Annotated in this window: 52 protein-coding genes, 1 tRNA gene, 1 pseudogene and 2 riboswitches (1 of these 56 running past the window's edge); of the genes and pseudogenes, 23 read left to right on the top strand and 31 right to left on the bottom strand. The window is 64.0% G+C overall.

Going from position 1 to position 56758, the window contains the following annotated elements; all coding sequences use genetic code 11:
- Positions 1–19 precede the first annotated feature (19 nt).
- Positions 20–218: riboswitch (cobalamin riboswitch) on the bottom strand.
- Between the two features lie 131 nt (positions 219–349).
- Positions 350–1525 (top strand): aromatic ring-hydroxylating dioxygenase subunit alpha, encoded by a 1176-nt coding sequence (locus FJV83_RS11935; protein ID WP_142885250.1) that lies wholly within the window; start codon positions 350–352, stop codon positions 1523–1525.
- 3 nt (positions 1526–1528) lie between these two features.
- Here FJV83_RS11935 and FJV83_RS11930 read toward each other — a convergent pair whose 3' ends face one another.
- Positions 1529–2728 (bottom strand): MFS transporter, encoded by a 1200-nt coding sequence (locus FJV83_RS11930; protein ID WP_142885248.1) that lies wholly within the window; start codon positions 2726–2728, stop codon positions 1529–1531.
- 208 nt (positions 2729–2936) lie between these two features.
- On the opposite strand from FJV83_RS11930, the gene FJV83_RS11925 reads away from it, so the two are divergent.
- On the top strand, positions 2937–3935 hold the full coding sequence (locus FJV83_RS11925) for a DUF1624 domain-containing protein (protein WP_142885247.1): 999 nt from the start codon (positions 2937–2939) through the stop codon (positions 3933–3935).
- Positions 3932–4408, top strand: coding sequence for an isoprenylcysteine carboxylmethyltransferase family protein (locus tag FJV83_RS11920; protein ID WP_095772999.1), 477 nt, complete (start codon positions 3932–3934; stop codon positions 4406–4408). Before FJV83_RS11925 ends, FJV83_RS11920 begins: the two co-directional genes overlap by 4 nt.
- Before the next feature lie 6 nt (positions 4409–4414).
- Here the strand turns inward: FJV83_RS11920 and FJV83_RS11915 are convergent, their stop codons facing one another.
- A complete protein-coding gene (locus FJV83_RS11915) occupies positions 4415–4801 on the bottom strand; it encodes a MerR family DNA-binding transcriptional regulator (protein ID WP_006203215.1) in 387 nt (128 codons plus the stop codon).
- A gap of 133 nt (positions 4802–4934) precedes the next feature.
- A complete protein-coding gene (mgtE, locus tag FJV83_RS11910) occupies positions 4935–6347 on the bottom strand; it encodes a magnesium transporter (RefSeq protein ID WP_142885245.1) in 1413 nt (470 codons plus the stop codon).
- A 426-nt stretch (positions 6348–6773) separates the two neighbouring features.
- Here mgtE and FJV83_RS11905 point away from each other — a divergent pair, with 426 nt between their 5' ends.
- From FJV83_RS11905 to sucD, 5 genes are all read left to right on the top strand, one after another.
- The gene (locus FJV83_RS11905; protein WP_095773001.1) at positions 6774–7394 is read left to right on the top strand and encodes a response regulator transcription factor; all 621 of its coding nucleotides are present in this window, start codon (positions 6774–6776) and stop codon (positions 7392–7394) included.
- Positions 7395–7517: 123 nt separating this feature from the next.
- Positions 7518–8708, top strand: a complete 1191-nt coding sequence (locus tag FJV83_RS11900; RefSeq protein ID WP_095773002.1) for an aminotransferase class V-fold PLP-dependent enzyme — start codon at positions 7518–7520, stop codon at positions 8706–8708.
- A gap of 11 nt (positions 8709–8719) precedes the next feature.
- Positions 8720–9697 (top strand): CoA ester lyase, encoded by a 978-nt coding sequence (locus FJV83_RS11895; RefSeq protein ID WP_095787392.1) that lies wholly within the window; start codon positions 8720–8722, stop codon positions 9695–9697.
- Positions 9698–9716: 19 nt separating this feature from the next.
- A complete protein-coding gene (locus tag FJV83_RS11890) occupies positions 9717–10901 on the top strand; it encodes a malate--CoA ligase subunit beta (RefSeq protein ID WP_095773004.1) in 1185 nt (394 codons plus the stop codon).
- Positions 10902–10915: 14 nt separating this feature from the next.
- On the top strand, positions 10916–11815 hold the full coding sequence (sucD, locus tag FJV83_RS11885; RefSeq protein WP_095773005.1) for a succinate--CoA ligase subunit alpha: 900 nt from the start codon (positions 10916–10918) through the stop codon (positions 11813–11815).
- 210 nt (positions 11816–12025) lie between these two features.
- On the opposite strand, the gene FJV83_RS11880 is transcribed toward sucD, so the two are convergent.
- From FJV83_RS11880 to FJV83_RS11870, 3 genes are all read right to left on the bottom strand, one after another.
- On the bottom strand, positions 12026–12520 hold the full coding sequence (locus FJV83_RS11880) for a DUF302 domain-containing protein (RefSeq protein ID WP_142885243.1): 495 nt from the start codon (positions 12518–12520) through the stop codon (positions 12026–12028).
- 67 nt (positions 12521–12587) lie between these two features.
- Positions 12588–13448 (bottom strand): alpha/beta hydrolase, encoded by an 861-nt coding sequence (locus FJV83_RS11875; RefSeq protein ID WP_095787568.1) that lies wholly within the window; start codon positions 13446–13448, stop codon positions 12588–12590.
- 148 nt (positions 13449–13596) lie between these two features.
- Positions 13597–14367, bottom strand: a complete 771-nt coding sequence (locus FJV83_RS11870) for an alpha/beta hydrolase (protein WP_142885241.1) — start codon at positions 14365–14367, stop codon at positions 13597–13599.
- A gap of 213 nt (positions 14368–14580) precedes the next feature.
- Between FJV83_RS11870 and FJV83_RS11865 the strand changes: the two genes are divergently transcribed.
- The 4 genes from FJV83_RS11865 (at position 14581) to FJV83_RS11850 (ending at position 18659) form a co-directional block, all read left to right on the top strand.
- Complete coding sequence (locus FJV83_RS11865; RefSeq protein ID WP_179295850.1) at positions 14581–15543, top strand: AraC family transcriptional regulator; 963 nt, start codon at positions 14581–14583, stop codon at positions 15541–15543.
- Between the two features lie 154 nt (positions 15544–15697).
- Complete coding sequence (locus FJV83_RS11860) at positions 15698–16552, top strand: MipA/OmpV family protein (protein WP_142885239.1); 855 nt, start codon at positions 15698–15700, stop codon at positions 16550–16552.
- A gap of 17 nt (positions 16553–16569) precedes the next feature.
- A complete protein-coding gene (locus FJV83_RS11855) occupies positions 16570–17337 on the top strand; it encodes a response regulator transcription factor (protein WP_179296438.1) in 768 nt (255 codons plus the stop codon).
- Positions 17334–18659 (top strand): HAMP domain-containing sensor histidine kinase, encoded by a 1326-nt coding sequence (locus FJV83_RS11850; protein WP_142885237.1) that lies wholly within the window; start codon positions 17334–17336, stop codon positions 18657–18659. The genes FJV83_RS11855 and FJV83_RS11850 overlap by 4 nt, the downstream gene beginning before the upstream one ends.
- An 87-nt stretch (positions 18660–18746) precedes the next feature.
- Here the strand turns inward: FJV83_RS11850 and FJV83_RS11845 are convergent.
- Positions 18747–18831 (bottom strand) — tRNA-Leu (locus tag FJV83_RS11845).
- Between the two features lie 235 nt (positions 18832–19066).
- Here FJV83_RS11845 and lipB point away from each other — a divergent pair.
- The gene (gene lipB / locus FJV83_RS11840) at positions 19067–19810 is read left to right on the top strand and encodes a lipoyl(octanoyl) transferase LipB (protein ID WP_142885236.1); all 744 of its coding nucleotides are present in this window, start codon (positions 19067–19069) and stop codon (positions 19808–19810) included.
- 20 nt (positions 19811–19830) lie between these two features.
- Here the strand turns inward: lipB and FJV83_RS11835 are convergent, their stop codons facing one another.
- From FJV83_RS11835 to mce, 6 genes are all read right to left on the bottom strand, one after another.
- Entirely contained in the window at positions 19831–21081 is a 1251-nt protein-coding gene (locus FJV83_RS11835; protein ID WP_142885234.1) for a site-2 protease family protein, read from the bottom strand.
- A gap of 476 nt (positions 21082–21557) precedes the next feature.
- A complete protein-coding gene (locus FJV83_RS11830; RefSeq protein WP_185973327.1) occupies positions 21558–22286 on the bottom strand; it encodes an ABC transporter ATP-binding protein in 729 nt (242 codons plus the stop codon).
- Positions 22238–23524, bottom strand: a complete 1287-nt coding sequence (locus tag FJV83_RS11825; protein ID WP_095773011.1) for a lipoprotein-releasing ABC transporter permease subunit — start codon at positions 23522–23524, stop codon at positions 22238–22240. Before FJV83_RS11825 ends, FJV83_RS11830 begins: the two co-directional genes overlap by 49 nt.
- On the bottom strand, positions 23521–24849 hold the full coding sequence (proS, locus tag FJV83_RS11820) for a proline--tRNA ligase (protein ID WP_142885231.1): 1329 nt from the start codon (positions 24847–24849) through the stop codon (positions 23521–23523). The genes FJV83_RS11825 and proS overlap by 4 nt, the downstream gene beginning before the upstream one ends.
- A 654-nt stretch (positions 24850–25503) precedes the next feature.
- A complete protein-coding gene (locus tag FJV83_RS11815; protein WP_010910093.1) occupies positions 25504–25788 on the bottom strand; it encodes a DUF1467 family protein in 285 nt (94 codons plus the stop codon).
- Entirely contained in the window at positions 25785–26189 is a 405-nt protein-coding gene (gene mce / locus FJV83_RS11810) for a methylmalonyl-CoA epimerase (RefSeq protein ID WP_095773013.1), read from the bottom strand. The genes FJV83_RS11815 and mce overlap by 4 nt, the downstream gene beginning before the upstream one ends.
- Before the next feature lie 158 nt (positions 26190–26347).
- Between mce and FJV83_RS11805 the strand changes: the two genes are divergently transcribed.
- Positions 26348–27211 (top strand): MBL fold metallo-hydrolase, encoded by an 864-nt coding sequence (locus FJV83_RS11805; RefSeq protein ID WP_142885229.1) that lies wholly within the window; start codon positions 26348–26350, stop codon positions 27209–27211.
- A 21-nt stretch (positions 27212–27232) separates the two neighbouring features.
- Here the strand turns inward: FJV83_RS11805 and FJV83_RS11800 are convergent, their stop codons facing one another.
- The 17 genes from FJV83_RS11800 to FJV83_RS11720 form a co-directional block, all read right to left on the bottom strand.
- Positions 27233–28903, bottom strand: a complete 1671-nt coding sequence (locus FJV83_RS11800; protein WP_142885227.1) for a ribonuclease J — start codon at positions 28901–28903, stop codon at positions 27233–27235.
- Positions 28904–28996: 93 nt separating this feature from the next.
- Positions 28997–29818, bottom strand: a complete 822-nt coding sequence (locus FJV83_RS11795) for a biotin--[acetyl-CoA-carboxylase] ligase (protein WP_142885341.1) — start codon at positions 29816–29818, stop codon at positions 28997–28999.
- 4 nt (positions 29819–29822) lie between these two features.
- Positions 29823–31259, bottom strand: a complete 1437-nt coding sequence (gene nuoN / locus FJV83_RS11790; protein ID WP_095773017.1) for an NADH-quinone oxidoreductase subunit NuoN — start codon at positions 31257–31259, stop codon at positions 29823–29825.
- 19 nt (positions 31260–31278) lie between these two features.
- Positions 31279–32784 (bottom strand): NADH-quinone oxidoreductase subunit M, encoded by a 1506-nt coding sequence (locus FJV83_RS11785; RefSeq protein ID WP_095773018.1) that lies wholly within the window; start codon positions 32782–32784, stop codon positions 31279–31281.
- Positions 32784–34757: an NADH-quinone oxidoreductase subunit L gene (gene nuoL / locus FJV83_RS11780; RefSeq protein ID WP_142885225.1), complete on the bottom strand. Its 1974-nt coding sequence runs from the start codon at positions 34755–34757 to the stop codon at positions 32784–32786. Before nuoL ends, FJV83_RS11785 begins: the two co-directional genes overlap by 1 nt.
- Before the next feature lie 10 nt (positions 34758–34767).
- Positions 34768–35076, bottom strand: a complete 309-nt coding sequence (gene nuoK / locus FJV83_RS11775; protein ID WP_010910101.1) for an NADH-quinone oxidoreductase subunit NuoK — start codon at positions 35074–35076, stop codon at positions 34768–34770.
- 1 nt (position 35077) lies between these two features.
- Positions 35078–35698, bottom strand: a complete 621-nt coding sequence (locus FJV83_RS11770) for an NADH-quinone oxidoreductase subunit J (protein ID WP_142885224.1) — start codon at positions 35696–35698, stop codon at positions 35078–35080.
- A 126-nt stretch (positions 35699–35824) separates the two neighbouring features.
- Positions 35825–36316, bottom strand: coding sequence for an NADH-quinone oxidoreductase subunit NuoI (gene nuoI, locus FJV83_RS11765; RefSeq protein WP_135901350.1), 492 nt, complete (start codon positions 36314–36316; stop codon positions 35825–35827).
- On the bottom strand, positions 36316–37359 hold the full coding sequence (nuoH, locus tag FJV83_RS11760; protein WP_142885222.1) for an NADH-quinone oxidoreductase subunit NuoH: 1044 nt from the start codon (positions 37357–37359) through the stop codon (positions 36316–36318). The genes nuoI and nuoH overlap by 1 nt, the downstream gene beginning before the upstream one ends.
- 2 nt (positions 37360–37361) lie before the next feature.
- Positions 37362–39443: an NADH-quinone oxidoreductase subunit NuoG gene (gene nuoG / locus FJV83_RS11755; RefSeq protein WP_142885220.1), complete on the bottom strand. Its 2082-nt coding sequence runs from the start codon at positions 39441–39443 to the stop codon at positions 37362–37364.
- A 73-nt stretch (positions 39444–39516) separates the two neighbouring features.
- A complete protein-coding gene (locus FJV83_RS11750) occupies positions 39517–40212 on the bottom strand; it encodes an NADH-ubiquinone dehydrogenase (protein WP_095787374.1) in 696 nt (231 codons plus the stop codon).
- 61 nt (positions 40213–40273) lie between these two features.
- The gene (nuoF, locus tag FJV83_RS11745; protein WP_095773023.1) at positions 40274–41578 is read right to left on the bottom strand and encodes an NADH-quinone oxidoreductase subunit NuoF; all 1305 of its coding nucleotides are present in this window, start codon (positions 41576–41578) and stop codon (positions 40274–40276) included.
- Between the two features lie 10 nt (positions 41579–41588).
- The gene (locus FJV83_RS11740) at positions 41589–42869 is read right to left on the bottom strand and encodes an NADH-quinone oxidoreductase subunit E (RefSeq protein WP_142885218.1); all 1281 of its coding nucleotides are present in this window, start codon (positions 42867–42869) and stop codon (positions 41589–41591) included.
- A complete protein-coding gene (locus FJV83_RS11735) occupies positions 42870–44060 on the bottom strand; it encodes an NADH-quinone oxidoreductase subunit D (protein ID WP_095790877.1) in 1191 nt (396 codons plus the stop codon).
- A gap of 9 nt (positions 44061–44069) precedes the next feature.
- Positions 44070–44675 (bottom strand): NADH-quinone oxidoreductase subunit C, encoded by a 606-nt coding sequence (locus tag FJV83_RS11730; RefSeq protein WP_095773026.1) that lies wholly within the window; start codon positions 44673–44675, stop codon positions 44070–44072.
- Positions 44676–44679: 4 nt separating this feature from the next.
- Entirely contained in the window at positions 44680–45261 is a 582-nt protein-coding gene (locus tag FJV83_RS11725) for an NADH-quinone oxidoreductase subunit B (RefSeq protein WP_015317338.1), read from the bottom strand.
- Positions 45252–45617, bottom strand: coding sequence for an NADH-quinone oxidoreductase subunit A (locus FJV83_RS11720; protein ID WP_010910112.1), 366 nt, complete (start codon positions 45615–45617; stop codon positions 45252–45254). Before FJV83_RS11720 ends, FJV83_RS11725 begins: the two co-directional genes overlap by 10 nt.
- Before the next feature lie 333 nt (positions 45618–45950).
- On the opposite strand from FJV83_RS11720, the gene FJV83_RS11715 reads away from it, so the two are divergent.
- The 8 genes and pseudogenes from FJV83_RS11715 (at position 45951) to FJV83_RS11680 (ending at position 55857) form a co-directional block, all read left to right on the top strand.
- Entirely contained in the window at positions 45951–47150 is a 1200-nt protein-coding gene (locus FJV83_RS11715) for a winged helix-turn-helix domain-containing protein (RefSeq protein ID WP_142885216.1), read from the top strand.
- Between the two features lie 29 nt (positions 47151–47179).
- A riboswitch (cobalamin riboswitch) is annotated at positions 47180–47386 on the top strand.
- Positions 47387–47425: 39 nt separating this feature from the next.
- Complete coding sequence (locus FJV83_RS11710) at positions 47426–47854, top strand: DUF1636 family protein (RefSeq protein WP_095791065.1); 429 nt, start codon at positions 47426–47428, stop codon at positions 47852–47854.
- A gap of 2 nt (positions 47855–47856) precedes the next feature.
- Entirely contained in the window at positions 47857–48894 is a 1038-nt protein-coding gene (gene cobW, locus FJV83_RS11705; RefSeq protein ID WP_142885214.1) for a cobalamin biosynthesis protein CobW, read from the top strand.
- 18 nt (positions 48895–48912) lie between these two features.
- The gene (gene cobN, locus FJV83_RS11700) at positions 48913–52329 is read left to right on the top strand and encodes a cobaltochelatase subunit CobN (RefSeq protein ID WP_142885212.1); all 3417 of its coding nucleotides are present in this window, start codon (positions 48913–48915) and stop codon (positions 52327–52329) included.
- Positions 52326–53702: pseudogene (cobG, locus tag FJV83_RS11695) on the top strand (precorrin-3B synthase); the annotation flags it as partial. The gene cobN and the pseudogene cobG, both read left to right, overlap by 4 nt.
- Before the next feature lie 6 nt (positions 53703–53708).
- Positions 53709–54341 (top strand): precorrin-8X methylmutase, encoded by a 633-nt coding sequence (locus tag FJV83_RS11690; RefSeq protein WP_095790871.1) that lies wholly within the window; start codon positions 53709–53711, stop codon positions 54339–54341.
- Positions 54338–55096 (top strand): precorrin-2 C(20)-methyltransferase, encoded by a 759-nt coding sequence (locus FJV83_RS11685; protein ID WP_142875756.1) that lies wholly within the window; start codon positions 54338–54340, stop codon positions 55094–55096. Before FJV83_RS11690 ends, FJV83_RS11685 begins: the two co-directional genes overlap by 4 nt.
- The gene (locus FJV83_RS11680; RefSeq protein ID WP_095787367.1) at positions 55093–55857 is read left to right on the top strand and encodes a precorrin-3B C(17)-methyltransferase; all 765 of its coding nucleotides are present in this window, start codon (positions 55093–55095) and stop codon (positions 55855–55857) included. Before FJV83_RS11685 ends, FJV83_RS11680 begins: the two co-directional genes overlap by 4 nt.
- Here FJV83_RS11680 and FJV83_RS11675 read toward each other — a convergent pair.
- A complete protein-coding gene (locus FJV83_RS11675; RefSeq protein ID WP_142885211.1) occupies positions 55821–56582 on the bottom strand; it encodes a cobalt-precorrin-6A reductase in 762 nt (253 codons plus the stop codon). The two genes, FJV83_RS11680 and FJV83_RS11675, sit on opposite strands and share 37 nt — an antisense overlap.
- Position 56583: 1 nt before the next feature.
- On the opposite strand from FJV83_RS11675, the gene cbiE reads away from it, so the two are divergent.
- Positions 56584–56758 carry the 5' end (the start) of a precorrin-6y C5,15-methyltransferase (decarboxylating) subunit CbiE gene (gene cbiE / locus FJV83_RS11670; RefSeq protein WP_142885209.1) on the top strand. It continues 1061 nt past the right edge of the window, so 175 of the gene's 1236 nt are visible here — the first part of the coding sequence; it begins with the start codon at positions 56584–56586; its stop codon lies beyond the right edge, outside the window.

Raw genomic sequence — 56758 nt, 5'->3', positions numbered from 1 at the left:
ACCCTCCACCCGAGGGCCTGTCAGTTTTGCCGTCGTCGGCAGGTCTCCTGGCTCACGGATCAGCGCCCTTCCCCACCTTCCCGAAGACGAATCTTCAGTGGCATATGGAGAGGACTACCGCACACAGTTGCGGGGGCAGCCACGGCATTGGGCAAGAATTTCGCCCGCACCGCATTCCCTCTTGGCTCCAAAACGGAACCGACGACTGCATGACTATAGGGAAAATCGCGACACGCGGCAAACCAAATTCCGCCGGCAAACAGCGCGATTGCGCCATGCCGTCTCCAGGCACGACAATTGACAATTCTCCTGACCGGGTGTCGGCTGGCCGCTTCACAGGAAGCCAGCCATGCAGCCCATTGCCGGTGAGCGCGCCCCTTACAATGGCCTGACCCAGGCCGAGCCGACCCTGCCCTCGTCGGCCTATTGGGACGGTGAGAGCTACCAGCGCGACCTCGACGCCATCTGGTACAAAAACTGGCTGCTCGTCTGCCGCGAGGCCGATCTGGCCCAGCCGCTGGCCTTCCGCAGGTTTCGCATCGGCACGCAGGACATCATCGTGCTGCGCGACGACACCGGCGCCCTGCGCGCCTTCCACAACACCTGCCGGCATCGCGGTTCGCAGCTTTGCCAGGAGAGCGAGGGCCGGCTGAAGGCGCGGCTGATCACCTGCCCCTATCATGCCTGGTCCTATTCGCTGCGCGGCGACCTCGTGCGCGTGCCGTCGAAATCGTTGCCGGACGGCTTCGACAAGGCCGACCATCCGCTCTACCGCGTCGCGCTCTCGGTGTGGCGCGGCTTCGTGTTCATCAATCTGCAGGAGGGTGCGGCGGACTCCGCGCAGGCATCCTTCGATCCTGCCTCCGGCAATCTCGGCAACTGGCCGCTGGAAACGCTGGTATCGGGCCATGTGCTGCGCAAGGTGATGCACTGCAACTGGAAGATCTTTTGGGAGAACTTCAACGAGTGCCTGCACTGCCCGGGCATCCACAAGGACCTGTCGCGCCTGGTGCCAATCTATGGCCGAGGTCTGATGAGCCGGCACGACGATCCCGAATGGACGCGCCACGCCGACAATGACGCGCCGGAGTTTTCCGGAGGCCTGCGTGCCGGCGCCGAGACCTGGTCGCGCGACGGCAAGACGCACGGGCCGGTCTTCTCCGGGTTGACGCCGGCCGAACGCGTCGCCGGCCAGACCTACGCCACCAGCCTGCCCTCAATGTTCATCGTCGGCCATGTCGACTATGTCAGGACGGTACGCCTGGTGCCGCTCGGTCCCGAACAGACGGAGCTTATCGCCGAATGGCTGTTCGCGCCCGAGGCGCTGGCCGCGACCGACATCGACAACATCGTCGCCTTCGGCACACAGGTGCTGGAAGAGGACGCCGCCATCTGCGAGGTCAACCAGAGGGGCCTGCGCTCGATGCGCCACCATGCCGGCGTGCTCATGCCCGAGGAGTATGACCTGCACCGTTTCCACAACTGGGTGCGCGAGCGTCATGCGGCGCTTGCACCAAAGCCGTGATCCTCACAGTGACTTCGGCAGGTATCGCCACGTGACAAAACCGCAAACCGCCGCGAGCAGACCAAGCGTGACGAACACCGAGCCCAGCCCGAAGAAGGCGAGCACCACCGAATAGACCAGCGGCGGCGTCAGTTCGGAAAAATCGAGATAGGTGCGGTAGACCGCCGCCATCTGCGCCCGTTCATAGGAGCGCACCGAACGCATGAAGGCGGTCGAGCCCAGCGCGTCGAGCGCTATGGTGAAGAAGGCGCCGCACAGCAGGAACGCGCCGGTGAGCAGCGGGACGCTCTCTCCGACCGTGCCTGCCGCCAAAAGCATCGCCGACATGGCGAAATAAGCGAATGTCATGGTGCGCCGGCCGCCAAAGCGTTTTCCGGCCTTGCCCCAGAAGATCGCCATGAAGAGCAATGCGTTGCCCGCCGAAACCAGCAGGCCGCCGGCCAGCTTGCCCTCGCCGGTGATCACCATGAACAGCGGCCCATAGACGAAGAACGTCGTCCAGAAGCAGGAGCGGCCGAAGGCGATCAGCCAGGCAAGCCTCAATCTGGGCTGCGCGACGAAGCGGCCGATATTGGCGAGCGGATTGGCCGGCCGTGTCTTGCCGGGCCGGATCGACGGATTGTCGCCCAGCCGATAGGTCCAGAACAGCGCCAAGAGCGCTAGCGCGAACACCGCCACCGCACCATGCGCGGCATAGATACCGAAGCGCGTGTAGAGGAAGATGCCGAGTGTCGGCCCACCGGTCCAGGCAAACATCGACCACGCCATGCGCAGCGATTCGGCCTGCATGAAGTCGGTCTTGCGGATGTGGTCCATGATGTAGAGGTTGAGCGTGATCGAAAGCGCGCTGGCCCCCATGACACGGCACAGCATCCCGGCCAATTGCCCGGCCAGCGTGTGGGTGACGAAGAACAGCGAGCCGATGGCGAGCAGGCAGGCGCCTGCGGTGTAGACCCAGCGCCGGGCAAAGCGGCGGATCAGCAGCGGCATGAACAAGGTTACCGACAGGCCGAGCAGCGCCACGATGGTGTAGAGGATCGAGACGATCTGCTCATTGTGCAGGATTTCGTAGGCCTGGATCGGGATGACGCTCGACACCGTGGCGCGGGCAAAGGATTCGACCGCATAAAGCGAGGCGAAGGTGCGCGCATCCGCGGCCCTGAGGGCCGGGAGCCAGATTGGATGGCGCACATGGGTGGACATTGCTTCCCCAAAGCAGAATCACCGGCCAAATCTGCCTTGGCCGTTCCCGGACGATTAAGAGGAAACCGACGCATAGGCCGTGAAAAGCGAAGTCGGTCAACGACTTCCCGGCACTGGCCTAAAGCGTCGCTTGATCCAACGCCCCGGCTTCTTCTGTCCGGTCCAACCGTGATAGTTCTCACGCGGGGCTGAATCAGATCGCGAGACCATGACCATCCATACGCCGACCGCACCCGCTCCGGAGCCATCCAGGCGCATCGTCGCCATAGACATCGTGCGCGGCATCGCGCTGCTGGCCATGGCGAGCTACCATTTCACCTGGGACCTGGAATTCTTCGGCTATACCGATCCAGGCCTCACCGCCTTCGGCTGGTGGAAGATCTACGCGCGCTGCATTGCCTCGACCTTCCTGTTTCTGGTCGGCGTCAGCCTCTACCTCGCGCACGGCCAGCAAATCCGCTGGAACGGTTTCTGGAAACGTTTTGCCATGGTCGCCGGAGCGGCGATCGCCATTTCGGTGGTAACCCGTATCGCGACGCCGGACGGATTCATCTTCTTCGGCATCCTGCACGAGATCGCGCTCGCCAGCCTGCTCGGCCTCGCCTTCCTGCGGCTGCCCGCCCTGCTGACCCTTGTCGTTGCCGCGCTGGTCATCGCCGCGCCCGTCTATCTGCGCTTCGAAGCGCTGGACCATCCCTGGCTGTGGTGGATCGGCCTGTCGGCGATCAACCCACGCTCCAACGACTATGTGCCGCTGTTTCCGTGGTTCGGCGCGGTGCTTGTCGGCATCGGGGTGGCGAAACTCGCCTCAGCCTCCGGCGTGCGAGCCCGCCTGGCGAGCCTCATGCCCGGCCGCTGGGCCAATCCGCTGGTCTTCATCGGCCGCCACAGCCTCGCTTTCTACCTGATCCACCAGCCGCTGCTGATCGGCTGCGTCTGGCTCTTCTCGCAAGTCATGCCGGCCCAGGTCGAAACCGTGCAGGTCAATTTCCTGAAAACCTGCCAGCGCTCATGCGAGCAGACGCGCAACGCGACCTTCTGTTCGAGCTATTGCAGTTGCATGCTGACGACGCTCGAGGGCGAGGCCGCGCTTGATCGGCTCGAGAACAACGACCAGACTGCGGAATTCCGAGCGCATCTGGGCGATCTGGGCGCCAGCTGCACGGGCCAGACCGAGGACAAGATGAACGAGGGAGGAACGCAATGACCGGAACCCAGCCGAAGCCCGGCGTGATACCGTGGCCGCCGGTGATCTACGTCGCAGCAATCGCCATCAGCGTCATTCTCGGCCTGCTCTATCCGCTGCCCTGGATCGGCGATCTGCTGGGCGACCTGCTGTTCGCGGCCGGCTGGGTGGCACTATTCGCCGTCGCGGCGCTCTGGTTCACCGCCATTCGCACCATGGTCCGAGCCAGGACGACGCTCAACCCCAATGCAGTGCCGGACCACCTCGTCACCACAGGGCCATTCGGCGTCACCCGCAACCCGATGTATCTCGCCAACACGCTGCTACTAATCGGCGTCGCCTTTGTCACGGGGATCGTATGGTTCCTGCCGCTGGCGTTCATCGCGGCCTTCGCCACGCAGAAGGTCGCGATCGAGCGTGAGGAAAAGATCCTGGCGGCGAAGTTTGGGAAGAGATATCGCGATTACGCCAAAAGGGTGCGGCGCTGGATCTGAGCGGCGTTACGTATTGACGCCGAGCTCAACCAGCCGCTCGACGCAGGACTCCTCCGCCTGGTCGAGTTCGGCCAGCGTTTCCTCGAGGTCGCGGCGTTTTTGCCTGAGATCCTCGCGCTTTTCCTCGATGCGCTTGATCATCAGCTTCAGCTGCCCGACCTCGCCCGGCGGCTCCTTGTACATCTGGATGATTTCGCGGATCTCGTTGATCGAGAAACCGAGCCGCTTTCCGCGCATGATCTGCCGGATGAGATGGCGGTCGGACGGGCGAAACAGCCGCGTACGGCCACGCCGCACCGGCTGCACCAGCCCCTCGTCCTCATAGAAACGCAGCGTCCGCGTCGACACGTCGAATTCGCGGGTCAGTTCGGTGATCGAGTAATATTCCCGCATTGTCGCTCCATGCCCGAACCCCGGGCAACGCCAGGCGGCGCTGCCTCCCGTCCCGAACCAAACCCTTGCCCGCCGGAATCGACATGGCCCCCGCACGAGCCTCGCACGGCATTTACGTAAAAGTCAATTGAGGCTACCTGACGCCGAACCACCAGCTTGCGAGGCCGAGGAAGGCGAAAAAGCCGACGCAGTCGGTGACGGTGGTGACGAAGACCGCCGACGCCACGGCGGGATCGATCTTGAATCGGTCGAGCATGAGCGGGATCAGGATACCGGCAAGGGCGGCCGCGAACATGTTGATGATCATCGCCGCGCCGATGATCCCGCCCAGATTGGGATCACGAAACCACAGGGCGGCGACGATGCCGATCAAAACGGCAAAGACAACGCCGTTGATGAAGCCCACACCCATTTCGCGGCGGATGATTCGGGCGGCGTTGTAGATGTCGAGATCCTTCGTCGCCAGCGCCCGTACGGTGACGGTCATGGTCTGCGAACCAGCATTGCCTCCCATGCCGGCGACGATCGGCATCAGCACGGCGAGCGCCACGATCCGCTCGATCGTGTGGTCGAACAGCCCGATCACCGATGCCGCCAAGAATGCCGTGACAAGGTTGACGAGCAGCCAGGGAACGCGCGAACGCGAGGTTGCAAACACCGTGTCGGAGAGTTCCTCGTCGCCGACGCCGCCCATGCGCAGCAGATCTTCCTCGGCCTCCTGCTGAATGACGTCGACGACATCGTCGATGGTCAGCACGCCGACCAGCCGCTCGTTCTCGTCGACGACGGCGGCCGACAAGAGGTCGTACTGCTCGAATTCGCGCGCCGCCTCTTCCTGATCCATGGTCGCCGGAATGGCGTGGCGCGTCTCATGCATGACATCCTCGACCTTGACCGCGCGCTTGGTGCGCAGGATCTGGTCGAGATCGATGGCGCCGACGAGCTTGAAAGTCGGATCGATGACGAAGATCTGACTGAAACGGTCGGGAAGGTTCTTGTCCTCACGCATGTAGTCGATGGTCTGGCCGATCGTCCAGAACGGCGGCACCGCGACGAACTCCGTCTGCATGCGCCGCCCGGCGGTCTCTTCGGGATAGTCCAGCGAACGGCGCAGCCTGATCCGTTCGGTGAACGGCAGTTGCGACAGGATCTCGTCCTGGTCTTCCTTTTCAAGGTCTTCGAGAATGTAGACGGCGTCGTCGGAATCGAGTTCCTGCACCGCCTGCGCGATCTGCGCATTGGGCAGGTGATCGACGATCTCCATGCGGATCGCCTCGTCGACCTCGGTCAGCGCGGAGAAGTCGAAATCGGCGCCCAGCAGTTCGACCAGCGCGCGCCGCTGTTCGGGATGCAGCGCCTCGATCAGGTCGCCGAGTTCCGACTGGTGCAGATGGTCGACTTCATGCTTGAGGGTCGGCGTATTGCGGTCGGCGATCGCGGCGCCGATCTGGGCAAGGAAGGACGAAAGGACCGCACCGTCCTCGCCATAGATGTCAGCGTGGATGTCGTCGGCCGCCTTGGCGGAGATCGTCTGCTTGTCCTCCAACAGCGCCTCCCGCCATTCCCGGAAAAATCGTGTCTCAGGTCTAGAGCATCGGACCTTAAAGCGGAAACCGGTTTCGCGAAAATTCGATGCACCTCGCCTGCAGACGCGATTCGATTTGAGAACTTATCGCTCTAAGGCACGGAATATCAAACGAAACGCTGGTTCCATGCCACGTGGTGAGCGTATCGCCGGATGTCTGCCCTGGCGGGGCCTGTCCCATCAGCAACCAGCGAATCGCGGCTTCAGACGGCGCGACAGCCGATGTCGCTGGGGAAAGAGCACCCCCGCGCGATTGGGGCAGAATTGTCATGGTACGGGTCCAGGCCTGAAGCCTGACCTTTGAGTTGCGGCACAACCACCCCAGGACAAAAACGGCCCTTGAACAGCAAGCCCGGGAAAACGAGCAAGGCAATTGGCGACCGGCGCATGCGCATTGTCGTCGCCGAACGCAATCCATTCGTCATATCGGCGCTGCGCGAGATGCTCGAATGCGATGGCCGGTTCGACTTGTTGGGCAGCGTGCAGAGCGGCAAGCAATTCCTGGATCTGGCGGCGAAGGGCGGATTCGACGTCGCAATCATCGGCTGGAAGCTCGCCGACATGGACGGCGCGGATGTGCTGGCCGAGGTCCAGAGCCGCAAGCTCGACGTGCGCATCACCGTCTTTTCCAACGACCATGACATCGGCATCCTGAAGCAATGCGTACGGCTGGGAGCGCAGGGCTATTGTTTTCAGTTCGACGATCCGGCCATCATCTTCGACACGATCCTGGCAGTGGCGCATGGCCGCATCTGCATCCCCTATATCGACATCAACAAGGTCAACGACACGCCGCTCGCGCAGCTCACGGTGCGTGAGCGCGAGCTGCTGGCGGTGCTTTCCGACGGCTGGACCAATCTGCAGATCGCCACGCGCACCGGCATTTCCGAGAACACGGTGAAGTACCACCTGAAGAATCTCTACGACAAGCTCGACGTCCGCAACCGGGCGATGGCCGTCGCGCTCTATGCGCGCGAGAGGCGCACCCAGAAGCAGCCTTTCGGGTAGGCCAACCGGGTAGGCCCGCCCCACCCGCGCGCGGCGAGATCTTACCCGCCAAGGTGTTGTTGGCTTTAGCCGTCGAAACGAAACTCCCCCCACCGCTTTGCTGGATCAGGAGGAGTTCGCACCATGGCCGGTTTCACCCATCTCTTCATTCCCGGACCGACCAACATCCCCGAACAGGTCCGGCAGGCGATGAACCTCCCAATGGAGGACATGCGCGCCGCATCTTTCCCGGATCTGACTTTGCCGCTGTTCGAGGACATCAAGACAGTCTTCAGGAACGAGACCGGCCGCGTCTTCATCTACCCGTCCTCGGGCACCGGCGCCTGGGAAGCGGCGATGACCAACGTGCTCAGCCCCGGCGACCGCGTGCTGATGTCGCGCTTCGGCCAGTTCTCGCATCTGTGGGTCGACATGGCCGAGCGCCTCGGCTTCGAGGTCGATGTCATCGACTGCGAATGGGGCACCGGCGTGCCGCTCGAGCTCTATGCCGAGCGGCTGAAGGCGGACAAGGCGCACCGCATCAAGGCCGTCTTCTGCACGCAGAACGAGACGGCGACCGGCGTGACCAGCGATGTCGCCGGCTGCCGCGCCACGCTCGACGATGCCAACCACCCTGCCCTGCTCTTCGTCGACGGCGTGTCGTCGATCGGCTCGATCGATTTCCGCCAGGAGGAATGGGGCGTCGACTGCGCCGTCAGCGGCTCGCAGAAAGGTTTCATGCTGCCCGCCGGCCTCGGTTTCCTTTCCGTCAGCAAGAAGGCGCTTGTCGCTTCGCGAACCGCCACCCACCGGCGCTGCTTCTTCTCCTTCGAGGACATGATCCGCGCCAACGATGCCGGTTATTTCCCTTACACGCCGGCGACGCAGCTGCTGCGCGGCCTGCGCGCCTCGCTCGACCTGATCGCCGAGGAAGGGCTGGGCAACATCTTCGCCCGCCATCATCGCCTCGCCGAAGGCGTGCGCAAGGCGGTCGACGCCTGGGGCCTGAAACTCTGCGCCAAGGCGCCGAAATGGCACTCCGATACGGTCAGCGCCATTCTGGTGCCGGAAGGCATCGACAGCGCCGACATCGTCAAGCGCGCCTACCGTACCTACCAAACCTCGCTCGGCGGTGGCCTCAACAAGGTGATGGGCAAGGTGTTCCGCATCGGCCATCTCGGCTGGCTGAACGAGGTGATGGTGCTCGCCTCGCTGTCGGCGGCCGAAATGGCGCTGCTCGATTGCGGCGTCAGGCTGGCGCCGGGCTCCGGCGTCGGCGCCGCCATCCAGCATTTCCGCGCCTCGGCCGCCGTGCCGGTCGCCGAAGCCGCCTGAGGGAGCCGACGATGAGCCACACCATCAACCATTTGAAGAAATTGCGGCTGCAGCGCAGCGAGCTGGCGGTTCCCGGCTCCAGCCCGGAAATGATCGACAAGGCAGCCAACAGCGCCGCTGATTTCGTCTTCCTCGACATCGAGGACGCGGTCGCCCCGCCCGACAAGGAACGCGCCCGCAAGAACATCATCCAGGCGCTCAACGACATCGACTGGCGCGCCAAGGGCAAGACCGTCTCGGTGCGCATCAACGGGCTGGATACGCACTACATGTACCGCGACGTGGTCGACGTCATGGAACAGGCCGGCGACCGGCTGGACACCATCCTGGTGCCGAAGGTCGGCGTGCCGGCCGACCTCTACATGGTCGAGGCCATGGTCAACCAGATCGAGATGGCCAAGGGTTTCAAGACCCGCGTCGGCCTCGAAGCGCTGATCGAGACGGCGCTCGGTATGGCCAATGTCGAGGCGATCGCCGCGACGCCCGGCCGGCTGGAAGCCATGCATTTCGGTGTTGCCGACTATGCCGCAAGCTGCAAGGCGCGCACCGTCAACATTGGCGGCCTCAACCCCGACTATCCCGGCGACCAGTGGCATTTCGCCCTGTCGCGCATGACGGTTGCCTGCAGGGCCTATGGCCTGCGCGCCATTGACGGGCCGTTCGGCGATTTCTCCGATCCCGAGGGCTACATCGCCGGGGCCAAACGCGCCGCGGCGCTGGGCATCGAAGGCAAATGGGCGATCCACCCCTCGCAGATCGCGCTCGCCAACGACGTCTTCTCGCCGCCGGAAAAGGAGGTCGCGCGGGCCAGGCGCATCCTTGAGGTGCTCAAGGAAGCCGAGGCTCTGGGCAAAGGCGCCGCCGCACTCGACGGCAAGATGATCGACGCCGCGTCGGAGCGCATGGCGAGGAACGTTCTGGTGGTCAACGAAGCCATCGAACGCGCCGGCCAACTTAACCAACGGGAGCCGCGCGTCGCCACGCATTGAAAGTTACGGGAGGACAACAATGGACATCCACGAATATCAGGCCAAGGAACTGCTCGCTCGCCACGGCGTGCATGTGCCGCGCGGCGGGCTGGCCTACAGCCCCGAACAGGCGACCTACCGGGCGCGCGAGATCGGCGGCGGCAAATGGGTCTTGAAGGCGCAGGTTCATTCTGGCGCGCGCGGCAAGGCCGGCGGCATCAAGCTGTGCGCCAATGACGAGGAAATCTCCAGCGCCGCCGAAGCCATGCTCGGGCGCAAGCTGGTGACGCAGCAGACCGGACCGCGCGGCAAGCTGATCTCCAGGCTCTACCTGGAGGAAGCCGTCGACATCGCCCAGGAGCTCTATGTCGGCTTCGTGCTCGATCGCAAGGAAGAGCGCGTCATGATCGTGGCGTCGGCCGCCGGCGGCATGGAGATCGAGGACATCGTCGAGAAGGCCCCCGATTCCATCCTGCGCACCACGGTCGATCCCGGCGTCGGCATGCAGCGTTTCCAGGCCCGCGAGATCGCCTTCGGGCTCGGCCTCGACCACGACCTGATCGGCAAGGCCACCGAGACCATCTTCAGCTGCTACCAAGTGTTCCGCGACTACGACGCCTCGATGCTCGAGATCAATCCGCTGGTGGTGACCCGCGACGGCAATCTCGTGGCGCTCGACGCCAAGATGTCGTTCGACGAGAACGCCCTGTTCCGGCGGCCGGAAATCTCCGAACTGCGCGACAAGAGCCAGGAAGACCCGCGCGAAACCTTCGCCAGCGACCGTGGCCTCTCCTATGTCGGCCTGGACGGCAATATAGGCTGCATCATCAACGGCGCCGGTCTCGCCATGGCGACGATGGACATGATCAAGATCGCCGGCGGCGAGCCGGCCAACTTCCTCGACATTGGCGGCGGCGCCTCGCCCGAGCGGGTGGCGAAATCCTTCCGGGCAGTGCTGGGCGACAAGAATGTCGAGACCATCCTGGTCAACATCTTCGCCGGCATCAACCGCTGCGACTGGGTCGCCGAGGGCGTCGTCAAGGCGATCCGCGAGGTCGGCGTCACCGTGCCGCTGGTGGTGCGGCTCTCCGGCACCAAGGCCGAGGAAGGACGCCGCATCCTGGCCGATTCCGGCGAGGCGGTGATCGTCGCCGACACGCTGGCCGAAGCCGCCGAAAAAGCCGTCGCCGCCTGGCGCGCGGCCGCCAAGAAAAAAGCAGCCTGAGGGAGGTCGAGAAAATGGCAATCCTGCTCAACCGCAGCACCCGCGTCATCGTCCAGGGTTTCACCGGCAAGATCGGCAGCTTCCATGCCGAGGACATGAAACGCTACGGCACCAAGCTGGTCGGCGGCGTCACCCCCGGCAAGGGCGGCCAGACGCATCTCGGCCTGCCCGTCTTCAACACGGTCAAGGGCGCGGTGCGCGAGACCCGCGCGGAGGCGAGCATCGTCTTCGTGCCGCCGCCCTTCGCCGCCGATTCGATCATGGAAGCCGCGGATGCCGGCATAAAACTCTGCGTCTGCATCACCGACGGCATCCCCTCGCAGGACATGATGCAGGTCAAGCGCTACATGCGCCGCTACCGCTACGAGGACCGCATGCGGCTGATCGGCCCGAACTGCGCCGGCATGATTACCCCTGGACAGGCGCTGATGGGCATTATGCCCGGCAACATCTACCTGCCCGGCCGCGTCGGCATTGTCGGCCGCTCCGGCACGCTTGGCTACGAAGCCGCCTCGCAGATGAAGGCGCTCGGCATCGGCGTGTCCACCAGCGTCGGCATCGGCGGCGACCCGATCAACGGCTCCTCCTTCAAGGACATGCTGAAACTGTTCGAGCAGGACGACGAGACCGACGCCGTGGTGATGATCGGCGAGATCGGCGGACCGCAAGAGGCGGAAGCCGCGATTTGGGCACGCGACAACATGCGCAAGCCCCTGATCGCGTACATCGCCGGCCTCTCCGCCCCGAAAGGCCGCCGCATGGGCCACGCCGGCGCCATCATCTCCGCCTTCGGCGAGTCGGCGCAAGAGAAGGTCGAAATCCTGAAGGAGGCCGGGGTGATCATCGTACCGACGCCGTCGTCGTTTGGCGAGGTGGTTGCCGATACGCTGGCGCGGATGAAGAAGGCGGCGTGATTTCCGCGCCTCTCCACGCTGGGGGCCGCTCACATACGCCGGTGCAAGCCTCCCGGAGAGTCGGCGATTACCCTTGCCGGGCGCGGCTCGCCGAGAATTGAAAACCTCCAGCGCCGTGCCGGGCGTGCCAAGCCCCAGCGGCAGCAGTGCCGATGCCATGTCATGGCCAAACGTGTGGGAGTACTCTGCCGCCTGAGCGTCACCATGAGCTTAGTTTGTGCATTCGCGTAGCAAGGTTGTGATTTTCGCATCGAGATTGCGAGCTACGGCAAGAGCCTCCAAACTGCCATAAGGGAGCAGACAACTCTCCATTTTGTCGTAGGAGACGTGCACGCCATCGGGACGTTCATCAACAAGGACTGTGACTGGAGCGTAAGATCCAGCATCGGAAACGTGCTTGACCATTTCTTTCATGATGAGTGGATTGCCCACCAGGAACCGCATGCTCTTGGGAGTCTCGGTTCCAGTTTCGCGGCGCAGAATGGCGCCCAGGTCGAATTCCGCGAAAAGCATGAGACCTGTGCGGCCTAGGCCGCTTTGCACAACACGCTCCAAATCCGAGAAGGAATTTGCAGCCCTCGTCGCCTTGAAAAATTCGACAATGTCAGGTTGCCCGACCGCTGACTTGAGCGCGGCCACAACGGAGTCGAATGGTTTGGAACACTTCAGGCTGAAACGCTCAACCTCGACCTTTGCGAGTGTCATTTCTTTCTCCGTAACAGCTCTCAAGAATCAAGGTGCGACCGATCGCGCCGGATTATGCCACCGCCGATTACGCCTCCAGGAAGGTCCGGACGTGGCCGACGAACAATTCGTGGTACTGAAACAGGGCGCCGTGGCCGGAATCGGGATAGAGGACCAGCTGGGCGTTGCTAAGAGCCTTGAACATTGCGTAGGCGTTGTCCGCCGGCAGCATGGTGTCGCGGCTGCCGCTGACCACAAGGGCGGGCTGGTGGATGGCGCGCAGAAGGGCGTGCTCGGGATCAGGCGTGGCACACCAGGTAATAAGCGCTTTGGCCTGCGGATCCGTCACCGCGCCGCCGTTGTCCGTGTCCCGATCTTCCTGACGCACCTTCGCCCGCTTCAGGAAAGCCAGGCCGGCAGACTGGCTGGCGGACGACTTCGTGAAGAATAGTGGCAGGCGGACATCCGGCGCGTCGGTTTGGGAAAACGCGTCCTGGAGAACCGTCAACAGATGCTCTTCTCCGCCTCTCGGAGCCGTGCCGACGAGGATGAGCTTGCGCACCAGCCGTCCGTGCTCGGCGGCGATCTGCTGGGCGACGCAGCCGCCGAGGGAAAAGCCAAGAAGGTCGACTTCGGAGAGGCCGAGCAGTTTGATAAAAGCGACCGCGTCTCGAGCCATCGCCACGATATTGTCGGGCGTTTGGCCTGTCGAGCGGCCGACCCCGGTGTTATCGAAAGCGATCACCGGTCGATCGGTGGCCAGCACATTCACGACGGCGGGGTCCCACGCGTCGATGTTGCCCGAGAAATGCTGCAGGAGAACAAGCACCGTTCCGGTCGATGGGCCGAGGCGGCGATAGGCGAAGCGGATTCCGCCGCCTTCGATGTAACGGGTGGGCGCTGTTTCTAGCGTTGCGGCGTCCTGGCTCGAGGTGTCGAACTCAGTCATGTCATCCTCCGGATGCTTGGCATAGATAATCGAGTGGGAGTAGCTGGTGCGGTTTTGGCCAGGTTTGAGCCGTTCGCGGACCAAGGCATTCCGTAGTCCGCCGAGCGCCCGTGGTGCTCCCGGCACGAAGGCGCCGGGAGCACCCTCGTCACTTCACGAGCGCGGCCTTTTCAATCACCGCGGCGACTTCCTTGGCGTGGACGACCAGGGAGGCATGGCTGCCGGCGACATCCGTCGTCTGGGCCTTCATCCTGTCGGCAAACAGCTTCTGGACCTCGGGTGCGATGACCTTGTCCTTCGTGCTGATCACATAGAACGTCTGCTTTTGGTGCCAGGCTGCCTTATCGACTGGAGCCTCGAACGCCGTGTGGTTCAACGGGAGCTGATGGTTTGCCAAGGATTCGGCGATCTCGGCAGGAAGGTCAGCCGCGACTGCCGAAGGAAACACTTTGGGGTCGATGTAGAGGTTGCCCTTTTCGTCGGGATGAATCGCCGCGGCGCCTTCGGTTGCCGGACCGCTCTTGGATAAGCTCGCCAGCGATTCTCCCACGTCGGGCGCGAATGCGGAGACGTAGACGAGCGCCGAGACGTTGGGATCGTCACCTGCCTGCGTGATGACCACACCGCCCCAGGAGTGGCCAACGAGGACGGTCTTGCCGTTCTGTTTCGCGAGCGCCTGTTTGGTGGCGTCGACGTCCGCCGCGAGCGAGGTAAGCGGGTTTTCGACGAGCGTTACGTTGTAGCCCTTCTTCGTAAGGATATCGGCGACCGGCTTCCAACTCGTCTGGTCGACGAAAGCGCCATGGACGAGCACGATATTGTGAGCCGCCCCCTTGGGCAGTTGAGCTGATAGGGCGGGGGCGGCGACTGTTGCTCCGGCCATGAGGACGGTGGCGACTGAGAGTAGAAGATTTCGCATTGGTTGCTCCTATTGAGATGACGGACGACGCGGGTCCGAGGAAAGGCAGGCGTGTCGGCAACAGTCGCGGTTCTCCCATCTGCCGTTCGGGTGATGGTTGCCGCATTTGACGTCGGCCCGCCACGACATGACCTAATCCGCGGGCATTCCGGACGATAGGGATCAATCGTCCGGATGTTGCGTCCGATCGTCCATTGGGTTAGTCTCGGCGGCATGGACATCCTCGCCCAAGTGCTCGATCGCGTTCGTCTCGGCGGGACGCTGCTCCTTCACTTCGAGCTCGGCCATCCCTGGCATCTTGAGTTGCCGGCGCGCCCCTACGCGCTGTTTCACTATCTCAGCCAGGGCTCAGCGACCCTCGCGCTCGGACAGGGGCAGGAAATCCAGATGACGGCGGGCGATTTTGTTGTCATCACGCGCGGAGAGCCCCATGTGTTCTATTCGGATCGCCGGGCCGAGCCTTTGCGGATTATGGATATCGATCGATCGTCGCCACGTCTGGTCTTCGTTCGTCACGGCACCCGCGCAAAGCCGCTCTCGACCATGATCTGCGGCAATTTCACGGTGTCACGGCCGATGTTCGGCAGCGTGCTGGAACTGCTTCCGCCCGTGCTCCTGCTAAAGCCGACGGCGGACGGTGATTGGCTTGAAGCAATCCTGCGCCGCATGTTTAGCGAGACCACGCTCGAGCGTCCTGGCCAACGCGTCGCACTTTCACGACTGACGGAAGTGCTCTTTGTCGAGGTGCTCCGAAGCTGGATCGCGTCTCTCAGCCCAGGACAAGGCGGCTGGCTCGGGGCCATATCTGACCCGCATATCGGACCGGCGCTCAAGCTGATTCACGAAAGCCCCGAGCGGCCCTGGACCCTGAGCGACCTTGCCCACCGCGTCGGGCTCGGTCGCTCGGTATTTTCGGCGCGCTTTACCAAGCTAGTCGGCCAGTCCGTGTACCGTTATGTGATCGAACGTCGGATGGCGGAAGCTGCGTTCCTGCTGGAAACCAGCGATGAGTCCATCGCACGGATTGCGAACCGGGTCGGCTACGAGACAGCGGCGGCGTTTTCGAAGCTGTTCCATCGACATCATGGCCTGTCGCCTGGCCGTTATCGAGCGGTTCGCCGATCTGACGGTGGCCGAAGGCAAGGGGGCGTTCTGGTAGCGGAAGTCGCCGATTGACCTCCCGCGCTTGTGATAGCGTGCTCGTAGACGAGCCAAGATCAGGCCACGATTGCGCAACAAGACTTAACATCACTTCACGCATGCAGCCATTTTCACCTGAAATAGTCCGGATCATCGGGGGCTCTTACTGCCTCTCTGCTCTGGAGCATGCATGTTCAAAATGGTTTCTGGACTCTTCGCCGGCCGGGCCTCTCTCGCGGCGATGGCAATCCTGTTTTCAACGCAGTCGCAGATCGCGCAGGCGGCGGACGCCATCGCCGTCGACACCGAGGATCTGACCCCGCCGCCCGATCCTTCGCGTTTCGGGCGCTTCGAACAGAAACTGGCCGACTGGCATGTCGTGCTGGGCGGCGGCGCCATCATCGTCCCCAAATATGAGGGCAGCAACGAGTTCAAGGTCATGCCGGTGCCTTTCATATCGGCGACATTCCTCGACACGGTGAGAATCGATCCGACGGGCGCCAACGTCGCCCTCTATCAACACGGGCCGTTCGAACTCGGCGCGCGGCTTGGGTACGACATGGGCCGCAAGGAGGACGTTGCCGATCATCTGCGCGGCCTGGGGGATGTCGACATGGGCGCGGTCGTCGGCGCCAAGGCGGCGGTGAAATTCGGTCCAGCGGAAATCTTCGCGCAACTGGACAAGACCATCGGCGGCAGCGACGGCGTGCAGGGCACGCTTGGCATCGAGGTGACGCGGCCTCTCTCCCAATCGTTGATTGTCGGCGCCGGCGCATCGGTCATCTTCGCCGACGAGAAATACATGCAGGCCTATTTCGGCGTCACGCCGGAGCAGTCGGCTCGCTCAGGGCTGGCGCGTTATGATGCCGGCGCCGGGTTGAAGCGCGCCGATTTTTCGATTTCCGCCACATATATGCTCAATCGGAACTGGATGGTGCGTGGCCAGGCGGAGGTCGGCATTCTTATGGGGGACGCTGTCGACAGCCCTGTTGTCGCCGACAAGGTCCAGCCCTCGGGGATGCTTCTCGTCGGATATCGGTTTTGATGGCCACACATAATACAATGCAGGCCGCGCTAGGCTCCAGCCGGATCGATCTGGACGCCGAGTTCAAATCGCCGAGGCAAGGCCCGTATATCCTCATTGTCGAAGACGATATCGAGATCGCCCGCATGCTCGGCGAGACGCTGACGGAAAACGGCATGATCGTGGAAATCGCCGCCAACGGCGTCCGCATGAACGCCGCGCTTCGCAACCAGAAATTCGATCTCATCGTGCTCGACATCATGCTGCCTGGCGAGAACGGTCTCAGCATCTGCCGCCGGCTTCGTGCGCAAACGAACGTTCCGATCCTGATGCTGACGGCGCTTGGCGAGGAAATCGACCGCATCTTCGGACTGGAAATCGGCGCCGACGATTACGTGACCAAACCGTTCAGCGCGCGCGAACTGACGGCAAGGATAAGGGCGTTGCTGCGCCGCACGGCTTACGCTCCCGACGAACGCGACCGCACAAAGGTGCTTCGCTTCAACGGCTGGCGCCTCGATCCCGTTCGCCGGCAACTGCATGATCCCAGCAATGCGCGGGTTGCGACCACGACGCATGAATTCGACCTGCTGCTGGCGTTCTGCCGCAATGCGGGCCGGGTTCTGTCGCGCGAGGAGCTTCTCAGCGTCACCCATGCCGGGCTTGCCGGCCCGATCGAGCGAAGCGTCGACGTCCATGTCAGCCGGATCCGCCAGAAGATCGAAAAGGACGCGCGCGATCCGGTTCTTCTCAAGACTGTACGGCTGGGTGGCTACATCTTCACCGCCACGGTGGAGGAAGCGTGAGGCGCTTGGTCCGCCGTTTCCTGCCGCAGTCGGTGCGTGGGCAGTTCGCGGCGATCATTTTCATCGCGGTGATCGCGATCATGTCCGTCGGATCGGTCGTCGAGGGTTTGATAGCGAATATCGACCTTCCTGTCGTTGAAGATAGCGCCAGGCGGGCGGCGGTTGTCGCTGCCTTGTTGCGCGAAACGCCAGCCGAAGCCCGGGGCGCCGTTCTGGCCGCGGCGACACGCGCGGGCTTTGATTTCAAGATCCTACCCAGGCAACAGATCAGCGATATTCCAGATTCCTATCTGCAATGGCGAAGCATCGGATGGCTTCTCCAGATCGAGAGCGGCTCGATCCCTGGGCGCTGGAAAAGGATCGGCGGCCAATACGCGTTTGTCATCGATCTGGACCGGCAAAGCGTCCTGGCGCATTTCGGCATGCCCGATTCCTGGCTGACATCAGGCTTCGTCCGTGTCTCGTTCTACAGGTTCATGGCTTTCATCGCCTTGCCCGTGCTGATCTGGCTGTTTGCGGTCTGGGCCGTGACGGAGCCGTTGAAGCGCATCTCGAACGCAGTGGGGGAAGCCGAGATCGAGAACGGCAACGAGCTTTTCGCCGAACGCGGCTCCATCGAAATGGTCGGCCTGGCGCGCGCGCTGAACAGGATGCGAACGCGCATCCGCACCATGATCGAAAACCGCACCCGCATGCTGCGCAGCGTCAGTCATGATCTGCGCACGCCGTTGACGCGGCTTCGGCTTCGCGCCGAGCGCATGGATGACGGCCCCGTTAGAACCGCCATATTGTCCGACGTCCGGCACATCGAAGATCTGATCGACGAGACCCTGACCTATCTGCGCAACGACGTCTCGACGGAAAAGCTGCAGCGGGCCGACATTGCCAGCGTGCTGCAGACCGTCTGCGCCGAATTCTCCGATGTCGGGTTCTCGGTTTCCTATTCCGGGCCGGACAGGCTCCTGGGCTGGTGCAAGCCCAATGCGCTGGCGCGCGCCATCACCAATTTGTGCGACAACGGGGTCAAATTCGCCGGCAACGTCACGGTTGCCTTGACGCAGACCGACACGGCAGCGCGCATCGCGGTGGGCGACGATGGGCCTGGCATTTCGATGACGGCGCGCTCCCGCGTTTTCGAACCCTTCTTCAAGGAGGACATGTCGCGCGGCGTCGCGTCGAAACACGGTTTTGGTCTGGGTCTCTCGATCGTGGCTGACATCATCCAGGGCCATGGCGGCAAGATCGAGTTGCGCGACAATCAGCCAAGCGGCCTCGTCGTGACCGTCGATCTGCCGAATGGGCCCGAGGTCCGGCCCTTATAGGAAGGGCGGCGCGCCCTATTCAGGGTCTGATGATCCCAGATTGCCGGAGGTTATCTCAAGGCGTCCGAAGGCTTGCTTCAGGAAATTTGGTGCGGTCGAGAAGACTCGAACTTCCACGGGTTGCCCCACAGCGACCTCAACGCTGCGCGTCTACCAATTCCGCCACGACCGCACGTGGTAGGAGCCGGAACCGACCGGCTCGCGGCGTGTAGCAAATCGTTTCCGGCGAAACAAGTGCGCGATGCGCAATAATCTCAACCGATTGGCATATCGGTCCACAGGATCGGAATGAGCATGCGGAACTGGACGTTTGCACCAGATATCGCCATATGGAAGGCGGATGCATGTTGCCCAAAAGTGCGAGGCGGTTTTGGGATCGCGGCACGCATGAACAAAAACGAAGACCCATGACAGAACGCAGCCAGATCGCCACGTCGTTCCTGCCTCTCCCCGGATCGGCGCCGGTCGAGTGGCGCATCGAGCCCGGCCTGACCGCCTACCCCGATGCGCTGGCCTTCATGGAAGCGCGGGCCGAGGCGATCCGCAGCGGGACCGCCGGCGAAATGGTCTGGCTGGTCGAGCATCCCCCGCTCTACACCGCAGGCACCAGCGCCCGCATCGAGGACCTGATCGAGCCCGATCGCTTTCCGGTCTTTGCCGCCGGGCGTGGCGGCGAATACACCTATCATGGGCCAGGCCAGCGGGTCGCCTATGTCATGCTCGACCTGAAACGGCGGCGCGAGGACGTGCGCGCCTTCGTTGCCGCGCTCGAGCAGTGGATCATCGGCACGCTCGCCGCTTTCAACGTGCGCGGCGAACGCCGCGAGGACCGGGTTGGCGTCTGGGTGGTGCGGCGCGATCGCCCTGCCCTGCCGGACGGCTCGCCGGCGGAGGACAAGATCGCGGCAATCGGCATAAGGCTGCGGCGCTGGGTGAGCTTTCACGGCATCGCCATCAATGTCGAACCGGAGCTCGAGCATTTCGGCGGCATCGTGCCATGCGGGGTTCAGGACCACGGGGTCACCAGCCTCGTCGACCTCGGCCTGCCCGTCGGCATGGCCGATCTGGACCTGGCGCTGAAATCAGCCTTCGAGGATGTTTTTGGTCCCGTGGCGGCTTTGCCGGCCGAGGCTGCCCGCAAGACGGGTTGATCCTTTCGGGCCCAACCAGCTCACAGCAACTGCGCCGACGCCCACAGAACGCCGCAGCCATGGATGACGAACACCGCCAGCAGCGCGCCGGCGATGGCGAAGCGGTCGAAGGTACCGATAGGCTTCAGCTCGTAACGCGGCTTTACCCCGCTGCCCATCGTCAGCAGGCTGAGGATTGAAAAGACCGCTCCGGTCGCCAGCAGGAAGCCGGAGGAAAAGCCGGCCTGCCAGCCCACCGCCAGGAACGCCGAGAGCAGGAAGAACGAGGCCAGCGCCAGCACGACCGGCCCCGGGCAGATCTGGCGCAGGACCTGGCCGCCGTCGAACTTCCACACCGGCACCAGATTGGCGATGTTGAACAGGGCTGCGCAGCCTGCCAGCGCCGCCAGCAGCGCTGCCGCGCCCTTATGCCCCTCGCTGCCGGCCAGCGCACTGGCGGCGATGACGATCGGCACCAGGAAGGCGGAAAAACCCGCTCCCATCAGCGCCACGAAGGCCACTTCGAAACGGCTGTTGTAGGGCCGGCCGCCAATGGCGATGCCGCCGAGCAGCGGGATGAAGATCATCCGCGCCTTGCGGTGGCCCATCAGCCGGAATGCCGCCATGTGGCCAAGTTCGTGCAGGGCCACGACGGACGTCAGGATGGCGGCCAGCGCCAGCCCGCCAAGATGGAGGCCGAAGAACGGCCACAGGATCAGTGCCGACAGCACGGCAAAGCCGACCTGGCTCAGCGGATGCTCGAACCAGCCGCCCTTGCGGTACTGCCCGGTCATCGCCCAACGTTGCAACTTGGACAGTTCGCGGCGCATGGCGAAGTAGCGGAACACCAGAAAGGCAACGCCGCGGTAACGATCCGTCCGGCCAAGCGTCACCCGCGTGCCGCTGCCTTCGGAAGCCAGCTCTGCGGTTTCGCGATAGTCTTTCCAGAACGAGGCATCGAGCGCGGTATCCTCAAGCACGCGCATCGAGAAGCGGCTGCCCTCGACGACATCGTCAAACCGCGCCCTGCGCTCGATCGGCCCGCCGTCGCGGCCTTCCCACGACAGCATGATGCGGGACACGCCCTCCCCGTCCAGCGGCTCGGCCGACAGGATCTCGCCGGACCAGCCGGCATCGCTGCCAAGCGGCCACAGCGCCTGCCAGAGGCGCTGGCGGTTCATCGCAATCACGCGGCTAACCCTGACCGTGCGCGAACCAAGCGGCACGGTCATCAAGAGAAAGATCAGCCCGAGATTGCTGGCCACCAGAATGGCCGTGACGATGGGCGACACCTGAATGTTGCTCCCTGCCTGAGTGGCGCACCTTAGCGCCGCGGCGGCAAGAAAGGCTTAACGGGGAAGCGGGTTTCACCCGCCAGGAACGACGGCGGCGAGAGCCGCCAGATCACATGGCGCCGATCCAGATCGCCATGGAGATGAGGAAAGTGCTCATGCAAACCAGTGAGATGACATCCTGAACCAGATCGGTCATAACTCTCTCCTGTTGTTGATATGTTCGCAATTTGTTCTAATTTTGTTTCAATGTCAACGCGCAGAATCCGGCCTCGCCCAGAATCTCCGGGCGATCAGATTGGCAGGGTTAAGGAAAGGTTGACGGCGCGGCGCTTATCAACAGGCCACAACAATGCGTGACGACAGGCCCTCGGCGAGGTTCGACAAACCTGATGAAATTCGTCGAACCTATCTTCGCTGAATCGCCGCTAGATCTGTCGATCTTCCGGTCCGTTCGCCTGAATGTCGGCACGGCCTTAAAGCGGCACGACCTTGCCGTCGGCGAGCGTGACGCGCCGGTCCATGCGCGATGCCAGCTCGTGATTGTGGGTGGCGATCAGCGCCGCGAGGCCCGATTGCTTGACCAGCGCGCCCAGCGCCTCGAAGACATAGGAAGCGGTGACCGGGTCGAGATTGCCGGTCGGCTCGTCAGCCAGCAGCACCAGCGGGGCGTTGGCGACGGCGCGGGCAATGGCTACGCGCTGCTGTTCGCCGCCCGAGAGTTCGGACGGCCGGTGCGACGCGCGCTTGCCGATCTGCATATAGTCGAGCAGTTGCGCGGCGCGCTCGGTCGCTTCCTTGCGCGGCAGGCCCTTGATCAGCTGCGGCATCATGATGTTTTCCAGCGCGGAAAACTCCGGCAGCAGATGATGGAACTGGTAGACGAAGCCGACATCGTTGCGGCGGATCGACGTGCGTTCGTCGTCGGAGAGCCGCCCGCAGGCGCGGCCGGCCAGGATCACATCGCCGGCGTCAGGGCGTTCCAGCAGGCCGGCCGTGTGCAGCAGCGTCGACTTGCCGGTGCCGGACGGCGCCACCAGCGCCACCATCTCGCCGCGCTTCAGCGAGAAATCCGCGCCGTTCAGGATGGTGAGCTTGCGCGGCCCCTGGACATAGTGCCGCTCGACGCTCTTCAGCTCGATAATGACCTCGGCCACTACTCGTACCTCAAGGCTTCGACCGGATCGAGGCGAGCCGCCCGCCATGCCGGAAACACCGTTGCCAGGAAGGACAGGCCAAGCGCCATGATGATGACATAGGTCGTCTCGCGCGGATCCATCTTCGCCGGCAGCTGGCTGAGGAAATAGAGTTCCGGGTTGAACAGCACCTTGCCTGTCATCCAGGAGAAGAACTGGCGGATCGATTCGATGTTGGTGCAGATCACGACGCCGAGCAGCACGCCGGCGAGCGTGCCGGTGACGCCGATCGCAGCCCCCGTCATCAGGAAGATGCGCAGGATGGCGCCGCGCGAGGCGCCCATGGTGCGCAGGATGGCGATGTCGTGCCCCTTGTCCTTCACCAGCATGATCAGTCCCGAAATGATGTTGAGCGCCGCCACCAGCACGATCAGCGTCAGGATCATGAACATGACGTTGCGCTCGACCTGCAGGGCGGAAAAGAAGGTCTCGTTGCGCTGGCGCCAGTCGACCATCTCGATGGGCCGTTGCGCCGCCTCTTCCACCTTCGGTTTCAGCGCGTCGACATTGTCGGGATTGTCGACATAGATCTCGATCGTCTGCGCGCGGCCGTCCATGTTGAAATAGAGCTGCGCTTCGGAGAACGGCATGTAGACGATGGACGTGTCATATTCCGACATGCCGACTTCGAAGATCGCCGCGATCTTGTAGCCTTTCATGCGCGGCGTCGTGCCGATCGGGGTCACGTCGCCATCGGGCGAGATGAGCGTAATGGTGTCGCCGAGCGTCAGGCCGAGATTCTCGGCCATGCGCTTGCCGATGGCGACGCCCTCGCCCGAATCGAAACCGGCAAGCGAGCCTTGCTTGATGTTGTTGGCGACGATGGCGATCTTGCCGAGATCTTCGCCGCGTATGCCGCGCACCAGCGCGCCGGTGCCGCCGCCGACATTGCCTTGCGCCAGCACCTGGCCGTCGATCAGGGGAATGGCGTATTTGACGCCGGGCACGCCATTGATGCGGCCGGCGACCTGGGCGTAGTCCTCAAGCGGCGAATCGAGCGGCTGCACGATCAGATGGCCGTTGACGCCAAGGATGCGCGTCAAGAGTTCGGCGCGGAACCCGTTCATCACGGCCATGACGACGATCAGCGTCGCCACCCCCAGCATGATGCCGAGGAAGGAGATCGAGGCGATGACCGAGATCACCGTCTCCTTGCGCCGCGAGCGCAAATAGCGCCAGGCAACCGTGCGCTCGAAGAAGGAGAACGGGCCGGCGCCCGCCGATCTTGCCGCCGCCGCCTCGCTCATGTGGCGACACCGAAGCGTTTTTTCGCATCGGCGATCGGCAGCGTCTCGCGCTCGCCGGTCCTGCGATGCTTGATCTCGACCTCGCCGGCGGCCACGCCACGCGGTCCGACGATCACCTGCCAGGGCAGGCCGATCAGGTCGGCGGTGGCGAACTTGCCGCCCGGCCGCTGGTCCGTGTCGTCGTAGAGCACATCCTTGCCGGCGGCGGTGAAGGCGGCATTCAGCTCTTCGCTGACACGGTCGCAGTCGGCGTCGCCCACCTTCATGTTGATCAGGCCGATGTCGAACGGCGCCACGGCGTCGGGCCAGATGATGCCGTTCTCGTCATGGCTGGCTTCGATGATCGCCGCGACCAGGCGCGACGGGCCGATGCCGTAGGAGCCGCCGGAAGCGAAATGGTCCTTGCCGTCCGGGCCGGTCACCTTGGCGCCCATCGGCTTGGAATACTTTTCGCCGAAATGGAAGATGTGGCCGACCTCGATGCCGCGTGCCGAAACCTTGTCGCTCTCGGGGACCTTTTCCCAGGCGGCTTCGTCATGCATCTCGTCGGTGGCGGCGTAGGGCGTCGTCCACGTCTTGACGATGTCTGATATCTCGCCGTCATTGGCGAAGTCGGTGTCGGCGCCCGGCACGGCAAGCGAAAGATAGTCGCGATGGCAGAAAACCTGGCTTTCGCCGGTATCCGCCAGGATAATGAATTCATGGCTGAGGTCGCCGCCGATCGGCCCAGTGTCAGCGCGCATCGGAATCGCCTGTAGGCCCATGCGCGTAAACGTCCTGAGGTAGGAGACGAACATCCTGTTGTAGGCAGCCCTCGCGCCCTCGAAGTCGAGGTCGAAGGAATAGGCGTCCTTCATCAGGAACTCGCGCGAACGCATGACGCCGAAGCGCGGCCGCACCTCGTCGCGGAATTTCCACTGGATGTGGTAGAGGTTGAGCGGCAGATCCTTGTAGGACTTCACATAGGCGCGGAAAATCTCGGTGACCATTTCCTCGTTGGTCGGACCGTAGAGCATGTCGCGGTCCTGGCGGTCCTTGATGCGCAGCATCTCCTTGCCATAGTCATTGTAGCGGCCGCTTTCACGCCACAGATCGGCCGACTGGATGGTCGGCATCAGGATCTCCAGCGCGCCGGCGCGGTTCTGCTCCTCGCGGATGATCTGGCAGACCTTGTCCAACACCCGCTTGCCGAGCGGCAGCCAGGAAAAACTGCCCTGCCCCTGCTGGCGGATCATGCCGGCACGCAGCATCAGCCGGTGCGAGACGATCTCGGCTTCGCGCGGATTTTCTTTGAGGATAGGCAGGAAATAGCGCGACAAACGCATGGACTGGTCCGTGAATGAGAACGGCCACGCCAGAATCGGCGCGACGCAGGCTTGCTTGCCCCGGCTTCATAGCCATTTCATGACGGAATGGAAACCCGGGCATGGCTGCACATCAGCGCGCCACGGCCCGGAATCCTCCGGTTTCCGGACCAGGCCGTGCCGGCATTCGGCGTGCCGAACCTCTTCGGTTTGGGCCGCCAATTCTTTGCGCGCGTCAATCCGGAACATGCCGCAAAGGCTCCGTCGAGCCTTGCTGGTCGTTTCCCAAGCAATGCATGCCATACTATTGTGCAGTGCAGCACGAGAATGCCTGTTTCGAGGCAAAATTCTTCGTGACATTTTCATTCGGCTTAGGCTAGTGTGCCGCGATAACCGAGAGGGCGGAGAAAAATCTGCTCTCCTACGCGGTCAAAGTCTTGGGAGGATGCGATCTAGGCGCGGTTACTCGCTGCCGCCGGAAACCGGAAACAGATCGGACGCGTTTAATTGCAAGGCCTCGTGCCTTGCATTTTTTTTGTGCAATCATCTGGTTAGCGCGGCGTGCTGCAAGGTCACATGACCCTGCGTCAGCAAGCGGTCAGCCGTGAAATATGGCGGCATCTCGATCCGCGTCAGTGGCGCATCGACGTCGTCGCGGCACTCTTGCCGGGCGATCTATTTCGCCGGGGTCTGGCCGAAATCCGGCACGATATGCGGGATGTCGTTGAGGCTGTAGCCGAGCCCGTGCGTCAGCCCATAGAAAATGCCCATGAGGATCGCCGTGGCGATGGTGGTGCGGATCACCGCGCGCAGCATGTGCGGCCCGCGCGGCGCGCTTGGAACCGTGCCCAGTGTCACGTCATGATCGTCGTCCTGCGTCCTGACGCTGAACGGCAGTACGGCGAACAGCACCACCCACCAGGTCGCGAAAAACAGGGCGGTGAACGAAACCCAGCTCATGATTGCTCCAGTTCGATCAGCGTGCCGAAGAAATCCTTCGGATGAAGGAACAGCACCGGCTTGCCATGCGCGCCGGTTTTCGGATTTCCGTCGCCCAGCACGCGCGCGCCGGCGGCCTTGAGCTGGTCGCGCGCGGCCAGGATGTCGTCGACCTCGTAGCAGAGATGATGCATGCCGCCTGACGGGTTCTTCGCCAGGAACGCGGCGATCGGCGAGCCCTCGCCCAACGGTTCCAGCAATTCGATCTTGGTGTTGCCGACATTGACGAACACCACCGTGACGCCATGCTCCGGCAAAGCCTGCGGCTCCGTCACTTCGGCGCCAAGCGTGTTGCGGTAGGCGGCAACGGCAGTAGTCAGATCCGGCACCGCAAGCGCGACATGGTTCAGCCGTCCGAGCATGAGCGAGCTATCTCTCTTCTGTCACTGGCTGGCGTCATACGTCAAATCAGCTGAGATCAACAGCCATTCACGAGGCGCGCACTGTCGCACGTTGGTGAACATTCTGATGAATCACGATCGAGGCTATTCCGGCCCGCAACCGCAAAGTACAAACGGCAATGTCTTACATCCGCCCTGCCCGCGCCCGCGTTTTCACCTTCGATCTCGGCTCATTCAAGATTGCCGCCTTGCTCGACGCTGTCGATATCAGAGACAACCTCGCGGCAGCGTTCGCGGCCAGACAGCCGCCAACCGCGGTGCATCAACTCGCGGTCTCGAACTTCATCGACCGGGATCGATTCGAACATTGTTTCATCCCGACGCTGATCGACACCGGATCCGAAAGGATCCTGTTCGACACCGGATGCGGCGATGAGGGCAGTTCACTCCTGGACTGCTTGAAGGACCTTGGACTCGGGCCTGATGATATCGACGTGGTGGTCATCACCCACGGGCATCCGGACCACATCGGTGGGCTTGTCAGCAACGGCAAACCCGTTTTCGGCCGGGCACGCTATGTGTTCGGCAAAGCTGAATTCGCTTTCTGGACCGAGGCAAGAGCGGTGCGCCCGGCCAGGTTGGCCAACCGTGATCTGTTCCGGCGGATTTGCACCGGACTGGCCGACCGGGCAACGTTCATAGCGCCTGGAGATGAGGTGCTGCCGGGCATTACCGCCGTCGACGCGTCAGGCCATTCCCCCGGCCTGCTGGCATTTCTCGTCGAAAGCGGCGGCCAGCGATTGCTGATCTGGTCGGATGCGTTCCTGCACTATGTCGTGTCCATCCAGCATCCGGAGTGGCATGCGGATTTCGATGATGACAAGGAACGGGCGATCGACACCCGCAAACGTTTGCTGAAGATGGCGGCGGAACAGCGCCTGCTGGTCGCCGGCCATCACATGCCGTTTCCTGGCTTGGGCTACATCGAATCGGTGAACGGCTCTTGTCGCTGGCTTCCGGTCAGCTACCAACTGAACGTCTAGACCAGCGAACCGACGCTACCGTCATCTGGTGACAAACACCGTTACCAGCGGTTTCTTGCCCCAGGCTTCGTTGGCGGCGCCACGCACCGCGCGCCGCACCGCTTCCTGAACCAGGTCGAGGTCCTTTCGCCGCTGGCGGGGAATCGAGTCCACCGCGCCGACAGCCGCATCGATCATCAAATCCTCCAGCGTCTCGCCGCTGGCGTCGGCCTCGGCGACGCCGATGGCGACCAGATCGGGATCGCCGGCCAGTTCATATTTGTCGTCGAGCACCACATTGACCGCGACATGGCCGGCAAAGGACAGTTTGCGCCGGTCGCGAATGCCCATCGCCTGGTCGGTGCCGATCAGATTGCCGTCCTTGTAGATGCGGCCGAACGGCACCTGGTCGATAATGGTGGCGGGGCCGGGAGCGAGCCGCAGCATGTCGCCGTCGCGCACCTGCGCCACCTGGCCGATGCCGGAGGTCGACATCAGCGAGCCCTGCGCCACCAGATGCGCCGCCTCGCCATGCACGGGAACGCCGATCCGCGGGCGCACCCATTCATACATCTTGCGCAATTCGCTGCGCCGGGGATGGCCGGAGACATGCACCAGCGCGTCGCCGTCCTCGATGATCTTGATGCCGAGATCGATCAGGCGGTTCTTGATCTCGAGGATCGCCTTCTCATTGCCGGGGATGGTGCGCGAGGAAAACACCACCGTATCGCCCGCCGTCAGCGAAACCGATTTCATCTCGTCGCGCGACAGTTTCGCCAGCGCCGCCAGCGGCTCGCCCTGGCTGCCGGTGCAGATGATGACCAGGTTTTCGCGCGGGATGAAGCCGAAATCCTCCTCGGCAATGAATTCCGGCAGGCCGTCCATATAGCCAAGCTCGTCCGCCACGTCGATGACGCGCTTCAGCGAGCGGCCGAGCACCAGGCACTGGCGGCCGGCATCGCGCGCCGCCTTGGCGATGGAGACGATACGCCCGACATTGGAGGAGAAGGTCGTCACGGCGACCCGGCCGACGGCGCTCTGGATGACGCCCTTGAGCCCCTCGCCAACCGCCACTTCCGACGGCGATTCCCCTTCCCGCAGCGCATTGGTCGAATCGCAGATCAGCGCCAGCACGCCCTTGTCGCCATAGGCACGGAAACGTGCCTCGTCGGTCTTCGGCCCGATCGTCGGTTCCGGATCGATCTTCCAGTCGCCGGTGTGGATGACGGTGCCGGCCGGCGTGGTGATGGCAAGCGACATCGGCTCCGGGATCGAGTGCGCCACCGGAATGGCTTCGATCTCGAACGGGCCGACGGTGAATTTCTCGCCGGCCCGGTAGATCGCAAGCGGAATCTTCGGCGCCCCCTGCTCGCCCTGCCGCTTGGCTTCCAGCAGCCCGGCACTGAACGGCGTCATCCACACTGGCGCTTTCAGCCTCGGCCAGATATCGAGCAGCGCGCCATAATGGTCCTCATGCGCGTGAGTGATGACGATGCCGCGCAGATTGGCGAGGTTTTCCTCGATGAAGCGCGTGTCGGGCAGGATCAGGTCGACGCCCGGATGCGCCGCGTCGGGAAAGGTGACGCCGACATCGATGACGATCCATTCGCGCGCGCTCGGCGGGCCGTAGCCGTAGAGGGCGAAGTTCATGCCGATCTCGCCGACGCCGCCGAGCGGCACGAAGACGAGTTCGGCGTTTTCCGCTTTCGCCATGATTTTTCCCTTCCTGGCCCTCAGGCCAAGCCGTTAAAGCAATTCCAGGAAACGTGTCTAACGGTTTTCCGTCCGGAATTGCGCAGAAACAAACTATACTTGAGCGGACGCGACCGCGCCGAAATGCACGTCGCCAGCCGCGATTGTCAGCACCGACCCCTCATCGTCGCGGATCACGAAACGGCAGTCCTCGTCAATGGTCTCGAACACCCCACGCACCACATTACCGTCAATTCTGACGGCTACCTCGCCGCCAAGCCCCGCCGCGCGCGCCAGCCAGCGCCGCCTGACAGTGGCGAGGCCGCGGCCTTCATCCCACAGCCCGGCATTCTCGCTCCAGGCATCGGATAGCGCCAGGAACAGCGTTTCGGCATCGCATGTCGCGCCCAGAGTTTGCAGCGATGTCGCGGGATAAGGCAAATCCGCGGGGTGCGCCACGACATTGACGCCGATGCCGACCGCCACCGCGAAGCGGCCGCCCTCCAGTATAGCCGACTCCAGCAGGATGCCGGCAAGCTTCGCGCCCGAAGCAAGCACATCGTTCGGCCATTTCAACTCGAAACGGTTTTGGCCCTGGCCCGCGCCATCGAGTCCCACGGCAATGCGGCCCTTCGGGACCACGGCATCCAGTGCGTCAGCAAGCGACAGGCCGGCGACGAAACCCAGAGTCGCGGCAAGGCGTAGTTCACCACCGGTGATGACGAGCAAGGTCGCCGCCAGGTTGCCATCGGGCGACACCCAGGCGCGGCCGCGCCGGCCACGCCCGCTTTCCTGCTTCTTGGAAACGACCCACAGCCTGCCCGGGTCACCGGCCCGGGCGTGATCCAGCGCCACCGTGTTGGTGGAGCCGACGCTGTCATGGGCCTCGAGCCGGAACCCTTCCGACGCCGAGGTTGGGGCCAGCCGAAATGCCATCCCGTCAGAAAAATGTCTTGGCGGCGGCTTCGGCATAGGTGCCGATCGGTCCGCCGATCAGCACATAGAACAGCACGAAGGCGCCGCAGACGCCGAGCACGACACGCAATTCGCTGGCCATCGGCACGAAGCCGCCGACCGGTTCGTCGAACCACATGATCTTGATGATGCGCAGATAGTAATAGGCGCCCACCACCGACGCCAGCACGCCGATGATCGCCAGCGCGTAGAGGTTGGCGTTGATGGCGGCGAGGAAGACGTACCACTTCCCCCAGAAGCCGGCGAGCGGCGGAATGCCGGCCAGCGAGAACATCAGGATGGTGAGGATAGTCGCCATGATCGGGTTGGTCGAGGAGAGTCCGGCCAGGTCGCTGATCTGCTCGACATTGCCCTCCTTGCGCCGCATGGCGAGGATGAAGGCGAAGGTGCCGAGCGTCATCACCAGATAGATCAGCATATAGATGGCGACACCGCGCACGCCGGCCTGGCTGTTGGCGGCAAGGCCGACCAGCGCGTAGCCCATATGGCCGATCGAGGAATAGGCCATCAGGCGCTTGATGTTGGTCTGGCCGATGGCGGCAAAGGCGCCGAGCGCCATCGAGGCGATCGAGATGAAGACGATGATCTGCTGCCAGTCGGCGGCGATCGGCTTGAACGCGCCCATGGTGACGCGCACGATCAATGCCATCGCCGCCATCTTGGGAGCCGCCGCCAGGAAGGCCGTCACCGGCGTCGGTGCGCCTTCATAGACGTCGGGCGTCCACATATGGAACGGCACCGCCGAGATCTTGAAGGCGAGGCCGGCCAGCACGAAGACCAGGCCGAAAACAAGGCCGAGCTGCCGCCCGCCGCTGCCGAGCGCCGAGGCAATTTCCTGGAAGCCGGTGTTGCCGGTGTAGCCGTAGACCAGGCTGATGCCGTAGAGCAGCATGCCCGACGACAGCGCGCCGAGGACGAAGTACTTCAGCCCCGCCTCGGTCGAACGCAGATTGTCGCGGTTGATCGCCGCCAGCACGTAGATCGCCAACGACTGCAGTTCGAGGCCGAGATAGAGCCCGATCATGCCGTTGGCCGAAATCATCAGCATCATGCCGAGCGTACACAGCAGGATGAGCACCGGATATTCGAACTTGTCGAAACGCTCCGCCTTGGCAAAGCGCATCGACATGACGAGCGTCACAGCCGAGCCGACCAGCGCCAGCACCTTCATGAAACGGGAGAATGGATCCTGGATGAAGGCGTTGCCATAGGCGCTGCCCTGCCCCGTGGAGAGGATCAGCCAGACGCCGGCGATCACCAGCACCGCGACGGCAAGCCCGGTCACGGTATTGGCGGTGTTGGCGCGCGAATAGGCTCCGACCATCAGCAGCGCGAGCGCGCCGAAGGCAAGGATCAGCTCGGGCGTCGAGAGCGACAGGCTGGAGAGAAGGTCCGGCGTCATGGTTCGCAAAACCCCTGGGTCAGTTCGCCGCCGCGGTCTGCGCGGCGCCGATGGATGCGGTGACATTGGTGACGAGCGATTTGACCGACTGGGCCGTCGCGTCGAAGACGGGAGCGGGATAAACGCCGAAGAAGATGACCAGCGCGACCAGCGGGTAGATGATCACCTTCTCGCGCAGCGACAGGTCGAGCAGCCCTTTCAGGCTGTCCTTGGTCAGCGCGCCGAAGATCACCCTGCGGTAGAGCCAGAGCGCGTAGGCGGCCGACAGGATGACGCCGGTGGCGGCGAAGAACGCCACCCAGGTGTTGACCCGGAACACGCCCAGCATGGTCAGGAACTCGCCGACGAAGCCACTGGTGCCGGGCAGTCCGACATTGGCCATGGTGAAGACCATGAACACGGTTGCGTATTTCGGCATGTTGTTGACCAGGCCGCCATAGGCAGCGATCTCACGCGTGTGCATGCGGTCGTAGATGACGCCGACGCACAGGAACAGCGCGCCCGACACGAGGCCGTGGCTGAGCATCTGGAAGATCGCGCCCTGCACGCCTTCCTGGTTCATGGCGAAGATGCCCATGGTGACGAAGCCCATATGGGCGACCGAGGAATAGGCGATCAGCTTCTTCATGTCCTCCTGCATCAGCGCCACCAGCGAGGTGTAGATGATGGCGACCACCGACAGGGTGAAGACCAGCGGCGCAAACATTTCCGACGCCAGAGGGAACATCGGCAGCGAGAAGCGCAGGAAGCCGTACCCACCCATCTTGAGCAGAATTGCGGCCAGGATCACCGAGCCCGCCGTCGGCGCCTCGACGTGCGCGTCGGGCAGCCAGGTGTGAACCGGCCACATCGGCATCTTCACCGCGAAGGAGGCGAAGAAGGCGAGCCACAGCCAGGTCTGCATGTTGGCCGGGAAGCTGTGAGTCAACAGCGTCGGAATGTCGGTCGTGCCGGACTGGAAGAACATCGCCATGATGGCGAGCAGCATCAGCACCGAACCGGCGAGCGTATAGAGGAAGAACTTGAACGAGGCATAGACGCGCCGCTTGCCGCCCCACACGCCGATGATGATGAACATCGGGATCAGGCCGGCTTCGAAGAAGACATAGAACAGCACGATATCCAGCGCGCAGAACACGCCGATCATCAGCGTCTCGAGCAGCAGGAAGGCGATCATGTAGGCCTTGACGCGCTTGTCGATCGCTTCCCACGACGCCAGGATGCAGAGCGGCATCAGGAACGTCGTCAGGATGACGAACAGCATGGAAATGCCGTCGACGCCCATATGGTAGGAAATGCCGGAGTCGAGCCAGGCGAATTTTTCGACGAACTGGAAGCCGGCCTGCGAATTGTCGAAGCCGGTCCAGATGAACAGCGAGACGATGAAGGTGAACGTCGTCGTCAACAGCGCGATGGCGCGGATGTTGCGGCGCGCGTTTTCGCTGTCATCCCTGATGAACAGGATCAGCAGCGCACCAACCAGCGGCAGGAAGGTGACCAGCGAGAGGATTGGCCAGGCGGTCATCAGAGCATCATCCAGGTGACGAGTGCGGCAACGCCGATCAGCATGGCGAAGGCATAATGGTAGAGGTAGCCGGTCTGCAGCTTGACGACGCGGTTGGTGACATCGACGACGCGCGCCGAAATGCCATCCGGCCCGAGACCGTCGATCACGGTGCCGTCACCGGTCTTCCACAGGAAATGGCCGAGACGCTTGGCGGGCCGCACGAACAGGAAGTCGTAGAGCTCGTCGAAATACCACTTGTTGAGCAGGAAAGCGTAGAGCAAGCGATGGTTCGCGGCGACGCTCGGGGGCAATTCCGGTGAGCGGATGTAGAACTTCCAGGCCACCGCGAAGCCGATCAGCATCGCGATGAAGGGCGACAGTTCGACCCACAGCGGGAGTTCGTGGATTTCGTGCAGGATGTGATTGTCCGGCAGCGTGAACAGCGACGCCTTCCAGAACTCGGCATAGCCTTCGCCGATGAAGGAATTGTGGAAGATGATGCCGGCGAACAGCGCTCCGGCGGCCAGCACGAACAGCGGCACCAGCATCACTGGCGGCGATTCATGCACATGGTGCATCACCTCATGGCTCGCCCGCGGCTTGCCGTGGAAGGTCATGAAGATCAGCCGCCAGGAGTAGAAGGAGGTGAAGCAGGCGGCGATGACCAGCAGCACGAAGGCGAGGCCGGCAACCGAATTGTGGCTGGCAAAGGCGCTTTCGATGATGGCGTCCTTGGAGAAGAAGCCTGCGGTGCCGATGACAGTCACGGGAATGCCAACGCCGGTCAGCGCCAGCGTGCCGATCACCATCATCCAGTAGGTGCTCGGGATCAGCTTTCTGAGGCCGCCCATCTTGCGCATGTCCTGCTCGTCGGAGACGGCATGGATGACCGAGCCCGAGCCGAGGAACAGCAGCGCCTTGAAGAAGGCATGCGTGAACAGATGGAAGATCGCCGCGCCATAGGCGCCGACTCCGAGCGCCACGAACATGTAGCCGAGCTGCGAGCAGGTCGAATAGGCGATGACGCGCTTGATGTCGTTCTGGACGAGGCCGACGGTGGCCGCGAAGAAGGCGGTGAAGGCGCCGATGAAGGTCACCACGGTCAGCGCCGAATGCGACAATTCGAACAGCGGCGACAGCCGCGCCAGCATGAACACGCCCGCCGTCACCATGGTGGCGGCATGGATGAGCGCGGAGACCGGCGTCGGGCCTTCCATGGCGTCCGGCAGCCAGGTGTGCAGCGGCACCTGCGCCGACTTGCCCATCGCACCCATGAACAGCAGCAGGCAGACGACGGTCATGGCCGCCTGCTTGTCGAGCGCATGGCCGAGGAAGGTCAGCACGGCAGCACCTTGCGGCGCGCCTTCGGCCGGAACGAACGTCGCCGCATTGGCGAAGATGGTGCCGAGATTGACCGAGCCGAACAGCACGAACACGCCGAAAATGCCGAGCGCGAAGCCGAAATCGCCGACGCGGTTCACAACGAAGGCCTTGATGGCCGCAGCATTGGCCGACGGCTTCTTGTACCAGAAGCCGATCAGCAGGTAGGAGGCGAGACCGACGCCTTCCCAGCCGAAGAACATCTGCACGAGGTTGTCGGCGGTCACAAGCATCAGCATGGCGAAAGTGAACAGCGACAGATAGGCGAAGAAGCGCGGCCGGTTCGGATCGTGATGCATGTAGCCGATCGAATAGATATGGACCAGCGCCGAAACGGTGTTGACCACCACCAGCATCACCACCGTCAGCGTGTCGATGCGCAGCGCCCAGGACGCTTCGAGCCCGCCCGACTGGATCCAGCGCAGCACCGGCACGGTCAACACCTCGCCGTGGCCGAAGCCGACGGTGAAGAAGGCGACCCACGACAGTATCGCGGCGATCACCAGGAAGCCTGAGGTGATGTATTCGGACGCCTTGGCGCCGAGCGACGTGCCGAACAGGCCGACGATCAGGAAGCCGAGCAGGGGAAGGAAGACGATGGCCTGATACATGGTGGTTCCGTCAACCCTTCATCATGTTCACGTCTTCGACCGCGATCGAGCCGCGGTTGCGGAAGAAGACGACGAGAATGGCAAGTCCGATTGCCGCTTCAGCCGCCGCGACCGTCAGCACGAACAGCGCGAACACCTGGCCGACCAGATCGCCGAGCGCCGCCGAAAAAGCGACGAAGTTGATGTTGACCGCAAGCAGGATCAGCTCGACCGACATCAGGATGACGATGACGTTCTTGCGGTTCAGGAAGATGCCGAACACGCCGAGCGTGAACAGAACAGCCGATACAGTCAGATAATGTGCGATACCGACGACCATCTCAGACTCCTTCGCCCGACTTGACCTTGCGGATTTCCATGCCGGTGGCCGGCGTGCGACCGACCTGGGCTGCGATCGACTGCCGCTTGATCCCTTCCTTGTGGCGCAGCGTCAGCACGATGGCGCCGATCATGGCAACCAGCAGGATGAGGCCCGAAATCTGGAAGTAGTAGAGGTAGTCGGTATAGAGGATGTCGCCGAGCGCGGCCGTGTTCGAGCGCGTGGCGAGATCGGGAATGGGCTTCGACACCGTCGCGGCCAGATTCGGCGCGAATGTGTAGCCGCCGAGCACGACAATCAGCTCCGCCGCCAAGATCAGCCCGACCAGCGCGCCGATCGGCGCGTATTGCAGCGCGCCCTCTTTCATTTCAGCGAAGTCGACGTCGAGCATCATGACGACGAACAGGAACAGCACCATGACCGCGCCGACATAGACGACGAGCAGGATCATCGCCAGGAACTCGGCGCCGGTCAGCATGAACAGGCCGGCGGCGTTGAAGAAGGTCAGGATCAGGAACAGCACCGAATGCACGGGGTTGCGCGATGAAATGACCATGAACGCCGACGCCACGGCGACAAAGGCGAAGAGGTAGAAAAAGGCCGCCTCTAGTCCACTCAGCATTGGGGTTCCCCCGGGTTCCTATCCCAAACAGGACGTTCGTCCTGTTTGATTTTTGCGACCGCCTCCGGCCGGCAAGTTTCGTTGTGTCCTTAGACGAGGGCCCTCGCCTCGTCCATGCGTCAAATATCAGCGGTACGGCGCATCCAATGAGATATTGCGCGCGAGTTCGCGCTCCCACCGGTCGCCATTCGCCAGGAGCTTGTCCTTGTCGTAGTAGAGCTCCTCGCGCGTTTCCGTCGCGAATTCGAAATTCGGCCCCTCGACGATGGCGTCGACCGGGCAGGCTTCCTGGCAGAAGCCGCAATAGATGCACTTTACCATGTCGATGTCGTAGCGCACCGTGCGGCGCGTGCCGTCATTGCGGCGCGGGCCGGCCTCGATGGTAATTGCCTGCGCCGGGCAGATGGCCTCGCACAATTTGCAGGCGATGCAGCGTTCCTCGCCATTGGGATAGCGGCGCAGCGCATGCTCGCCCCGGAAGCGCGGGCTGACCGGCCCCTTCTCGTGCGGGTAGTTGATCGTCTCCTTCGGCGCGAAGAACTGGCGCATGGACAGGAAGAACGCGCTGACGAAATCTTGCAGCAGCAGCGATTTTGCGGCCTGGGACAACACGGACATCACGCAAACCCCGTGATCTTGAGGAAGGCTGCGGTGGCGACCACCATGAACAGCGAGATCGGCAGGAACACTTTCCAGCCCAGCCGCATCAGCTGGTCGTAGCGATAGCGCGGCACGAAGGCCTTCACCATCGAGATGCCGAAGAACACGAAGCAGACCTTCAGCACGAACCAGATGACGCCGGGCACCCAGGTGAAGGGCGCGAAGTCGAAGGGCGGCAGCCAGCCGCCGAGGAACAGGACGGTGGCCAGCGCGCACATCAACACGATCGCGACATACTCGCCGAGGAAGAACAGCAGGAACGGCGTCGACGAATATTCGACCATGTGGCCGGCCACCAGCTCCGATTCGGCTTCGACCAGGTCGAAAGGCGGCCGGTTCGTCTCGGCCAGCGCCGAGATGAAGAAGATGATGAACATCGGAAACAGCGCCAGCCAGTTCCAGTCGAGGAAGGTGTTGGGCAGGCCAAGCCTGGTGCCAAGCCCACCCTGCTGCGACGTCACGATATCGCTGAGGTTGAGCGAGCCGGCGGTGAGCAGCACGGTGACGATGACGAAGCCGATCGAAACTTCGTAGGACACCATCTGCGCCGCCGAACGCAGCGCGCCGAGGAACGGATATTTCGAGTTGGACGCCCAGCCGCCCATGATCACGCCGTAGACCTCGAGCGAGGAGATGGCGAAGACATAGAGGACGCCGACATTGACGTTGGCGATCGCCCAGCCCTGGTTGACCGGAATGACCGCCCAGGCCGAGATCGCCAGCACCGCCGACACCAGCGGCGCCAGAAGGAACACGCCCTTGTTGGCGCCGGATGGGATGACCGGCTCCTTGAAGACGAATTTCAACAGATCGGCAAAGGCCTGCAGCGTGCCCCAGGGGCCGACGACGTTCGGACCGCGGCGCAGTTGCACCGCCGCCCAGATCTTGCGGTCGGCGTAGAGGATGTAGGCCACGAAGATCAGCAGCACCACGATCAGCACGACCGACTTCAGAAGGATCAGCAGCGCCGGCAGCACGTAGAAGGAGAAGAAGGTGTCCATGCTTATTCCGCCGCCTGCTTGAAGCCGCTCTTGGCCAATGCCGAACATTCCGCCATCACGGCCGATGCCCGTGCGATCGGGTTGGTCAGGTAGAAATCCTTGACCGGCGAGGTGAAGGTGCCCTTGTTCAGCCGTCCGCCGAGCTTCGCCACGCCGGCGATGTCCTCGGCATTGCCGGCCGCGACCTGATCGATGCGGGCCAGATGCGGGTACTCGCCATAGAGTTTGGCGCGCAGCTGCGGCAGCGAATCGAACGGCAGTTTCTTGCCCAGCACATCGGACAGGGCCCTGAGGATCGCCCAGTCCTCGCGCGCATCGCCAGGCGCGAAGCCGGCGCGGTTGGTCTGCTGCACACGCCCTTCGGTGTTGACGTAGGTGCCCGACTTTTCCGTGTAGGCAGCCGCCGGCAGGATGACATTGGCGCGGTGAGCGCCGTGGTCGCCATGGGTGCCGATATAGACGACGAAGGCGCCGCCGGTCTTGCCCATGTCGATCTCGTCGGCGCCGAGCAGGAACAGCACGTCCGTTTCGCCAAGCATGGCGGCGACGTCCTTGCCGCCCTCACCCGGCACGAAACCGAGATCGAGGCCGCCGACTCTGGCCGCCGCATTGTGCAGTACGGCAAAGCCGTTCCAGTCGGCGCGAGCGGCATTGACGGCAGCGGCGAGCTTCGCCGCCTGGCCGAGCACGGCCGCGCCGTCGGCCCGCGCCAGCGCGCCCTGGCCGATAATGATCAGCGGATGCGTCGCCTTCTTCAGCGTCTGGAAGAACTTGCCATTGCCGTCGGCCAGATCCTTCAGCGAATCCGGCCCGGCACCGAGCAATTCATACTCGTAGCGCGTGTCGCCGATATCGCCGATGACCCCGACCGGCAGATTGCCGACCCGCCAGCGCTTGCGGATGCGCGCATTGAGTACCGAGGCCTCGAAGCGCGGATTGGCGCCGATGATCAGCACCGCGTCGGCCTGCTCGATGCCTTCGATGGTCGGGTTGAAAATGTAGCTGGCACGTCCGAGCGCCGGATCAAGCGCGGCGCCATCCTGGCGGCAGTCGACATTCTTGGAACCCAGCGAAGCCATCAGCAGCTTCAGCGCGTAGATTTCCTCGACGGCAGCGAGATCGCCTGCAATGGCGCCGATCTTCTCGGGCGAGGTCTTCGACACCGCGTCCTTGATCGTCGCGAAGGCTTCGGCCCAGCTTGCCGCAACCAGTCTGCCGTCCTTGCGCACATAGGGGCGGTCGAGGCGCTGCGTGCGCAATCCGTCCCAGATGAAGCGGGTCTTGTCGGAAATCCACTCCTCGTTCACCTGCTCGTTGACGCGCGGCAGGATACGCATCACTTCACGGCCACGGCTGTCGATACGGATCGCCGAGCCGACCGCATCCATCACGTCGATGGATTCGGTCTTGGTCAGTTCCCAGGGCCGCGCCTGGAAGGCGAAGGGCTTGGAGGTCAGCGCACCGACCGGGCACAGATCGATGACATTGCCCTGCAGTTCCGAGGTCATCGCCTGTTCGAGATAGGTGGTGATCTCGGCGTCCTCGCCGCGGCCGATCAGGCCGAGTTCGGAAATGCCGGCGACTTCCGTGGTGAAGCGGACGCAGCGCGTGCAATGGATGCAGCGGTTCATCACCGTCTTGACCAGCGGCCCGATATACTTGTCTTCGACCGCCCGCTTGTTCTCATGATAGCGCGAGGAATCGACGCCGAAGGCCATGGCCTGGTCCTGCAGGTCGCACTCGCCGCCCTGGTCGCAGATCGGGCAATCCAGCGGATGGTTGATCAGCAGGAACTCCATCACGCCTTCCCGGGCCTTCTTGACCATCGGCGTGTTGGTGAAGATTTCCGGCGGCTCGCCATTGGGGCCGGGGCGCAAATCGCGCACGCCCATGGCGCAGGACGCCTGCGGCTTGGGCGGCCCGCCCTTCACCTCGATCAGGCACATGCGGCAATTGCCGGCGATCGACAGCCGCTCATGGAAGCAGAAGCGCGGCACTTCCGCGCCCGCGTCTTCCGCCGCCTGCAGCAGCGTGTAATGGTCGGGTACAGTGATCTCTTTCCCGTCGACCTTGAGCTTTGCCATTCGCTTCAAACCCCTGCGGATTTCCCGCAATCTCATTTCCCGGGCGCGACAGACGCGGCGCCCGGCATTACATTCACTTCTTCGCGGCCAGCACAGCCGCCTGCGCAGTCCAGTCGTCACGGCCGATTCGGCCGTTGAACGACAGATAGTCGTCGACCCAGGCGATCTCCTGCGGCGACCAGGCGGCGATCTGGGCATAGGTCCAGATGCCGAGCCCATTCAGCACCTTTTCCAGCTTCGGGCCGATGCCCGATATCGCCTTGAGGTCGGACGGTTTCGCCGGCTTGTCGATCGCCTTGGGCTGCCTGAAATCCTCGGGCAGCAGCACATCGGCGGCCTCACTCGTTGCCGGAGCGACATTCACCGCCGGCGCCGTGGTCGCGGCTTCCTTGGCGGCGATGTCGGTGACCTCCTGCGCGAAGGACTGCGCCTCGGCAATCATGGTCTTGGCCGTCGCCCGCGCCCTGACGGACGACGAACTCGCGTCCTCGAATTGCTCGACGCGTGCCTCGAAATCCTCGATCAGCGGCTGCATGAGGCGCTGTGATGCCTCGGCGGCGCCCGAAAGCGCCCCCAGCCAGACGCCGAACGCATGATTGGCAAACCCAATGCCAAGCGCCGACATCGCCGCCGCGCCCGCGACAGGGTGCACGAAAAGGTTGATGGCGCTGGCCATCTCCTTCGGCATCATCCTGGTCAGGTCCTGATTCATCTTCTCGATCTGGTCCAAATTGGGCATCAATGGGTAGGGTGTCGAATACGGCGCCATAGAGTTCTCCCGGTCGTTTCTTCGTTCGCCCCGCCCCGTTATTCCAGCATTCAAAAATCGTCTATTCCGCCGCCACCATCACCGGTTCGGCCCGATGCGCGTTGCGCGAAAACTCGTCGATGCGCCGCTCCACCTCGCCGCGGAAGTGCCGCATCAGGCCCTGGATCGGCCATGCCGCTGCGTCGCCCAGCGCGCAGATCGTGTGGCCCTCTACCTGCTTGGTGACGTCGAGCAGCATGTCGATCTCGCGCTTCTGCGCCTCGCCGCGCACCAGCCGCTCCATCACCCGCCACATCCAGCCGGTGCCTTCGCGGCACGGCGTGCACTGGCCGCAGCTCTCATGCTTGTAGAAGTAGGACAGCCGCGCGATCGCCTTCACGATATCGGTCGACTTGTCCATGACGATGACGGCGGCCGTGCCCAGGCCGGATTTGAGGTCGCGCAGCGCGTCGAAATCCATCGGCGTGTCGATGATCTGCTCGGCCGGCACCAGCGGCACCGAGGCGCCGCCGGGAATGACCGCCAGCAGATTGTCCCAGCCGCCGCGAATGCCACCGCAATGCGTCTCGATCAGCTCGCGGAACGGGATCGACATCGCCTCCTCGACGGTGCAGGGGTTGTTGACGTGGCCGGAGACGCAGAACAGCTTGGTGCCGACATTGTTGGGCCGGCCGAAGGACGAGAACCAGGCAGCCCCACGGCGCAAGATGGTCGGCGCCACCGCGATCGATTCGACATTGTTGACCGTGGTCGGGCAGCCATAGAGGCCGACATTGGCCGGGAATGGCGGCTTTAGCCTGGGCTGGCCCTTCTTGCCTTCCAGGCTTTCCAGCAGCGCCGTCTCTTCGCCGCAGATATAGGCGCCGGCGCCGTGATGCATGTAGACGTCGAAATCATAGCCGGACGTGTTGCCCTTGCCGATCAGCTTGGCCTCATAGGCCTCGTCGATGGCGCGCTGCAGCGCCTCGCGCTCCCTGATGAACTCGCCGCGCACATAGATGTAGGCGGCGATCGCGCCCATGGCGAAGCCGGCGAGCAGCGCTCCTTCGACCAGCGTGTGCGGATCGTTGCGCAGGATGTCACGGTCCTTGCAGGTGCCGGGCTCGGATTCATCGGCGTTGATGACGAGGTAGCTTGGCCTGCCATCGCTCTGCTTGGGCATGAACGACCATTTGAGGCCCGTCGGGAAGCCGGCGCCGCCGCGACCGCGCAGGCCGGACGCCTTCATCTCGTTGACGATCCATTCGCGGCCCTTGGCGACGATGCCGGGCGTGTTGTCCCAGGCGCCGCGCGCCATCGCGCCGGCTAGCGACTTGTCGAAGAGGCCGTAGATGTTGGTGAAGATGCGGTCTTTATCCTGAAGCATTTTTCGTCCCTCAGACCGGCTTCTTGCCGAAGACGCGGATGTATTCGGCGACGCCGCCCTTGGCGAGCGCCTTGGCCTGCTTGACCCAGTCGTCGCGCTCGATACGGCCCTGGAAGGAGAGATAGCCGTCCACCCACTCGCGCTCGGCCTTCTTCCAGGAAGCGACCTGCGCGAACGTGAAGATGCCCAGCGTATGCAGGACGCCCTCTATCTTCGGGCCGACGCCGGAGATCAGCTTGAGATCGTCCACCGCGGTCGGCCTGTCGATCCCGGCCGGGCGGTTCTTGTCTTCCAGCGACGGTTTCGCCGGCTTGGCGGCCGGCGCCTTGGCTTCCGGCGCCTTGAAGGCAGCGGCTGGTTCGGCCTTGGATCTGGGCCCATTGCGCTGCTTGGAGACCTTCTCGACTTCCGGCGCTGCCTTATTGGCATTGGCGGCCGAATGCAGCGGCGCCGAAACGCTCGCCGCCTTTTCCGCCGCCGGTGCCACCTTGGTCTTTGAGGGTGTCTTCAGCGCCGGGCTGGTCTCGAGCGCGTCGGTCTTCGGCTTGCTGGCTTTGGACGGCGCGACCGGAGCGGCAGCGGGCGCCGGGACGGGCGCGGCGATGATCGCGTCGGGTGCCGCCTTGGCGGCCTTGGCTGCTTCCCTGGCCTCGCGGTCGCGGGTCGACTTGAGGATCGCCTTTTCGCTTTTCAGCGTCGTCAGGCCGGAGGCCGGCTCCGAGCCGGTGCGGCCGTTCTGCGGCCCCGGCACCACCGAAGCGCCCTTGCCCGCATCATAGAGATCGATGATTTCGGCCAGCCGTTCCGGCGTCAGGTCCTCGAACGTATCCTTGAAGATCATCACCATCGGCGCGTTGACGCAGGCGCCTAGGCACTCGACCTCTTCCCACGACAAGGTGCCCTTGTCATTGGTGTGGAACTGGTCGTGATGGATTTTCGAGCGGCAGACATCCATCAGCGCTTCCGAGCCGCGCAGCATGCAGGGCGTGGTGCCGCAGACCTGGATGTGCGCGCGGGTGCCAACGGGATTGAGCTGGTACTGCGTGTAGAAGGTCGCGACCTCGAGCCCGCGAATCCTGGGCATGCCGAGCATGTCTGAAATCGTCTCGATCGCCGCCTTGGTGACCCAGCCTTCCTGCTCCTGCGCCAGCATCAGCAGCGGAATGATCGCCGACTGCTCGCGGCCCTTCGGGTACTTCTTGATCCATTGCTTCGCCGCTGCCGCGTTCGCCCGGTTGAAGGCGAAGGATGCTGGCTGGACGCTGGCTTCTGCGAGACGGCGGACTGACATTTAGCGATCGACCTCACCAAACACGATGTCGAGGGAGCCAAGAACGGCGGTGACGTCGGCCAGCATGTGGCCGCGGCAGAGGAAATCCATGGCCTGAAGATGCGCGAAACCGGGCGCGCGCAGCTTGCAACGGTACGGTTTGTTGGTGCCGTCGGAAACGAGATAGACGCCGAACTCGCCCTTCGGCGCCTCGACGGCCGCATAGACCTCGCCGGCCGGCACGCGATAGCCCTCGGTGTAGAGCTTGAAGTGGTGGATCAGCGCTTCCATCGAGCGCTTCATCGCCTGACGCTTGGGCGGCACGACCTTGCCGTCGAGGTTCGACACTGGGCCGGTGCTTTCCTTGCCGAGCAAGAGATCGACGCATTGCCGCATGATCCTGGCCGACTGGCGCATTTCTTCCATGCGCACGAGGTAACGGTCGTAGCAGTCGCCGTTCTTGCCGATCGGAATGTCGAAATCCATTTCCGAATAGCATTCGTAGGGCTGCGACTTGCGCAGGTCCCAGGCCGCGCCGGAACCACGCACCATGACGCCCGAAAAACCCCAGGCCCAGGCATCGGCCAGCGAAACAGTACCGATATCGACATTGCGCTGCTTGAAGATGCGGTTGCCGGTCAGCAGTTTGTCGAGGTCATCGATCGATTTCAGGAACGGGTCGATCCACTTGCCGATGTCCTCGACCAGCTGGCGTGGCAGGTCCTGGTGGACACCGCCGGGGCGGAAATAGGCGGCATGCATGCGCGAACCGCTGGCGCGCTCATAGAACACCATCAGCTTCTCGCGCTCGACGAAGCCCCATAGCGGCGGGGTCAGCGCGCCGACGTCCATCGCCTGGGTCGTCACATTGAGGATGTGCGACATGATGCGGCCGATCTCGCAGTAGAGCACGCGGATCAGTTGGCCGCGCTTCGGCACCTCGATGCCGAGCAGGCGCTCGGCGGCCAGCGCGAAGGCGTGCTCCTGGTTCATCGGCGCGCAATAGTCGAGCCGGTCGAGATAAGGGATGGCCTGCAGATAGGTTTTTGCCTCGATCAGCTTTTCCGTGCCGCGGTGCAGCAGCCCGATATGCGGATCGACGCGATCGACGACCTCGCCATCGAGCTCCAGCACAAGGCGCAAAACGCCATGCGCCGCAGGGTGTTGCGGGCCGAAGTTGATGTTGAAATTGCGGACGGAGGTTTCAGCCATTCTGGCGCCTCAATTCGTCTTGGCTTTTTCATCGCCCGGCAGGACGTAATCCGTCCCTTCCCATGGCGAGAGAAAATCAAAATTGCGGAATTCCTGCTTGAGCTCGACCGGCTCGTAGATGACGCGCTTGGCTTCGTCGTCGTAACGCACTTCGACAAAACCGGTCAGCGGGAAATCCTTGCGCAGCGGGTGGCCTTCGAAACCGTAGTCGGTCAAAAGGCGACGCAGGTCGGGATGGCCCGAGAACAGCACGCCATAGAGGTCGTAGGTCTCGCGCTCGAACCAGTCGGCACCGGGATAAACGCCGGTGATCGAGGGCACCATCGTCTCCTCGTCGGCCTGCACCTTGACGCGGATGCGCACATTCTGTTTCGGCGACAACAAGTGATAGACGACGTCGAAGCGCTTGGCCCGCGACGGATAGTCGGCGCCGCAGACATCGATGATCGAGATGAACTGGCAGCGCGCATCGTCGCGCAGGAAGGTCACGACTTCGATGAGGTCGCGCGGCTCGACATGGATGGTCAGCTCGCCATAGGCGAGCACCGCGTCATTGACGCGACCAATCAGCCTTTCGCCGAGATAGGTCGACAGTTCGCTAAGGGATGCGGCCATGGATTTACCGTTCGATCGTGCCGGTGCGGCGGATTTTCTTCTGCAGGAGAAGAATGCCGTAGAGCAAAGCTTCGGCGCTCGGCGGGCAGCCGGGCACATAGATGTCGACCGGCACGACGCGGTCGCAGCCGCGCACCACCGAATAGGAATAGTGGTAGTAGCCGCCGCCATTGGCGCAGGAGCCCATCGAGATGACGTAGCGCGGCTCGGGCATCTGGTCGTAGACCTTGCGCAGCGCCGGCGCCATCTTGTTGGTCAGCGTGCCGGCGACGATCATGATGTCGGACTGGCGCGGCGACGCGCGCGGCGCGACACCGAAGCGCTCCGAGTCGTAGCGCGGCATCGAGGTGTGGATCATCTCGACGGCGCAGCATGCCAGACCGAAGGTCATGAACATCAGCGAGCCGCTGCGCGCCCAGGTGATCAGCGCCTCGGTCGAGGTGACCAGGAACCCCTTGTCGGCGAGCTCATTGTTGATTTCGAGGAAGAAGGGATCGTCCTCCCCAACCGGCCGACCGGTGTTGGGATCGATGATGCCCTTCGGCTTCGGCGCGACAAGGGTGCCTGAACTGTCGTTCAATCCCATTCCAGCGCTCCTTTTTTCCATTCATAGGCAAAGCCGATGGTCAGCACTGCCAAAAACACCATCATCGACCAGAAACCGAGCATGCCGATCTTCGAGAAGGACACAGCCCAGGGAAACAGGAAGGCCACTTCCAGATCGAAGATGATGAACAGGATCGACACCAGGTAGAAGCGGATGTCGAATTTCATGCGGGCATCGTCGAACGAGTTGAAACCGCACTCGTAGGCGGAAAGCTTTTCGGGATCGGGATTGCGGTAGGCCACCAGGAACGGTGCGGCCAGCAGCGCCAGGCCGACGACCAGCGCCACGCCGATGAACAGGACGATGGGCAGGTACGAACTGAGAAGTGCGTTCATGCAGCGGCTTTCCGTTGGCGCCAATCCACTTTGATTACAGCACCGGACCTTAATGCGGAAGCGTGACAGATTAACCGCTGAACCGTTTTAAGGGGCCTATGCTGCAACGCGGCGAGGGTTAGCGCAGCACTTCCAGCGAAGCAAGTCAAACCTTGTTCAAAACGCCGGCCTGGACGGCATATCCGGAGAAACTGGTCCGATCCCCTCCTGTTTGATTTCCTTCGCCTTTTACTCCACTTTTCTCTCCTGACAGGGTTGCCGCAAAAACCCTGCTAGCATGGGCTGGAATCACCCGTCGGACCTCGGTCGAAACGCCCTTAGAGTGACAGCTGCATGAAGGAAAAGATCTCGCTTGCCGCCGCCCGGCGTATTGCGCTCGCCGCACAGGGATTTCTCGATCCCCGCCCAAATGGCACACCCGATCGCCGCCACTTTGCCCGTGTGCTCTCCCGCACCGGCCTGCTGCAGATCGATTCCGTCAGCGCGGTGGTGCGCGCGCATTACATGCCGCTCTATTCGCGGCTCGGCCCCTACCCACTGGCGCTGCTCGACAATGCCGCGGTGACGCGCAAGCGCACGGTCTTCGAATACTGGGCGCATGAGGCCTCGTTCCTGCCGGTCGAGACCTACCCGCTGATGCGCTGGCGCATGCAACGCGCCGAGCAGGGCGACGAGATGTATCTGGGCCTGGCCAAATGGGGCCGCGAGCATGCCGCGTACATAGAAGAGATCTACCGCGAGGTCGTCGCGCGCGGCCCGATCGCGGCTTCGGCGCTGGAAGGCCAGAAAGGTTCGGGCGGCTGGTGGGGCTGGAGCCATGCCAAGCACGCCTTCGAATGGCTGTTCTGGGCCGGCCGCATCACCACGGCGCACCGCCGCGGCTTCGAGCGCTTCTATGATCTGCCCGAGCGCGTGCTGCCGCAGGCGATCCTCGATCTGCCGGTGCCGGCCGCCGAGGACGCGCACCGCGAATTGCTGCGCATTTCCGCCCGCGCCCACGGGGTGGCGACATCAGGCGATTTGCGCGACTATTTTCGGCTGTCGCCGGCCGACATGAAAGGCCGGCTGGAGGAACTGGTCGAGTTGGGTGAACTGCTGCCGGTGCGCGTCGAAGGCTGGGACAAGCCGGCCTACCTTCATAAGGACGCCCGCCTGCCCCGGAAGATCGAGGCCCGCGCCCTGCTGGCGCCGTTCGACCCGGTCGTCTTCGAGCGCTCGCGCTCGGAGCGGCTGTTCGATTTCCACTACCGCATCGAGATCTATACGCCCGCCGAGAAGCGCCAATACGGCTACTACGTCCTGCCTTTCCTGCTCGGCGACAGGATCGTCGCGCGTGTCGACCTCAAGGCCGACCGGCCAGCCAGCGTCCTGCGCGTCCACGCCGCCTACGCCGAGCCCAAGGCACCGCCCGAGACCGCCGCGCAGCTCTCCGAGGAACTGAAGCAGATGCAAGGCTGGCTCGGCCTTGAACGCATGGAAGTGACGCCTGCCGGCGATTTGGGCCTGGCGCTTGCCGACATCGCCATGTCGTAGCCGTGCGTTGACACCGCTGCCTGCAAAAGCCTAAATCCGCTCCAGACGGTCCCTTGCCCGCAACGGCAGGGGCTAAGAGGGAATGCGGTGAGAGGTGAAAAATCTCAAATCCGCGGCTGTCCCCGCAACTGTAAGCGACGAGCCAAGGCCGAAAGCCACTGGGATGTTCCCGGGAAGGCGGCACCCAAGGCGATAACCCGCGAGCCAGGAGACCTGCCGTCTGCGACAAAAGAATCCGATCGCCCGGCGGGTTTCCGGGCAAGGAGCCCGGTTTTTTGGACCAGAACGGCAGTTTTTCGGCTGGCACAGAGGACAATTCGTCCGCCGACGGCGAAGCCTTGGCCGGCGTCACGGTGATCGTCTGCGCCTCGTGCCGCGACGAGACTGGCTCCGACGCCCATCCCCGCGCCGGCGAACTCTTGGCTGACGACACACGCCGCGCCGCATCTGATGGAAACATCCGCATCCACACGGTCGAATGTCTCGGCAATTGCAAGCGCCGGCTGAGCGCCGCGATCCTACGCGACGGCTGCTGGAGCTACGTCTTCGGCGACCTGACCGTGACCAGCGGCGCCGACCTCGTCGCCGGCGCCAAACTCTTCGCCACCTCGACGGACGGCCTCATTCCATGGCGCGACCGGCCTGCTTCCCTCAAGCGCGGCCTCGTTGCCCGCATTCCTCCCCTCGACCTGTTGAAGGACTGATCATGAGCGCTTCCGTCACCCGCGTCCCCTGTACCGTCGTCACCGGCTTCCTCGGCGCCGGCAAGACGACGCTGGTCCGCCATCTCCTGGAGAACGCCGGCGGCAAGCGCATTGCGATCATCGTCAACGAGTTCGGCGACATCGGCATCGACGGCGAGATTTTGAAGGGCTGCGGCATCGACACCTGCCCGGAGGAAAACATCGTCGAACTCGCCAATGGCTGCATCTGCTGCACCGTGGCCGACGATTTCGTGCCGGCGCTCGACCAGATCCTGTCGCTCAACCCGAAGGTCGACCACATACTGATCGAGACCTCGGGCCTGGCCCTGCCCAAGCCGCTGGTCCAGGCGTTCCAGTGGCCGACGGTGAAGAGCCGCGTGACCGTCGACGGCGTGATCGCTGTGGTCGATGGTCCCGCACTTGCCGAAGGCCGTGTCGCCAACGACATGGACGCCTTGCAGGCGCAGCGTGCGCAAGATGACAGCCTCGATCATGACGACCCGGTCGAGGAACTGTTCGAGGACCAGATCGCCTGCGCCGACCTGATCATCCTGTCGAAAAGCGATCTGATGAACGCCGCCGGCTCGGCCCGCGCCAACGCCATCATCGGCGAACACTCCGCCCGTGCCGTGAAGATCGTGCCGACCTCGCATGGCGAGGTCGATCCCTCCGTGCTGCTCGGACTTGGTCTCGCCGTCGAGGACGACATCGAGAACCGCAAGTCGCATCATGACGGCGCCTTCGACCACGAGCATGACGACTTCGACACCTTCATCGTCGACATTCCCTCGATCGCCAATCCGGACGAACTGGCACAGCGCGTGGCCGCCGCCGCCGAACAGGAAAACGTGCTGCGCGTGAAAGGCTTCGTCGAGGTCGGCGGCAAGCCGATGCGGCTCTTGCTGCAGGCGGTCGGCCCGCGCGTCAATCATTACTACGACCGCGCCTGGACCGCCGAGGACGACCGCCGTTCGCGCCTGGTCGTCATCGGCCTCAAGGGGCTGAACCGCCCGGCAATCGAGCGTATACTCGCCGGCTGATTTCAGACACGGGCCGCGATGCATATCCTCACCACGACCTCCGCCTCGCTCGACGATCTCGCCGAGCCGGTCGATCTGCGGCAGACGCCGGCGGATATCGTGGCCCTGTCCTTCACCGACAGCGACCTCGCCGGACTGGCGGCCGCCTGGAAGGCGGATGCCGCCCGCCTGCCCTCGATGCGGCTGGCCGCCCTGCGCGACCTGCGCCACCCGATGTCCGTCGACCTCTGGGTCGACAGCGTCGCCCGCCACGCCAAGATCATCCTGGTGCGCATCCTCGGCGGCTACGACTGGTGGCGCTATGGCTGCGACCAGCTGGCCTCGACCGCCCGCGAGCGCGGCATCAAGCTGGCGCTGCTGCCGGGCGAAAGCCATGACGAGGATATCAGGCTGATCGAAGCCTCGACGCTGCCGCGCCGGGAATTGGACGACCTGCTCGGCTATTTCCGCGAGGGCGGCCCGGCCAATATGGGCGCGCTGGTGCAGAGGCTGGCCAGGCTGGCTGGACAGGACGCGGCTGTGGTTGAGCCGGTGGCGGTGCCGAAGGCCGGCTACTACGAGCCAGGCCGCGGCGTCGTCCCCCTCGCCCTCGAGGGCGAGGGAAAGGTCGTGCCCATTCTCTTCTACCGCTCGATGCTTCTCGCCGCCGACGTCGCTCCGATCGACGCGCTTTTTGAAGCGCTGAGCGCGCGCGGCATGACGCCTGTCCCCATCTTCGTCTCCAGCCTCAAGGACCCGACATCCCTGGCCTTCGCGGAAACCGCGCTCGCCACGCTCAGACCCGCCGCCATCATCACCGCGACCGCCTTCGCCTCCGGCGCCGAGCCCGGCGTCGAAACCCTGTTCGACCGCGCCGGCGTGCCGGTCTTCCAGGTCATCGTCGCCACCACCCGCCGCGACGTCTGGGAAAGCAACCAGCGCGGCCTGGCGCCCGCCGACCTCGCAATGCATGTCGTCCTGCCAGAGTTGGACGGCCGCATCCTCGCCGGCGCGATTTCCTTCAAGGGCGAAAGCGATGTCGATCCCGCGCTTGGCCACCGCGCCTTCGCCAACCGGCCGGAACCGGATCGCGTCGCGCAGGTGGCTGACCGCGTGGCAGCCTTCATCAAGTTGCAGGACACGCCCCGCGCCGAACGCAAGCTGGCCATTCTGATCCCGGATTACCCAAGCGCTCCCGGCCGTACCGGCTATGCTGTCGGCCTCGACGTGCCGTCGAGCGTGCTGGCGATGCTGCATGACCTGAAGGAACAGGGCTATGCGGTTGAAGGGATCCCGCAATCGCCGCGCGAACTGCTGGATTTGCTGGAGCGGGGCGATGATGGGTTGGGGGTGGATGAGTATCTCGACCTTTCACGAGACCTGCCTGTCGAGGCAATGACTGCTGTTGAGGCGGCGTGGGGGAAAGCGGAAGACAAGACAGGTTTGCGCGAGGCGCCCCCCTCTGTCCTGCCGGACATCAGGACAGAGGGGGGCGCCTCGCGCCAACCTTCACAAACGACCTCAGCAAGCTTCCCCTTCCGCGCCGCCGCCTTCGGCAACATTACGGTCGCCCTCGCTCCAGACCGCGGCCGCTCCGCCGATCGCCGCGCCGACTACCACGATCCAACGCTGCCGCCGCGCCACGCCCTGATCGCCTTCGGCCTGTGGCTGCGCGAATCGCTGGGTGTGCATGCCCTGATTCATGTCGGCGCTCATGGCACGCTGGAATGGCTGCCGGGCAAGACCGTTGCGCTGTCGCAAAGCTGCTTCCCCGAGATCGTCACCGGCGCCCTGCCCGTGATCTATCCCTTCATCGTCTCCAATCCCGGCGAGGCAGCACAAGCCAAGCGACGCATTGCCGCCGTGACCCTCGGCCATCTGCCGCCGCCGCTGACCGGCGCCGGGCTGGACGAGGATCAGCACAGGCTCGAACGCCTGGTCGACGAATACGCCCAAGCCGACGGCCTCGACCGCCGCCGCCGCGACCGCCTGGCCAAGCTGATCGTCGACACGGCGCAAAAGACCGGCCTCGCCGCAGAAGCCGGTGTCGCCGGGACCGACGCACCCGACGAGGCGCTGCGCCGCATCGATGCCTGGCTCTGCGACCTCAAGGACTTCGCCATCAAGGACGGGTTGCATATCTACGGCCGCGCGCCCGACGATGAGGCCGACGCCAAGCGCCGCCAAAGTGCCGAGGCTGAAAGGTCAGCGCTGGTTGCCGCGCTGGACGGCCGCCACGTCAAGGCCGGCCCGGCCGGCGCGCCGACGCGTGGCCGCTCCGACGTGCTGCCCACCGGCCGCAATCTGTTCACGTCGGATCCCCGCACCATGCCGACGCCGACCGCCTATGATCTGGGCAAGGCGGCGGCCGAAGAAGTGGTGCGCGGCTACCTGCAATCGCATGGCGACTGGCCGCGTTCGCTGGTCATCGATCTCTGGGGCTCGGCCTCGCTGCGCACCGGCGGCGAGGAGATCGCACAAGGCCTGGCGCTGATGGGTTGCCGGCCGCAATGGGATGCCGCCACCGGCCGCATCACCGGCATCGAAGTGCTGCCGCCGGCCACGCTCGGCCGCCCGCGCGTCGACGTCACCTGGCGCATATCGGGCCTGTTCCGTGACATGTTCCCGACCCAGATCGCGCTGATCGACGCCGCTGCCAACGCCGTCGCCGCCCGCGACGAGGACGATTCGGAAAACCCGCTCGCGGCCCGGACCCGAGCGGACGGCAGGATTAGCCCGCGCATTTTCGGCACCTCGCCCGGCACCTATGGCGCCGGCGTCGAGGATCTTTTGTCCGGCGGCGACTGGGCAGCGCGCGAAGAGATCGGCCGCGCCTATCTCGACGCCACCTCGCATGCCTATGGCGGCGCCGGCGGCGAAGGCATCTCGGCGCCGGGCGCGTTTGAAACCCGCATCGCCGAAGCCGATCTTCTGGTCCACACCGGCGACGACCCCGGCCGCGACATTCTCGAAGGCTCCGCCGACGTCGCCTTCATCGGTGGTTTTTCGGCCGCGCTTGCCGCCCTTGGCCGGAATGCCGATGTCATCGTGCTCGACACGACGGACCCGCAAAAGCCGAAGCCGCGGTCGGTCGGTGAGGCCGTATCTCGCGTGGTGCGCGCCCGCGCCGTCAATGCGCGCTTCATATCAGGCCAGATGCGGCACGGCCCGCGCGGCGCCTCCGAATTCGCCGAGACGGTCGACCGGCTGGTCGGCTTCGCCGAAACCACGCATGCCATTTCAGGCGCGCTGATCGAGGCCGTGCACGATGCCTATGTCGGCGACGCGGAAGTCCGCGCCTTTATCCTTCGGGAAAACCCGGCGGCCGCGAAAGTCATTGCCGAGCGTTTTCTCTCGGCGCGCCGGCGCGGCCTCTGGCATCCCTTGCGCAATTCCATCGACGACGATCTCGCCGCGCTGATTGCCGAGGCCGAAGCGCTGGGAGTGGCGGCATGAACGCCTTCTCACGTCGCGGCGCCTGTCCGGCCCTGTCGGCGCCGATGCAGACCGGCGATGGGCTGCTGGTGCGGCTCAACCCGGTTGCCGGAGGCCCATCTTCTGAAGGATTGTCGCCGAAGCTGTTGATCGGTCTGGCCGAATCCGCCCTGCGGCATGGCAACGGCGTCATGGAAGTGACAGCGCGTGGCAGCTTGCAGATACGTGGCTTGACGGAGGACAGCGCAACGCTGCTGGCAGCGGAAGTCGATGCGCTGGGCATTGCGGTGCGGACCGGCGTGCCGGTCGAGACGGGGCCGCTGGCGGGGATCGACCCGCAGGAGATCGCCGATCCGCAACCGCTGGCTGAGCGGGTCAGGGCGGCGATCGAGGATGCTGGGCTGACGCCAAGGCTGGGACCGAAAGTGTCTGTCGTGGTGGACGGCGGCGGGCAGCTGACGCTGGATGCGGTGACGGCCGATGCGCGGCTGAAGGCGGTGCGGAATGGTGCCGAGGTTCGGTGGCAGGTGTCTGTTGCGGGTGATGGGCAGAATGCGAAGCTGCTCGCCACCGTAAGCGACGACGCGGCGCGCGACATTGCCGTTGCAGTGCTGAGGATGGTCGCAGAGAAAGGCCGCGAGGCTCACGCAAGAGACTTGTCGGAAAGGCAGTTGGTGTCTCTTGCGGATTGGCTATGCTTGCCAAGTTTGCGCGAGGCGCCCTCCTCTGTCCTGCCGGACATCTCCCCCTCGCGCAAACCTATCGGCCGTTTCCCATTAGCCGGCGACACTTTCAGCCTCGGCATTGCCCTTCCCTACGGCAGCATGCCTGCCGACAAAATCATCGTTCTCACCCAAAGCGCCGTCACCCTCGGCACCACCGAAATCCGCCTCGCCCCAGGCCGCGCGATGCTCTTCCTCGGCCAACCCTCGGACACCGATCCGTCTCTCCAAGCCACTGCTGCCAGCCTCGGCTTCGTCACCTCCCCCGCCGACCCGCGCACGCGCATCGCCGCCTGCCCCGGCACGCCGGCCTGCGCCTCCGGCCGCATCGCCACCCGTGACATCGCCGAGACGATCGCCGCCGAAAACGCCGACATCCTCGACTTCACCATGCACGTTTCCGGCTGCGCCAAGGGCTGCGCGCATCCCGGCCCGGCGGCGCTCACAATCGTCGGCGGCGAAAATGGAGCCGGACTTGTCGTGAACGCGACGGCAAAGGCTCTTCCTGCCGGCTACAGGCCGGGCTATGACGCCGCGCGCGGCATCGGTCACGTCGCCGCGGTGATCCGCAGCGCACGATTTCAGGGCGAGACCGCCGCTGCTTGCCTGACAAGGCTCGGGCCGGCGGCAATCGCCGAGACTTACCGACAGGCCCAAACTAAAAAAACGGAAATGAGCATGGCCGCCTACGACTACATCCACGACGGCACGGCGATCTACGAGCGCTCCTTCGCCATCATCCGCGACGAGGCGGACCTTTCGCGCTTCTCCGAAGCCGAGGCCGATGTCGCCATCCGCATGATCCATGCCTGCGGCCAGGTCGAAGCATCGAGCCATTTCGTTTTCTCGCCTGACTTCGTCACCGCCGCGCGCAGCGCTCTTGCCGCCGCCGCGCCGATCTTCTGCGATGCGGAAATGGTTTCGCACGGTGTGACCCGCGCCCGGTTGCCGGCCGGCAACGAGGTGATCTGCACACTGCGCGACCCGCGCACGCACGACATTGCCAAAGCCATCGGCAACACCCGCTCCGCCGCCGCGATCGACCTGTGGGGCGAACGCATGGCCGGCTCCGTCGTCGCCATCGGCAATGCGCCGACCGCACTCTTCTATCTCCTGGAGAAACTGCGCGACGGCGCACCGAAGCCGGCGGCCATCATCGGCATGCCCGTGGGCTTCGTCGGCGCCGCCGAATCGAAGGATGCGCTGGCCGAGAATTCCTACGGCGTGCCCTATGCCATCGTGCGCGGCAGGCTCGGCGGCAGCGCCATGACCGCCGCCGCGCTCAATTCCCTGGCGAGGCCCGGCCTGTGAACGCGCTTCCCAAAGGCAAGCTCGTTGGCGTCGGCACCGGTCCCGGCGACCCCGAACTGTTGACTCTGAAGGCCGCGCGGGCCCTGGCCGAAGCCGATGTCGTCGCCTATTTCGCCAAGCGCGGCAACAACAGCAATGCGCGGGCCATCGTCGAGGCGCGCTTCCGCCCGGATATGCTGGAACTGCCGCTGCTCTATCCCGTCACCACCGAGATCGACAAGGATCACGACGACTATCGCTCGCAGATTACCGGTTTCTACGAGGAGTCGGCGCAAAAGGTCGCCGAACATCTCGAAGCAGGCCGAATGGTTGCCGTCCTGTCCGAAGGCGACCCGCTGTTCTACGGCTCCTACATGCATCTGCATGTGCGTCTCGCCCATCGTTTCCCGACCGAGGTCATTCCCGGCGTCACCGCTATGTCCGGCTGCTGGTCGCAGACCGGTGTTCCGATCGTCCAGGGCGATGACGTGCTGACCGTGCTGCCCGGCACGATGAGCGAATTCGAGTTGACCCGTCGGCTGGCCGACACCGATGCCGCCGTCATCATGAAGGTCGGCCGCAATCTGCCCAAGATCAGGCGTGCGCTGGAAGCCACCGGCAAGCTGACCCGCGCCGTCTATGTCGAGCGCGGCACCATGGCCGGCAGCGTCTCGATGAAGCTCGCCGACAAACAGGACGACAAGGCGCCCTATTTCGCCATCATATTGGTCGCCGGCTGGTCCGGCCGGCCCGGGGCGTTGGGAGCGCAGGCATGAGCGGCCGTCTCACCGTCATCGGTCTCGGGCCCGGCAATGCCGATCAGGTCACCCCTGAAGCCAGCCGCGCCGTGGCCGAAGCGAAGTTCTTCTATGGCTACAAGCCCTATCTCGACCGGCTCGAACTGCGCCCGGACCAGGCTCGTGTCGCGTCCGACAACCGCGAGGAACTCGCCCGCTCCAAGGATGCCTTGATCAAGGCCGCCGAGGGCCACGACGTTGCCGTGGTTTCCGGTGGCGATCCCGGCGTCTTTGCCATGGCCGCGGCCGTCTGCGAGGCGATCGAGGCCGGCCCGGCCGAATGGCGCGCGGTCGATGTGGCCGTCGTGCCTGGCATCACCGCAATGCTCGCTGTCGCCGCCCGTATCGGCGCCCCGCTCGGTCATGATTTCTGCGCCATTTCGCTGTCCGACAATCTGAAGCCGTGGGACCTGATCGAGCTGCGTCTGCTGGCGGCGGCCGGCGCCGGCTTCGTCATCGCGCTCTACAACCCGATCAGCAAGGCGCGCCCCTGGCAGCTTGGCCGCGCCTTCGAGTGCCTGACCGCGATCCTGCCCGGAACCACGCCAGTCATTTTCGGCCGCGCCGCCGGCCGCCCGGACGAGCGCATCGAGGTTTATCTGCTGGCCGATGTCGACGCGCAAAAGGCCGACATGGCGACCTGCATCATCATCGGCTCGCCGGAAACCCGTATCATCAAGCGCGGCGACAAACCGGCGCTGGTCTACACGCCACGCTCGGCAGCGGGCTCGACGAAATGATCCACCATCGCGGCGAGCTCATCGACGGTTTGAGCCGAAGGCACCTCCGGCAGATCAGGCCTGCGGACCATGATCACCTCGATGCCAAGCGATCGCGCGGCGGCAATCTTGCCGTACGTGGCAGCGCCGCCGCTGTTCTTGGAGACGACCACGTCGATGCGATGCTTTTCGAGCAGCGCGCGTTCTTCCGCCTCGCCAAACGGCCCGCGCGCCAGCAGATAGGTCGCATCCGGCACGGCCAGCTGCGGCTCGACCGGATCGACGCTGCGAATGAGGTAGTGATGCCGGGGGGCTGCTTCGAAGGCAGCAACCTCTTGCCGGCCAAGCGCCAGGAAGACGCGCCGCGGCGCCGGGCCAAGCGCTCGCACGGCATCGCCTGTTGTATCGACCAGCGTCCAGCGGTCGCCTTCGACTGGCTCCCAGCCGGGGCGGCGCAAAGCAAGGATCGGCACACTGGTCAGCCGCGCGGCTTGCGCAGCATTGGCGGAGATTCGCGCCGCGTAAGGATGTGTGGCGTCGATCAGCAGATCGGTGCTGGTCTCCCGGAGATAGGCGGCCAGCCCCTCTGCGCCGCCAAAGCCTCCACTTCGCACGGGCACGCCTTGCGCGATCGGGGTTTCCGTGCGGCCGGCCAGCGACAGCGTGACCGAGGCGCATACCGCCAGTTTGCCGGCCAGTTGCCGGGCTTCCGTGGTGCCGCCGAGGATCAGAATGCGGTGGGTCATCATGCCTGCTGAAAGTTCGCGCGGCGCCAGGCCGAAATGGCTGACGGTGATCGGCATCGGCGAGGACGGTTTAGCGGGTCTCGGCGACGAGGCCAAGCAGCGGATTGCCAAGGCCGAGATCATCTTCGGCGGCAAGCGGCATCTGGCGCTGGTCGAGTCCTTCGCCAAGGGCGAGC

It is taken from the genome of Mesorhizobium sp. WSM4307, from assembly GCF_007003945.1.
GTDB lineage: Bacteria > Pseudomonadota > Alphaproteobacteria > Rhizobiales > Rhizobiaceae > Mesorhizobium.
Note: the sequence above shows the minus strand (reverse complement) of the source record. Positions and strands in the feature narration are given on the sequence as shown.

Coding starts and splice junctions, on each gene's coding strand:
- FJV83_RS11935 (WP_142885250.1), top strand. CDS start 350: ATGCAGCCCATTGCCGGTGAGCGCGCCCCTTACAATGGCCTGACCCAG.
- FJV83_RS11930 (WP_142885248.1), bottom strand. CDS start 2,728: ATGTCCACCCATGTGCGCCATCCAATCTGGCTCCCGGCCCTCAGGGCC.
- FJV83_RS11925 (WP_142885247.1), top strand. CDS start 2,937: ATGACCATCCATACGCCGACCGCACCCGCTCCGGAGCCATCCAGGCGC.
- FJV83_RS11920 (WP_095772999.1), top strand. CDS start 3,932: ATGACCGGAACCCAGCCGAAGCCCGGCGTGATACCGTGGCCGCCGGTG.
- FJV83_RS11915 (WP_006203215.1), bottom strand. CDS start 4,801: ATGCGGGAATATTACTCGATCACCGAACTGACCCGCGAATTCGACGTG.
- FJV83_RS11905 (WP_095773001.1), top strand. CDS start 6,774: ATGCGCATTGTCGTCGCCGAACGCAATCCATTCGTCATATCGGCGCTG.
- FJV83_RS11900 (WP_095773002.1), top strand. CDS start 7,518: ATGGCCGGTTTCACCCATCTCTTCATTCCCGGACCGACCAACATCCCC.
- FJV83_RS11895 (WP_095787392.1), top strand. CDS start 8,720: ATGAGCCACACCATCAACCATTTGAAGAAATTGCGGCTGCAGCGCAGC.
- FJV83_RS11890 (WP_095773004.1), top strand. CDS start 9,717: ATGGACATCCACGAATATCAGGCCAAGGAACTGCTCGCTCGCCACGGC.
- sucD (WP_095773005.1), top strand. CDS start 10,916: ATGGCAATCCTGCTCAACCGCAGCACCCGCGTCATCGTCCAGGGTTTC.
- FJV83_RS11880 (WP_142885243.1), bottom strand. CDS start 12,520: ATGACACTCGCAAAGGTCGAGGTTGAGCGTTTCAGCCTGAAGTGTTCC.
- FJV83_RS11875 (WP_095787568.1), bottom strand. CDS start 13,448: ATGACTGAGTTCGACACCTCGAGCCAGGACGCCGCAACGCTAGAAACA.
- FJV83_RS11870 (WP_142885241.1), bottom strand. CDS start 14,367: ATGCGAAATCTTCTACTCTCAGTCGCCACCGTCCTCATGGCCGGAGCA.
- FJV83_RS11865 (WP_179295850.1), top strand. CDS start 14,581: ATGGACATCCTCGCCCAAGTGCTCGATCGCGTTCGTCTCGGCGGGACG.
- FJV83_RS11860 (WP_142885239.1), top strand. CDS start 15,698: ATGTTCAAAATGGTTTCTGGACTCTTCGCCGGCCGGGCCTCTCTCGCG.
- FJV83_RS11855 (WP_179296438.1), top strand. CDS start 16,570: ATGCAGGCCGCGCTAGGCTCCAGCCGGATCGATCTGGACGCCGAGTTC.
- lipB (WP_142885236.1), top strand. CDS start 19,067: ATGACAGAACGCAGCCAGATCGCCACGTCGTTCCTGCCTCTCCCCGGA.
- FJV83_RS11830 (WP_185973327.1), bottom strand. CDS start 22,286: ATGGCGGGCGGCTCGCCTCGATCCGGTCGAAGCCTTGAGGTACGAGTA.
- FJV83_RS11825 (WP_095773011.1), bottom strand. CDS start 23,524: ATGAGCGAGGCGGCGGCGGCAAGATCGGCGGGCGCCGGCCCGTTCTCC.
- proS (WP_142885231.1), bottom strand. CDS start 24,849: ATGCGTTTGTCGCGCTATTTCCTGCCTATCCTCAAAGAAAATCCGCGC.
- FJV83_RS11815 (WP_010910093.1), bottom strand. CDS start 25,788: ATGAGCTGGGTTTCGTTCACCGCCCTGTTTTTCGCGACCTGGTGGGTG.
- mce (WP_095773013.1), bottom strand. CDS start 26,189: ATGCTCGGACGGCTGAACCATGTCGCGCTTGCGGTGCCGGATCTGACT.
- FJV83_RS11805 (WP_142885229.1), top strand. CDS start 26,348: ATGTCTTACATCCGCCCTGCCCGCGCCCGCGTTTTCACCTTCGATCTC.
- FJV83_RS11800 (WP_142885227.1), bottom strand. CDS start 28,903: ATGGCGAAAGCGGAAAACGCCGAACTCGTCTTCGTGCCGCTCGGCGGC.
- FJV83_RS11795 (WP_142885341.1), bottom strand. CDS start 29,818: ATGGCATTTCGGCTGGCCCCAACCTCGGCGTCGGAAGGGTTCCGGCTC.
- nuoN (WP_095773017.1), bottom strand. CDS start 31,259: ATGACGCCGGACCTTCTCTCCAGCCTGTCGCTCTCGACGCCCGAGCTG.
- FJV83_RS11785 (WP_095773018.1), bottom strand. CDS start 32,784: ATGACCGCCTGGCCAATCCTCTCGCTGGTCACCTTCCTGCCGCTGGTT.
- nuoL (WP_142885225.1), bottom strand. CDS start 34,757: ATGTATCAGGCCATCGTCTTCCTTCCCCTGCTCGGCTTCCTGATCGTC.
- nuoK (WP_010910101.1), bottom strand. CDS start 35,076: ATGGTCGTCGGTATCGCACATTATCTGACTGTATCGGCTGTTCTGTTC.
- FJV83_RS11770 (WP_142885224.1), bottom strand. CDS start 35,698: ATGCTGAGTGGACTAGAGGCGGCCTTTTTCTACCTCTTCGCCTTTGTC.
- nuoI (WP_135901350.1), bottom strand. CDS start 36,316: ATGTCCGTGTTGTCCCAGGCCGCAAAATCGCTGCTGCTGCAAGATTTC.
- nuoH (WP_142885222.1), bottom strand. CDS start 37,359: ATGGACACCTTCTTCTCCTTCTACGTGCTGCCGGCGCTGCTGATCCTT.
- nuoG (WP_142885220.1), bottom strand. CDS start 39,443: ATGGCAAAGCTCAAGGTCGACGGGAAAGAGATCACTGTACCCGACCAT.
- FJV83_RS11750 (WP_095787374.1), bottom strand. CDS start 40,212: ATGGCGCCGTATTCGACACCCTACCCATTGATGCCCAATTTGGACCAG.
- nuoF (WP_095773023.1), bottom strand. CDS start 41,578: ATGCTTCAGGATAAAGACCGCATCTTCACCAACATCTACGGCCTCTTC.
- FJV83_RS11740 (WP_142885218.1), bottom strand. CDS start 42,869: ATGTCAGTCCGCCGTCTCGCAGAAGCCAGCGTCCAGCCAGCATCCTTC.
- FJV83_RS11735 (WP_095790877.1), bottom strand. CDS start 44,060: ATGGCTGAAACCTCCGTCCGCAATTTCAACATCAACTTCGGCCCGCAA.
- FJV83_RS11730 (WP_095773026.1), bottom strand. CDS start 44,675: ATGGCCGCATCCCTTAGCGAACTGTCGACCTATCTCGGCGAAAGGCTG.
- FJV83_RS11725 (WP_015317338.1), bottom strand. CDS start 45,261: ATGGGATTGAACGACAGTTCAGGCACCCTTGTCGCGCCGAAGCCGAAG.
- FJV83_RS11720 (WP_010910112.1), bottom strand. CDS start 45,617: ATGAACGCACTTCTCAGTTCGTACCTGCCCATCGTCCTGTTCATCGGC.
- FJV83_RS11715 (WP_142885216.1), top strand. CDS start 45,951: ATGAAGGAAAAGATCTCGCTTGCCGCCGCCCGGCGTATTGCGCTCGCC.
- cobW (WP_142885214.1), top strand. CDS start 47,857: ATGAGCGCTTCCGTCACCCGCGTCCCCTGTACCGTCGTCACCGGCTTC.
- cobN (WP_142885212.1), top strand. CDS start 48,913: ATGCATATCCTCACCACGACCTCCGCCTCGCTCGACGATCTCGCCGAG.
- FJV83_RS11690 (WP_095790871.1), top strand. CDS start 53,709: ATGGCCGCCTACGACTACATCCACGACGGCACGGCGATCTACGAGCGC.
- FJV83_RS11680 (WP_095787367.1), top strand. CDS start 55,093: ATGAGCGGCCGTCTCACCGTCATCGGTCTCGGGCCCGGCAATGCCGAT.
- FJV83_RS11675 (WP_142885211.1), bottom strand. CDS start 56,582: ATGACCCACCGCATTCTGATCCTCGGCGGCACCACGGAAGCCCGGCAA.